This window comes from Streptomyces sp. NPDC050743 (genome assembly GCF_044456925.1).
Taxonomy (GTDB): domain Bacteria; phylum Actinomycetota; class Actinomycetes; order Streptomycetales; family Streptomycetaceae; genus Streptomyces.
The window spans coordinates 101,524-159,194 of sequence record NZ_JBITGJ010000004.1 but is presented as its reverse complement, the minus strand read 5'-3'; the positions used below and the strand labels follow the sequence as shown (position 1 = coordinate 159,194).

Sequence of the window (57,671 nt, the reverse complement as noted above, 5' to 3'; positions counted from 1 at the left end):
CGCCACCAGGATGTGGAGACGCTGCGCAACTTCACGGTGTCCCTGGCACAGCCCTCCCACGTGGTTCTCGAATGGGCCGACGCGAGGACCGGACGCCTGCTGGTCACCGCCCAGATCCTGGCGCCGGACCGCGAGGGGAAACTGCACCGCCGCTTTTACAGCTTCCACCCGGCCGCCGCCCTGGACGCCGACCGTCTGCCCTTCCACCACGACAGACACTGGCTGCCCTTCGAGGACTATTGCACCGAGTTGCGGGACGTACAGCGCCGCGTCGACGCCCTGGAAATGCGCATCGAGGACGGCCAGGAACGATGGGAGAAACACCAGCGCACCCTGGGCCTGCAGCCCGATCTGTTTGACGTGCAGCGCCGGATGAACGCCAAGGAGAGCGACGCGGCGGCGGCATTCACCACCACCACATCCGACGCCTTTGTGGACTGGCTGCTGCGCAAGGCCACCGATGACGACCAGTACGCCGAGCTGGGCACCGCCTTCCACTCCTACGCCCATGCCCACGACCAGCGCGCCGCATGGGACAAGGAACGACAGTTCGCCCTGACCATGCAACGAGCCTGTGGCGAGGTCGCCATCCTTCACCAGACCCGGCAGAAGACCGCCCACGCCGCCGAGAGCGCGCAGCAACGGCTCGTGCACCTGACCGCCACTGTCCAGCTCCGCGAGCAGCAACTGTCCGACGCACTCACGGTCCACGCCGACGCCATCACGGACACCTACCGCGCGCACGAGGAGGCAAAGCGGGCAGCCGAGCGGGCCGAGCAGCGCGTGCACCACGTACGCCATCACGCCAGCGCCCTCGAACTGGCCACCGTCCGGGCAAAGCAGCGCGGCGCCGAGCAGGACAAGAAGGAGACCGAAGCCGAAAAGACGGGCTGGGAGACGGTCCCGGTGGCGCTACGCCATGCGCATGCTGTGGACGATCACACCCGCGCCCAGGAAGCCCTCAGCCAGGCAGAGCGCACCGCCGCGCCCTACCTCCGGGCCGTCCACCAGGCAGCAGCCGACCTCCGTGCTGGGTACGCCAGCGCCGAGGCCGCCGCCCAGGACAAGGTCCGCCGACTGGCCGAGGCCAACCAGCAGACCGAGACCGACATCGAGCAGTGGCAGCACCGCCGCGAACAGCTCCTTGAAGACACCGGCGCGGCTCAGGCCGATCTCCGCACGCTCCGCGAGCAGATCGACTCCTTCACCACCACGCTGGGTCGGGCGCGCCATGACCGGCTCGTCGAGCCGGACGAACTAGCCGGGGACGCCGCGGCCCGCGCCGAGGCGCGCACCCGCCACCTCGACCAGCTCATGGACGAGGCCAAACAAGCACGTCAGACTGCCCGCACCGGGCGGGACCATGCGCACCGGCACCTGGCCGACACGCAGCGGCAGGCGCTGTCCGACCGTGCCGCAGCTGATGCGGCGCTCGCCCAGACCGACCGGCTGCGCAAGCAGGCCACAGCGGTCCAGTCCCTGCCGCTGTGCGCCGACCTCCTCGAAGCCGCGCCCGACGAGCTGCGCGCCTCCGACGCGTTGGAATGGCTCCATGAACATGCCACCGTGCTGGGGGAGACCGCCGGACGCCGCATCGCGAACCTGGAGACCACGCTCACGCGGACCCGCCTCGGCCTGCGCGAGGACCAGGACCTGCTCGACGTGCTCGATACGAGCGGGGGCCTGCACCCGGCCAGCGCTGCCGTGCGGCGCCTGTGTGAGGACCTTGTCGCGCACGGCATCTCGGCCTGGCCCGGCTGGCGGTGGATGCATGACAACGTGCCCGCCGACGCCCACCCCCAAGTCATCCGCGCGCACCCCGACCTGGTCGGCGGGATCATCGTGGGTGGCGCCGACGGCCTGGACGCCGCTCGCCGCCACCTGGAACACACCCGCCCCCTCCCGGCCACCGCCGTCACCGTGGGCACCGGCGAGCGCCTGCTGCGCCCGGGCTCCTGCGACGACGACCGCTTCGTGGTCGAGCCCTCTCCCGCCCTGCACGACGAAGACGCCGCCGAACGCGAACGAGGCGAGGTCACCGCGCGCATCACGGCCGCCACCCGCCAGCTGCAGGACCTCGATGCGCGCCTGGCGGAGGCCCGAGAGCTGGAGCGGCACCTCGCCAACTGGCGGGACGCCTGCGCGCAGATGCCCGTCCCCGACCGCCTCGCCCAGCTGAACGACCTGCAAACCACCGCCGCCGCGTCCGAGACCGCCGCCCAGGAGGCCCGCAACGCGGCCGAGGGTCACGACTCCGCCCTGCACGAGGCGGAGCAGGCGTACGAGGACCTCGTCGACCGGGCCGGTCAAGCCCAGCGCGCCCTGCACGTCCTCCGGCAGCTGGCCGACGCCGAGACCGAGGCTGGCCAGGCCCGCGACCGCATCGCCGCACTGACCGCGCAGTGCCAGGAGTGGCGGACCGAAGCCGACGATCTGCGTGCCGCGTGCAAGCGGGCCGAAGCGGAGCTGCTGCGCCGCGCCCAGGCCGTCGAAGCCGCCCGGCAGGAGGCCGACAGCCACGCCGAGAGCCGTCGGGCCGTCCCCGCCCCGCCCGGCGGCGACGCGGCCATCGAACCAAGCGCACCGCACGAGCCCCTCCCCGTGCTCAAGCACCGCTACGAGCAGGCCCTGGACGAGCTGCGCGCCGTCCAGGTCGGGGAAGACCAGCAGCAGCGCGCCGCCCGCGCCGAAGAACACCTGCTGGTGTGCCAGAAGGAATGGAACCAGGTGCCCGGGCCTATTCAGGCGCTCGCCCAGAAGTTCAGCGCCGATTCCCGAGCCACCGACGAGGTCCAGCGCCACGCCATCCTGCGCGACCTGGAGGGACAGCTCACCAACCACGACGACCGGCTCAACGCACTGCGCGACAAGGAGAGCGAGCTGAAGGTGCGCACCGGCCACCTTAAGTCCGCCGCCGCGGCAGCACCGCTGACCGGCGAGGAGGCCGCCGCCTGGACGCCGGCCACCCTGGAGGATGCCACCGCCCTGAGTGCCCGCGCGGCACAGGAGCTGGAGAATGCCCGTACCACGGAGCGTGCAGCGTCCGAACGCTACAACGGCGCCCGCCGCAGCCAGGCCAACAGCAGCCGCGACCTTGCAGCGTTCCGAGCCGTCCTGCCGCTCCTGCAAAGCGCCGCCCACGGTCTCGACCTGCCCGCCGCCGCAGAGCCCTATCCGGGTACCGCCGAGGCTGCCGAGACAGAGGCCCGGCAGGCCGCCGAGGAATATCGCACCTGCCACCAGGCTGCCCGCGACGCCGACCGTGCCGTGGAAACCGGCGTCAGCCGCCTCAAAGAGGAGGCCGCCGACGTCCGCTTCGAAGGACTCGACATCCCGCTGCGCACGCAGATCTCCGCCCTGGGCGGCGCGAAGATCCCTGCCCTGGCTGAGAACTGGACCCAGGCGCTCGGCTCCCGCATCGCCGCACTGACCAGCGACCTGGATGCCATGGCCAAGACCCGCGATGCCCTCGCCTCCCAGCTCGGCGCCCACGTCACCGATCTCCTGCACCGCCTCGACCAGGCCAGCCGCTTCTCCGCCTTCCCCGACGGCGACGCCCCCTGGGCCGGACAGAAATTCCTCACCATCCGCTACAAGAAACCCGACCAGCAGTCCCTCGCCGCCTCGATGCGCGAAACCGTCGATGCCCTCGCCCAAAACCCCCGTACCCGCAAACTCAAGGGCATCGACGTCGTCCTGCGCTGCCTCAAGGAGGCCGTACCGCGCGGATTCACCGCCGAGGTCATGAAGCCCAACGCCGCCAAGCGGATCACCCGCGTGCCCGTGGAGAAGATGGGCACCACCTTCTCGGGCGGTCAGGAACTCACCGGCGCCATCCTCCTCTACTGCGCCCTGGCCGCGCTGCGCACCTCGCCCGGCCCCCGCAGCCGCACCCGCAACGGCGGGCTGCTGCTCCTGGACAACCCCATCGGCCGCGCCAACGCCGCCTACCTCGTCGACCTCCAGTTCGAGATGGCCGCCGCCCTGGGCATCCAGCTCATCTACACCACCGGCCTGAGCGACGAGGAGGTCACCGTCCGCTTCCCGATGTGTATCCCGTTGCGCAACGACGCGGAAGCCCGCGCGGGCCTGTCCCTGATCCGCCTCGACGAGCGCATCCGCCACGCCCTCGTCCCCTCCCCGCGCATCGTCCCCGACGACAGCGCCGCCGTCCCGTCCGGCTACCTCCACTCCGCGCGCCTGTACACGAAGGAGACCCCCGCTCAATGACCGCCGGTTCTCCCCCTCCGCTGTCACCTGCGGCGGCCAGCCTCAGCGCCGCGCTGCAGGCCCGCGCCGAGAAGGCCACCGTGTCCCGCGCCACCCTCGTCGAAGCATTCACCGCCGCCCTGCCCGGCCTGGCCAGTGGCGAACACGCGCGCACCGCGCTCGCCACACTCCTGCACGAACTCGCCGACCACCGCCTCCTCAACCTGCCCACCAGCAGCGCCCACTGGGACGCCGGCCGACCACGCCTGCCCGAACAAGTACGCCTGCCCGCCACCACCCCGGCGACGCCGCGTGCACCGCGTGAACCCGTCTCGTGGCGCCCGGAACTCGACTGGGCATACACCACCCGTCTCACGTCCGCACAGACCGAGGACCTCCTGGCGTGCAACCGCTGGTTCCGGGACAGCAGCAACGCCCCCGACCGGCGTACGCCGATCCCGCTGCGGGAGCGGTCCTACGAGGTCTTCCGCGACGAGAAACGCCTCGACGCCCTCATCTCCGGCGCGCTGTTCGCCCCCGGTCGCCTCACCCTCGATCAGCTGGCCACCTTCCGCCAGCCGCCCCCGCTCGCCCACCACCAAGTCGGCGACGGCGACACCCTTCTAGTGGTGGAGAACAGCGACACCTACGCCACACTCCACGACCTGCTCTCCAAGCAGCCCGGCCGCACCCGGTTCATCGCCTTCGGAGCCGGACGTTCCTTCGAAGCCTCCGTCAGCCGCCTCACAGAACTCTCCGGCATCCACCGCATTCTCTACTACGGCGACCTCGACGCCGACGGCCTGGCCATCCCGGCTCGCGCGTCCCTCACCGCCCTCCAGCACGGCCTGCCCCCGATTGAACCGGCAACTGACCTCTACCGACTCCTCCTCGGCCACACCCCCACGCCCTCCGCTCTCGTTGACGACGACCGTGGCCAGACGCTCACTGCCTGGCTGCCCGCGCCCCTGTCCACACAGGCCCACGATGTACTCACCGCCGGCCAGCGCCTCGCGCAGGAAGCGACCAACCGCAACCAGCTCTCCGTCGACTCCAGTTGGCGCACTTGACGTCCTGTTGACGACCGCCGCCGACCCCGGCGGCGTACACCACCGGAGGTCCCGCCCCATGGGTGAGGGATAGGAAGTGACGATCGAGGGCAGGGAGGCATCTATTCCAGCAGGGGGAGCCATGCCCGAGTGTGTTTTGGTCGAGATCGCGCGGGGGTGCGGGCAGAAGCCCGCGCTGACGGGCCCTTGCCAAGACGACCCTTCCGTAATCCGCTGACCACGGTGTCCGCGAGTCCTGAGGACTTGCAGCGGGCCGTAGCCCGGTCGGAGATACTGGTGTTTCTGTGACCCCCTGCGGCCTGATGCTATCCCTATGCGCCTGGGTGGTTACGCTCCGGCAGTGACGGCATTGGTGAAGGAGTCTGCCCAGGTGGGGACGGCGACGGAGTATCCGCAGGGATCGGCGAGCAGCACCCCGACGACGGCGGCCATTCCGCCGGTCCCAGAGCCGGGACAGGTCGTCAAGGTGCGGGGCTCCACCTGGGCCGTATCCGATATCCAGAAGCAGGGCCTTCCCCGAAGCCCCGCCGACGAGGGGGCGCCGGGGCTGACGCATGTGGTCAGCCTGCAGTCGCTGGACGAGGACCGGCTCGGGCAGGAGCTGACGGTGGTCTGGGAGCTGGAGGTCGGGCACACCGTCGCCCCGAACCAGGGGCTGCCGGAAACCGTGCGAGCCGAGACGTTCGACGACCCGAACACCCTCGCCGCGTTCGTGGACGCCGTCCGCTGGGGTGCGGTCACCTCGGCGGACGCCAACTCCTACCAGGCCCCCTTCCGCAGCGGCGCAAACGTGGAGGCGTACCAGCTGGTGCCGCTGAGCCGTGCTCTGCAGTCGTCGCGTACGAACCTGCTGCTCGCGGACGACGTCGGCCTGGGCAAGACCATCGAGGCCGGCCTCGTCGTGCAGGAGCTGCTGCTGCGGCACCGTGCACGATCCGTGGTGATCGTGTGCCCGCCGAGCCTGTCGCTGAAGTGGCAGGACGAGATGCGAGAGAAGTTCGGCCTCGACTTCGTCATCGTCAACAGCGAGCTGATGGCGAAGGTGCGGCGGAGCCACGGGCTGAACGCCAACCCTTTCCGCCTCTTCCCGCGCGTGATCGTGAGCATGGCGTGGCTGCCGTCACTGCGGGCGCAGCGCCTGCTGCGCGACGTGCTGGCCGATGTGCGCAGCGCGGGCACGGCCAGGCGGTACGCGTTCGACGTGCTGGTGGTCGACGAGGCGCACCATGTGGCGCCGGCCAGTCCGACGACGGCGCCGGGGCAGCGCGGCTACGCGGTGGACAGCAAACGGACGACGGCGACCATGCGGCTCGCCGAGGCATGCGAGCACCGGCTGTTTTTGAGCGCGACGCCGCACAACGGCTATTCGGAGTCGTTCACCGCCCTGCTGGAGATGATCGACGGCCGCCGGTTCACCCGCGGCGCGAGCATCGACGAGCAGGCACTGAGGGAGGTGATGGTGCGGTGGCTGAAGACCGATCTGCCGGACAAGGGGTTCAAGACACGGAAGCTGGGGACCCTCCCGTTCACGCCGTCGGAGGAGGAGCAGCAGCAGTTCGCGCGGCTGGAGCGGCTGCTGGCGGACAGTGCCCGGGCGAACGGCAAGGGCTCGGGCGGCGACATCGTCGCGATGCTGCTGAAGAAGCGTTTCCTGTCCAGCCCGTGGTCGTTCGCCCGCACCCTTGAGCTGTACGAGGGCGCGGACGGCGGCGACCGGCAGCTTCGGATGGACGACGAAGACCAGTACTACACGGAGGTGCTGGGCAGCGGCCAGTCCGACGAGGAGGAGGGCGCGGCCGAACACCCCGAGTTCACCGCGCTGCGCCACTCCAAGGGCTCGGACCCCCTAGTCGCGGCCACCAGCAGCGAAATCGCCTCGCTCATCGAGTGGGGGCGCCGCTATGAGCACAAGCCGGACTCCCGGCTGGAAGAACTGCTGACCTTCCTCGCCGCGGTCTGCCGGCCGGACGGCACCCATTGGACCAACGAACGCGTCGTGGTGTTCACGGAGTACGCGGCCACCCTCGAATGGATCGAACGCGTCCTGCGGCAGCGCGGCTACAACGACGTACTGGAGGTCATCCAGGGCTCGACCCCGACCGAGGAGCGGGAGAAGATCCGCGCCCGGTTCACCGAGAGCCCGGACAAGCACCCCGTCCGCGTCCTGCTCGCCACCGACTCCGCCGGCGAGGGCATCGACCTGCAGACCCATTGCCACCGCCTGGTCAACTTCGACATCCCCTTCAACCCGTCCCGCCTGGAGCAGCGCATCGGCCGGATCGACCGGTACGGGCAGACGAAGCACCCTGAGATCTTCCACTTCGTGCCGGTCTCCAGCTCCACGACGTATGACGCGGACATGAAGTTCATGGGGATCATCGCGACCAAGGTCGGGCAGGCCACCGAGGACCTCGGCAAGGTCAACCAGGTCATCGATGCCGAGGTGCAGGAACACTTCGCCCCCACCCGTACGGTGCGCAAGGCCCGGCTGACCGCGCCGGACGATGGCAACGAGGTGATCACCCGCGTGCTGGCCGGCGGAATGGAGCTGAACCGCCGGCTCACCAAGCTCTCCGAGACGTACCACGAGAGCAAGGCCGCCATGCATCTCACGCCCGCAAACGCCCGCCGGGTGGTGGACACGGCGCTCACGCTGACCTCGCAGCCCCCGCTCGTCGAGATCGGCGACGACCGCACCGAGGCGCAGGTCTTCGGGATCCCGAACCTCAGCCGCTCCTGGCAGCCGGCCCTGCGTGGCCTGGACACCCGCCTGGAGCCTGGCGTCCCGCGCCCCATCACCTTCGACGACCAGGCCGCGCAACACCGCACCGACCTGGTCCACATCCACCTCGGGCACGCCCTCATGCAGCGCGCCACCCGCACCCTGCGCTCCGCGCTCTTCAGCACGGACTCCCCGGTGCACCGGGTCACCGCCGTCATCGCCCCGGGCCTTCCCGAGTCCTGTGTCGCCGCCGTCTCCCGGCTCGTCCTGGTCGGACGCGGCGGGCTGCGCCTGCACGAGGAGGTGTTCCTCACGGGCGTCCGGCTGCGTGGTCAGGCACTTGCCGAGTCCAAGGTCGAGCAGGTCCTCGACGAGACCCTCGACTCCGCCGATCTGCTCCTCGCCGATGAGAAGGTACGTGCTCACCTCGCCGAGCAGTGGAACGACGATGGCTCCCGGCTGCGCACACGCCTGCTGACTGCGATGGAACGCAAGAGCGCCAGCCGTCAAGAGAAGGTCACCGAGGCGCTCACCCAGCGCCGGGACGCCGACATCAAGCGCGCCCACGAGATCTTCGGCGCCTTCCGGCTCAACCTGCGCGAGTCCCGTGACCGCCTGGAGCAGGCCATCCGCGCTGAGGAAGAGCTTCTGTTCACCGACGACCAGCAGAAGCAGCGACGACGGGACCTGCACCACATGAACGAGCGCCTGGACAGCCTGGACGACGAGGAGGCGCGCGAGATCGTCTCGATCCAGGAGCGCTACAGCGACATCAGGCCCTACGTATCCGCCGCCGCGGTCGTGTTCGCCCTCGCCCCCGAAGACGCGAAGAACGGAATGGTCAAGGCATGAGCCGCCGCTACCCCCCGACCGCCGCCGGCCTGCACCGCGCCTGGCTCGAACTCGTCGACGCCGACGGCCCCTTCCTCGCCGTCCCCGCCCTGGAACGTGTCTATCCCCAGGGCATCCCCCAGCCCGACTCCCGGGCGCTCGACGCCATCAAGGACGCCAAGCCAGCCTTCGAGAAGGCATGGGAGAACTGGGACGAGCACCCGGGCGACGAAGCTGCCCTCGACCTGTACCGCGAGGCCCGCGACACCTGGGTCGACCTCGTCCTGCGCCAGGGCTTGCGCTGGGGCGCCTCCTACACCGTGCCCGCCCCAGCCGCCGCCGAAGTCCGCTCACCCGATTACACCGTCACCGTGCGCGCCGACGGCGCGCTCGTCCACGGCGACACCACCGGGGCTCTCGTCCTGGTCACGGACCCCACGGACTCCCTGCGTGATCCGCTCACCGACGGCTGGTCGGCCAGCCCCATCGACCGCATGGAAGAGCTGCTGCGCGCCTCGGACGTCCCCATTGGAGTCGTCACCGACGGCCGCTGGTGGGCGATCGTCAGCGCCCGCCCGCAGACCATGGTCGCCTCCGGCATCGTTGATGCCCAGACCTGGATCGAAGAGCCCCATACCCGCAACGCCTTCATCGAACTCCTCCAGCGCCGCCGCCTGGTCGGCGGCAAACAGCAGGACCGGCTGACGGAACTCTTCGGCGAGTCCGTCACGGCCGCCGAGAAGATCACCGAAGCGCTCGGCACCCAGGTCCGCCGCGCAGTCGAACTCATCGTCCAGGCCCTGTCCGAAGGCGCCCTGGACGCACAGCGACGCGGCGAGCCCGACCCGCTGCCAGCGGCACGGGGCGAGGTCTACGAGGCCGCCGTCACCGTCATGATGCGCGTCGTCTTCCTCCTCTTCGCCGAAGAACGCGGGCTGCTGCCTCAGAGCCGCCTCTTCGCGATGGGATACGGCATCAGCGACGAACTCGACCTCCTCGACGCCCGCGAGAAGGAGGAAGGCGAACAGGCCCTCGACGCCACGTCCCTGACCTGGCACCGGCTCCTGGCCACCTCGCAGGCCCTGTACCGGGGCGCGAGCTTCGAGGACCTGCGCCTTCCCGAGTACGGCGGCTCCCTCTTCGACCCGGCCCGCTTCCCGTTCCTCACCGCTTGCGACTCGCAGGACACCTTGACCATCACGGTCAGCGACCGCGTCATGCTCGAAGTCCTGCGCGCCGTCCAGATCGCCCAACTGCCCGGCGGAGCACGACGGATCTCCTTCCGTGACATCGACGTCGAACAGATCGGCTACATCTACGAAGGTCTGCTCGGCTACTCCTGCGAACCCGCCGAAGAGATCATCGTCGGGCTGACCGGCAGTGCGGGATCCGAGCCCGAGATCCCCCTCGCCGCCCTCGAAGAACTCAGCCAGGCCAAGCGCACCGAGACCGCGCTGGCCGACGCGATCCTCGCCTGGATCAAGCAGCACCAGCCGGCCGCGAAGCCGTCCAGCAAAGCTGCCCTCACCAAGGCCCTGAAGGCGGGCGAGACGCTGGACGACACCGAGATCGCCCTGCGCGACGTCACCGACGACCCCGAACTGCGCGACCGGTTGCGCCCGTTCATCGGCATTATCCGCCGCGACCTGCGTAACCGACCGCTGGTGGTGGAGCCCGGCGGCGTTCTGCTGGTGGAGACTCCCTCACGCGCCTCGGCGGGCGCGCATTACACGCCCCGCTCGCTGGCCGAGGAGGTCGTCCGGTACGCGTTGGAGCCCCTCGTCTACTCGCCCGGACCGCACCAGACCGCGGACCAAGATGCTTGGCGGCCGATCGACTCCGACCAGATCCTCGACCTGCGCATCGCCGACATCGCCTGCGGCTCGGGCGCCTTCCTCGTGGCCGCGGCACGGTACCTCGCCGACCGGCTCGTCGAGGCGTGGCAGCGCGAGGGCGTGGCGTACGGAAGGACACCGCACGACCTGCACGTCCACGCGATAAGGACCGTCGTCGCGACCTGCCTGTACGGCGCCGACATCAACGGCATGGCCGTGGAGATGTGCAAGCTGTCGCTGTGGCTGGTGTCGCTGGACCCGAAGCTCCCGTTCTCGTTTGTCGACGACAAGGTGCTGCACGGCAACGCGCTGCTCGGTCTGACCGACGCCGACCAGCTGCGCCGCCTTCACATCGACCCCGCCGCGGCCGGCAACCAGTTCAGCATCTTCGCCCTGGACGTGGACGACATCCTGGACCAGGCCAGTCGTTTGCGTCGCCAACTGGCCACCGAGGTCGATGACAACGACCCGCAGCGTTCGGCCGCTACGAAGCGACGTCAGTTCCGCCGGTACCAGGAACTGACGGCGCAGCTTGCTGACGTCGCGGACGGGGTGATCGCGTCCGGGCTGCGGTGGGGCGGAAAGCCAGGGAAGCAGTTGAAAGCCGCATACGAGAACCTGCGCATCGCGGTGGAGACCGCGTACCCGGCAGACGGCGGGGACGCGGACCGGATGATGCTCAACAGCATCCAGGAGGCCGGGCTCACTCCGACAGCAGCGACGGATTACGAGCGGTGGAAGCCGCTGCACTGGATCCTGGCCGTGCCAGATGTGATGGAGCGGGGTGGGTTCGACGCGGTCATCGGAAACCCGCCGTTCCTGGGCGGGACTAAGATTTCCGGAGCGCTGGGCGGAAACGTTCGGGATTGGTTCAGCAACGTACTGGCAGGTGGACACGGTGGCGGCCGCGCAGATATTGTGGCGTATTTCTTCCTTCGCGCTAAGGAAATCTTGGCTTCGAAGGGCAACCTCGGCCTAATTGCGACCAATACAATTGCTCAGGGTGACACCCGAGAGACGGGTCTCGACCTCATCGTTAGCAACGGGTTCACTATTACCCGGGCAACACAGAGTCGCCCATGGCCTGCCGTAAGTGCCAACTTGGAGTATGCGGCAGTATGGGGAAGTATGAACGAGGTCCCGGCAGAGGTGCCGCGAATGGCTGATGGCGTCCCGGTCAGGCGTATCTCGACCCTCCTGGAGGCAAGCGGTCGAGTCGAGGGGCATCCAGTTAAATTGCTCGAGAATCGAGGCGTAACATTTGAAGGATGCAAACCTTATGGCGGCGGTTTCGTAATCACGCAGGAGGAGGCTGCGGACTGGCTAAAGGCAGACACCAAGAATGCCGAGGTCCTGTTCCCGTACCTTAACGGCGAAGACTTGAATTCTCGCCCGGATTCGTCGCCCTCTCGCTGGATTATCGACTTCAACGATCGCACGGAGTCTTCCGCCCAGGAATACGCTCTACCGTTCAATCGGATCCTAGAAGAAGTCAAGGGCGAGCGAGCACGAAAATCCAAGGCGGTGAGAGATGCGCCATGGTGGTTGTTTTTCAGGGCGCGTCCGGCCATGAGGGCGGCGATCTCGGAGTTGAGTGAAATGCTCGTTCTGACGAGGCACTCCGTGACTGTTATGCCTTGCAGGGTCCCAAAGGGGCCCATCCCTAGTGAGGCCACCGTCGTCTTTGCCACAGAGTCCTTCTCTGATCAGGCGGTGCTGTCTTCGAGTCTGCATCAGTTGTGGGCAATTATGTACGGGTCGACCATGCGGGCAGACATTCGCTACACCCCGTCGGACGTATTTGAAACTTTTCCGCGCCCGGTATGTAGCGATAGGCTATCCGAAATGGGGAGGGTGCTTGATTCGGAGCGGCGAAGTATCATGCTCCGTCGCGGCCTGGGGTTGACCAAGCTTTACCATTTGGTGAACGACTCAAACATTGATGGCTCTCTGGACGCCGATGTCGCTCGTCTCCGTGAGATTCACATCGAGCTCGACCATGCGGTCATGGCCGCCTACGGCTGGGACGACGTCCCACTGGGCCACGGCTTCCACACTTACCGCCAGGTGGAGCGCTGGACTGTGAGCCCCACTGCCCGGGTGGAGATCCTCGACCGCCTCCTCGAGGAAAACCATCGCCGCGCTGCTTTGCAGGGTGTTGTCAGTCCCACCGACAACAATGAGGCAACCGAGGAAGAGGAGGGCGACGAGTGACCACCCCCCGGCGCGACGGCGCCCAACCCGCAGCGGCAGCCGGCACTCCCCAGGCCCTGGCCTATAGGCTCGCTCTCGACCCCGACGACCGTTCCTGGACGGCCCGCGAGAACCTGGTCGACATCCTGGAGCGTGAGCTCCTCGGCCCGGCCAACGGCCCGGACGAGATCCTCGACGGTGTCCCTGACTCGGCGTACTTGATCGGCCGGATAGCGCCCGTACGGCTCACCGCCGGCCAGGATGACCCCAGCGAGGCAGGGTCGGACGACGCCGCGACCGACGTGGGCGACGCTGTGGACGCCGCTGAGAGCCGGGGCGTGCCGCTCACCGCCGTCGACGACAGCAGCGCGAGCTCGGACGAGGACGAGGTCGAGGACCAGCCACAGAAGCGTGGACTGATGATCCCGGCGTCGATGGGGCTGCGCTTCCAGATCCCCGACGATCTGGACGAGTTCACGGTGACCGCATCGTGGGGCACGTACGAGCCGGTGAAAGAGAAGCGTGGCGAGGGCGTCGAAGCTGGCGGGGGCGAGGGCGCGGCACCCGCTCCGGCTCTCCGTCGCTTCCAGCGCACCCCGCACGCCATCGCGAAGACGATCAAGGTTGCCGACCTGAAGCCGTCCCGCACGACCGAGATCGTGCTCAAGGACAAGGTTCTACTTCGGGTGGATCGTTACGACGACTCCGAGCGTGGCTGTCGGCTGGTCGAGGTGGCGTTGTGCAATGACCGGGAGACGCCTCGCAAGATCCCGGTCGAGGCGTGGCTGTACCAGACCAAGCTGTCGGTGTCGGCCGGTGGAGCTGAGGTGTTCCTGCCGGTCAATGACGTACTCCTGGACACGCGCGAGGAGCCGGACGACGAGCTGCGGCGGCTGCGGCTTCAGTACCGCAATCGTCTGGAGTTCGCCCATGGCCGGACCTGCTCGGTGGACTGGGAGGTAGCCGAGGGGGCGCGCCGGGCAAGTGAGGTCTGGACGACGTGGCTGCCGGTGAGTGAGACGCCGCAGACGGCCGCCGAGGAGATCGGCGCGGCCCTGCTGGACATGCGCAAGCTCCAGGAGGCGTCGACCGACGAGCTGCGTACTGGTCTTGAGCCGATCGTCGCGGGTTACACGGCCTGGCTGGATGGCGAGGAGCAGCGGGCCGAGGCGCTTCCGCAGCATCTGCGGTCCGAGGGTTTGGACGCGGTCACCGAGGCGCGCCGGGTGCAACGCCAGCTTGAGGAGGGTCTGAAGCATCTCCTCGGGGACAAGGAGGCGTTGCGCTGCTTCCGGTTCATGAACCGGGTGATGGCTGATCAGCGTGTGCAGTCCCAGGTCGCAGAGCGGCGGGCGAGTCGGCCGGAGGAGAGCATCGAGGAGGCTCGCGAGGCGATCCTCACGGAGAAAGGGGCCCTGGCGCATTCGTGGCGTACCTTCCAGCTCGCCTTCGTGCTCATGCAGTTGCCGTTGCTGTCCGACCCGGCGGCCGAGAAGCGGTCGGGGGATCTGGCCAAGGCGCAGCTGCTGTTCTTCCCGACCGGTGGTGGCAAGACGGAGGCGTATCTGGGTCTGGCGGCGTACACGTTCGCGATCCGTCGCCGCCAGGGCGTCGTGGATGCTTTCGACGGTCCGCTGGACGGCCGGTCCGGGGTTGCCGTCCTCATGCGGTACACGCTGCGCCTGCTCACCGCCCAGCAGTTCCAGCGCGCCACCGCCCTGGTGTGCGCGGCGGAGTTGGCGCGGCGCGATGATGTGGCGACGTGGGGGGACGAGCCGTTCCGGATCGGCCTGTGGGTCGGTACCGATGTGAGCCCGAAGCGGTACGACGAGGCCGCCGAGCAGTTGCAGAAGGCCCATGGGGGTCGTGGCTATCGACTGACGGTTCTGCAGATCCAGCGCTGCCCGTGGTGCGGGACCCGGGTCGAGGCGCGCGATGTACGCACGGAGCCCGCGCTGCGCCGGGTGTACGTGTACTGCGGGGACGAGCTGGCCGACTGTCCGTTCGCCGACGGCGGTGATGTGCCGGACGGGCTGCCGGTGCTCACGGTGGACGAGGAGATCTACCGGCTCGCGCCGGCGTTCGTCATCGCGACCGTGGACAAGTTCGCCCGCCTGGCGCGGGAGGGCGAGGCCGCCTCGCTGTTCGGGCACGTCTCGCGGCGCTGTGAACGGCACGGCTTCGTGCATCCCGACTATCAGCAGTGCGACATCAAAGACGGCAGCAAGCACCCCAAGAAGAACGGCTTGCCGGCGGCCCCCATTCACCCGGCCACGCGGCTGCGCCCCCCGGATCTGGTCATCCAGGACGAGTTGCACCTGATCACCGGAGCGCTCGGCACGACGGTGGGCCTGTTCGAGGTGGCCATCGACGTGATGACCGACTGGTGGACGAAGGACGGGCGCCCGGTGCGTCCGCTGCTCGTCGCCTCCACGGCTACCGCCCGAAACGCGTCGGAGCAGGTGCGTGCGCTATACGGACGCGACGTCACCATCTTCCCGCCGCAGGTCCTGGACGCAGGCAACACCTACTTCTCCAAGGAGATCCCGGTCTCCGAGAAGCACCCGGGCCGCAGGTACGTCGGGATCAGCACGACCGGCGTGCGCCTGACCACAGCGGAGATCCGTGTCGCCGAGGTGCTCCTCGCCGGCGGGCAACTGCTTCTCGACCGCTCCGGCCGCGCGGCCGATCCGTACATGAGCCTGGTCGGCTACTTCAGCGCCACTCGTGAACTCGCTGGCATGGCTCGATACATGAGCGACGACATCCAGACGGCGCTCGCCAAGGGCCGCCCCTGGTCGAGGCTCCCGCGCCGCACCGGCACCGACTATGGTTCGCTGCACGTCGCCGAGCTGACCTCGCGCGTGGCCAGCGCGGACATCACCGCGACCCTGGACCAGATGGCGACGGCGTTCGACCCGGACTTCGACTCCACCGCAGGCAAGCGCAACCGGCGCGCGCTCAGGGAGGCGAAGAAGCCGGAACCCACGCGTGAGGTCAATCCGTACGACGTGGTCCTGGCCACCTCCATGCTCCAGGTGGGCGTGGACGTGACTCGCCTTGGGCTGATGCTTGTGGTCGGGCAGCCGAAGAACACCGCGGAGTACATCCAGGCGTCTTCCCGTGTCGGCCGTACCGCGGACCGGCCGGGCCTGGTGGTCGCGCTCGGGAACTGGGCGCGGCCGAGGGACCTCGCCCATTTCGAGCAGTTCCGCCACTACCACGAGACGTTCTACGCCCAGGTGGAGGCACTGTCGGTGACCCCGTTCTCGGTGACCTCGCTGGAGCGCGGCCTGGACGGCGTGCTGGTCAGCGCCGCCCGTGTCCTGCAGGCCGCCAAGGCCAGCCAAGGGCTGTCCCCGGAGGACGGGGCGGCCCGTATCGAGGCCGAGCAGCACTTCGCGGGCGAGCTCGTCAACGCCCTCGTGCGTCGCGTCGCGCGGGCCGGCGACGAGGATGCCGCCACCCGCGCCCGCCTACGCCTGGAGAACCGGCTCGACCAATGGGGCAAGCGACGCAAGAGCCTCATGGAGGACCGTAAGTCGCTGGTGTACGAGAGGGTTCTGGACGACGGCCGGCACGACGCGCTGATGATGAGCGCGGAGAACGCCAAGGCTGGCATCGACACCCGCGACGCCGCGCCGTTCATCGTGGCGAACTCAATGCGCGAGGTGCAGCCGGAGATCAACCTCCTGGTGAGCCCGATCAAGGAACGACTGGTGTACCGCGCACCCGATCATGCCCCTCAGTGGAAGATGCCGGAGGACAACTCGTGAGTGACGAGACGCGCTTCGTCTACGACGTCGCCCACGCCGTCGACCCGCTGGGCGACCTGGAACAGGAGGCGGAAAAGGCCACCAAGCACAACCGTGCCAAGGTCGGCTCCGCCCGCCCCTCTTCCCTGCTCTACACCTACGGCCCCGGCGCGATCATGGACTTGCCACAGTTCACGATCATGCCCACCGGCCTGGACGACTGGGACCGCATCTGGCGGCGCCGCGACTCCGCACCCCCGCAGATCCACGCCCCGCGCCTGCGTGACGTGGTCCGGATGATGCTGCGTTCGCCCGACGTGCAGCTGCGGCCGTATCCCTGGCAGCCGAAGAAGCACAGCCGGTCCGCCGAAGGCAACGACCTCGGAGTGCCCTCCCGGGTCTTCCCGCAATGGCTGCGGTGCACGGGCTGCGACATGCTCGGACTGCTCACTCAGTTCGACTACCGCAACACGCATCCCTTCCGCACCGACCTGGCCGTCTTCGAGCACGCCAAGTGCACGGGCCGCGCGGGCGCCGGCACCCGAAAACCGATGCGCCGCACCGCCATCCCGGCCCGTTATCTGCTGGCCTGCGTCGACGGACACCTGGACGAGTTCCCCTACGACCTGTGGGTGCACCACGGACAACCGTGCAGCAAGGCGGAGCTACCCGTCCTGAAGATGGTCGACCGGACCGCCGGCAAGGGAGCCTCGGCCGTCATCCACTGCGCGTCCTGCGACATGCGGCGGCCCATGAACGAGGCCCAGGGCGAGGCCGGCAGGGCGAAACTCCCGCAGTGCCGCGGACGCCACCCCCACTTGGACGCCTTCGAGCCCAAGGGCTGCCGCAACGAGACCCGGCTGATGCTCGTCGGCGCATCCAACCTGTGGTTCCCGGCCACCCAGTCGATCATCGTGATGCCGGAGTCCCAGGAGGAGCAGGCCAACGACCTGGCCGACCGGGTCCGCACCGCGCTGGGCGACAAGCTCGCCAAGTACCGCGACAACCTGGACCTGATCCGGGACCTTCTCGGCATGGACGGCGGCGTCAACGCCACCAGCCTGTCCGACCACGACCTGGAACAGGTCCTTCAAGCGGCCTCCGCCCCCACCGACACCCCGGAGCAACAGGAGGAGAAGCTCCGCGACTGGGACCCGGTCGACCTCCTCGTCCCCGAATGGCGTTACCTGCTGCGTGACATCGTCGGCACCCGCGTCGAGGACCCCAAGAGCGGGCTCACCCTAGCCACCCGCAACCGGGGCGACGCCCTGCAGCCTGAGATCACCCGTGTGCTCGCGGTCGAGCGCCTCCGCAAGGTGAATGCCCTGGTCGGCTTCACCCGCATCGACGACATGGACCGCGTCGGCGACCTCCCGCGCCGCCTGGCCCCACTGACGCGTACGCCCCGGCCGACCTGGACCGTGGCCACCGAGGACCGCGGCGAAGGCATCTTCCTCCAGCTCGACGAAAACGCCGTCGCGGCCTGGGAGAAGCGCGTCCTGGACACCGACCTGTGGAAGCTCCATCGAGAGGCACACCGCAGAAACTTCGAGCGCCGCTTCTCCGACACCGCTGGCCAGATCGACCCCGACAGCCGCCTGAAGCCCCCGCGCTACTGGCTCGTGCACACCCTCGCCCACATCCTCATCCGCGAGCTTGCCCTGACCTGCGGCTACTCGGCCGCCAGCCTCAGCGAACGCCTCTACGCCTGGCCCGCCGCCGAAGGCCGCGACCCCGCGGCCGGCCTTCTCATCTGCACCACCGCCTCCGACAGCGACGGCACCCTCGGCGGCCTCGTACAGCTCAGCGAGCCAACACGCCTCCAACGGGTCGTCAGCAGCGCGCTACGCAAGGCCACACGTTGCTCCTCCGACCCCATCTGCTCCAAGCGCACCCCACAGGATCCCGAGGACTTCCTCCACGGCGCCGCGTGCCACTGCTGCGTCATGGCCTCGGAGACCTCCTGCGAGCGCGCCAACCGCTTCCTCGACCGCCGCTTCTTGCTCGACCTGCCCGGCAGCGACCTCGGCTTCTTCCAGGCCCATGAGTGACGCGGACGCGCCACGCCAGCTCGGCCGGCTCCTGACCGGAACCGAGGCCAAGGACATAGCGGACCGCCTGGCCGACGGCGACACCTTGACCACCGCACTCAAGGTCGTCGCGGTCGGCCAGCGAGCAGAGGTCCGGCGGCTACTGGAGGCGGTGGCCCGAGACGCTGGAGCGACGTATCAGCAGGTTCTGGTCCTGCGGGCGATCGAGGGGGCACGGGCACTTCCGACCACACTGTCACCGCTGTGGACCATGCCCGGACACCTCGCCCAGAGCGGGCCGCTCACCGCCTCAGTCACCCGCCTCGTGGACAGCGCCCGCCACGCGATCACCTGCTCCACCTTCAACTTCCAGCGCAGCTCGGCACTCTGGGTGTCACTACGGACGGCCGCACAGCGCGACGGCGTCGCGGTCCGCGTCTACATGGACACCCGGGCCGCCGACGGCAGCGGACAACACTGGTCCCCGTCGACCACAGAGGTAGCCGCCCACCTTGCTCCGGCCGAGGTATGGCGGACCAAGGAATTCGACGGCGGATACGTCCGCAATCACGCCAAGTTCCTCGCCATCGACCACCGCCTCCTCCTGGTCACCAGCGCGAACTTCTCCTGGAGCGCAGAGAACAACAACGTCGAGTTCGGCGTCCTCATCGACAACCCGAACCTCACCGAAGCCGTCGAGCGCGAGCTACGGGAGGCAGAGGGGGCCCTATACGAACAGATCCCCTGACGGGCCGGCGCTGGGCACCCGCCAGCCCAAGGTCGGGCACTTCGGCGCTACAGCATCGATAACGCGCAGGACGACACCGCTCCGTTCCGCCCAGTGGCTGGGCCGGCTACCGCGCCAACGCCACCCTCACCGCCTCCCCCGGCAAGCTCGCCGATCCCGTACATCGACCCACTGACACCCACGTCCGGCTCCGCCAGGACCTTTCCCCCACCGACTGGAAGACCGCCCGCGCCGAACTCCCCGACTCCCTCACCCTGCCCACCGTCGACCGACGAGCCGTTCGCGGCCTGAAATTCTCGGCGGCACTCCCCATCCGCATCGCCACCACCATCCTCGCCGAACGCCTCGCCGACTTCGACGGAGGACTCGCCACGGCCCGTGAGCCCGTACAGGTCGAATGGGGTGTCTGAACAGTCACGTACATGTCCCGCCGCGCCAAAACGGCAATAACAGCCCCGCACGAGGGCGGACGGCCTCCCGCTTCATCACGAAGCACCTTGGCCATCACGGGTGTTGGGCGTGAGTGGTCGGCACAGGGCCAAGAAGCACGGACCGCCCTTCGAGCTGCGGCGACAGGGCAGCTGGAGCCCGTTGCCCGACTTGCGGAGCGGTCTCACGAGTACGGCTACTCGTCCTGTGCCCCCCTGAGGCCGGCGGCGGCGTCGCCAGTGAGCCGCCGCCGGCCCACCGGCCCGGAGACGTAGGCGTCCATGCCCGCTGTGGCCAGGGGGGAGAGAGGAGCCGTCTCTAGATCACCGTGCAGGCGCAGCAATACATGGTCGTCACCGACCAGGCAGTCGGTGTACGGAACGGTGTGGGTCAGCAGGCGGGCGAAATCATCGCAGGCCGCCCGGACGTCCACCCTGTGGAGGCCAAGCCAGACGTGCAGTGTGCCGTCCTGAACCGTCAGTTCGACATCGATGCGGGTATCGGCCGCCTCGGCGGCTTCGCCGCACCACGTCAAGGTCTCGTCCAGCGCGCCGAGGTGGACCGGGAGCGGACGGAAGACCTCCTGACACATGTCGTCGCGGACCGTGACGCCGGTGGCCGGGGCCTGGTCGCGCCACCAGTCCTGCACGACGTCGCGGACCGAGGCGGCTTGAGGCCCGCTGCTCAGTGCTCGCCGTACGGCATCCGCCGCGTTTCGCCGGACCACGCTCGCGGCGTCGGGTCCGGGGGCGGCGGCCATGCGGCGCAGGAGCGAACCGGGCCCGATGCGCGTGTCATCGAGGACCTTCTGGTATAGCTCGCGCAGCGCGTCCGGTACGGCTGTGCCGTCTGGCCTGAGCAGAGTGCGGACGCATTCTGCCCAGGCAAGAAACGCCTCGGTGTCGCCGGTGGTGAGGAGGTCGGTGCCTAGGTCGCCGCGGGCGAGCATGCGGGCGCGCTGCCGTTCCGTCGGCCGGCCAAGGCCGTCGAGCTGGGCGCGCAGGAGGAAGGCAAGCAGGTCCCGTTCCGGGGCGGGGAGATCCTCGACGGCACCGTTGACGGGGGTGGCGAGGATGTCGAGGACAGCCTCGGCGGTCGCCTTTTTCGCCTCCGGCTTCCCCGGGGTTCCGGGCAGACGCTCGGTCCACCGATGAACCCGGCCACGAGCGTCCCGCAGCCTGATTGTGGCAGTGAAGCTCTTCAGGTGGTCCAGCCCGGAGACGTCGTAGGTGTACTCGTGGTCGATACCGTACGTGGTGGCCATGGCGGCGAGGACGGTCACCGGGTCGTGCTGGTGTTCCAGGCCGGAGAGCCAGTCGTCGAGGACGGCGGGCCGGCGCCCAAGCAGCCGCGGTCCGTGGAGGCGCCAGGCCGCGGCGACGACCGCCTGGGTGGCGTCCGACACCGCTGTGCGGCCCTGTCCGCTCTCACCGCGGCTCGTCAGCAGCCCTTCCGCGAGCTGGAGGGTCGCACCGAGCCGAGCGGTGTCGTCGTCCGAGGCGGTGAGGATGCGCGCCTCGTCCTCGTCGGGGGCGAGGCCGAGCGCGAGAGCCCGGCGGACGCGGACGTGGGCGGCGAGATGGTCCACCACGTGCGAGCCGTGGTGGGCGAGGAGGTGGTTGTCGCGCTGGCGGGCGGCGGTCGCCGCCGCCTGGTTCTCGTGCACCCAGGAGGCATGGGTGAGAGCCTGGGCGAGGAGCCCGTCCGCGCGATGGCCGAGCTCGAACATGGCCGCCAGGTCGCTTACCGTATCCCGGTGCCGGTTGCCCGGCTGCGCGTACGGCAGCGGCGACGCGGTAGGCAGGTTCGCGGGTGTCGCCTTCCGCTCGACGCCCGCCGCCGCGGCCACCTTCGGGTATGCGTCGAGCAGCGCTCGTGCCGCAGCCGCCCGCGCCGCCTTCTTGGACTGGCCGGTGCCTTCCGCCGTGCGTCCGGTTCCGGTGCGGACAGCGGCGCGGAAGACCTTGCGGTGGTCCGGGCCCTCCTCGTCGTAGTCGTATGTCAGTCCTTCCTTGTGGAAGGCCGTATGCGCCAGAGTGACGGGATCGGCTCCCGTCTCCGCGGACGGCCGGTCGAGGTCGGGCCACACGGAGGTGACCAGCCGCCGGGCGACCTCATGCTCGCCACAGAGACTGAGCACGCCGAGGATCTGCCGGGCCACTCCCTCGAAGACGGACCTGGCGGGCTGCTGCGCCTCCCCCGCGCCCATGCGCACCAGCCCCTGCTTGGCAGCCCACGCGCCGAGCGCAAGGCCGGCGGCGGCACGACGCCGGGCGTGTTCGCTCGACTGTTCGCCCACCTTCCGAGGGGTCGCCCATCGCGCATAGGCGTCGAGCAGAATCACGTCGAGCGCGGTGGCGCCGAGCCGGTCGAGCAGGCCGAGCACGTGCGGTGTGACCTGGTCGGCGTGGTGGCTCTCGTAGAGGTGACTGCGGTGTTCGGCGGCCAGGCCGAGCCAGGCGGTGACCTCGGGGCCAGGGTCCCATCCGCGCACGGCATCCCCCACGATCTCGCGGACCTCTTGCCCGTACGTGCCCACCAGCGATACGGGCGGCTCGCACAGTGCCGGGTACGTGACGTCGTGGACGTCGAGCCGCCGTTCGGCTCGGGAGTAGGGCCGGACCGGCTCGGGCGACGGACGCTGTCCGGTCGCGGGCGGGGCTGACCGCGCGGGCCGGGACGGGCGGGCAGCTTCGGGGGGTGTGGTCCAGCCCCGGCGGGTGGACGCCGGGCGCTGGCGGGCACGACGCGAGTCGGTGCGCCGAGGGGCTCCCTGCGCCTTCCGCCCGCCGGTCGGCGGTGTGCCGGACCTGCCGTCCAGGAGGTTCTGGAGTTCGTTGGTGAGCCAGGAGGGCAGTCCGGTCGGGGGGTGGCCGCCGTCGAAGAAGTCGCCGGCCAGGTCGACGCAGTACGCGTACCGCTCCCACTCGTGGTGGCGCGCGTGTTCCTGACCGAGCGTGCGCAGCGCCGACCGCATCCGCGCGTACGGCACTGTCTGGCCGGCCAACTGGTACGACGTCCGGTTCCGCGCGGCGTCGATGGCGAGCGCGATGCGGTGCACGGGTGTCGGCGGCGCGGTCTCGCGCAGCGACACGATGCCGACCCAGCGGTTCATGGCCCTCCCCCTGCCGGGTGGACGCGGCCCTGCCCGGCCCCAGCACGCGCTCCCGGGTGGCGTCGGTGCGCAGTCCCGGTGCTTGCGTACGGGCGGCGGCCTGCCCCCGGTCCTGCTGTCCCCTCCTCCCGCCGCGCCTCACAACTCCCGGTGATCACGGCGGCCCTGGCCGATCAGCGTAGGCCGCCGGACGCGGGTTCGGGAAGGGTTGCATCGCGGGCAAGAGGTGAAGCCAGTGGCCCCACCACGTGCCGCTACTGGTGCCGTCCGCCGCTCCACCACCGGCGCCGCTGAGCGGACGGCGGTTGCGGCGGGTTCACTGGCGTCGCCGACTGTGCGGTCGCGGCCGCGTCGCCCAGTACTGCGGTGCGGATCGCCGTCCAGTCTGCGGCCCGCCACCAGTTGAACAGCTCCACTGTGCTGATGACCGTCACCGGTAGTGAGTCGAGCGAGGCGACGAACTCGGGCCGCGCGTACACCGCCGCCGTCCGCTCCGACGGGTGCAGCTTGTGCTGGTGGTTGACGATCAGTACGCCGTCGGAGACCGGTTCGTCGGGCCGCAGTTGCGGCCAGGTCTCCAGATGCCGCTGGAGATGCCCGACGAGATGCTCCTGTGCGGGACCGGAGGCGCCCTTGACCTCGACCAGGCGCGATGCCATACCGTCGGCGCCGACGAGCAGGTCGGCTGACTTCGTCCCGCCGAGTTCCTCGTCCAGGTCCACGGTGTGCATTCCCGCCGCGGTCAGCACCCGCGCGACCGCATGGACCAGGTCGGTGCCGCTGCCGTACAGCAGCCCGTACCGCACCGGCTCCGCTGTCTCCTTGGCCTGTCGCAGTTCATCCTCCAGGCGCTGCTTCTCGGCCGCGTACCGCGCCTCCAGGTCCTCCAGCGCGTCGCGGGCGCTCTGCTCACCGACGGTCTGCAGATCGGGGTCGATGAAGAACGGGGACCGGGCCCGGCGCAGCGCTGCGGGCACGTATTCCGGCAGTGCCCGGTGCACCAGCCAGCCCAGGACGCTCTCCCAGCGGGTGGCATCGGGGATGAGATACCACCGCTGGTCTCCCTCCGGCGGCGTCCAGGCCGCGACCACCGGCTCCCCGAGCGAGTCGACGAGGATGGGATGCAGTTCGCCCGCAGCGGGGTGGTCCACCCTGCCGGAACCGTCGCCGTTGTACGACTGAGAGCCATACAACTTCAGGCTCCACCACGGCGCACCTTCGGAGCGGGTCAGCAGCCGGATCGCCAGATCACGGTCGGCACCCTCCAGGCCCGGCGCGATCTCGGGCCGCATCCCCTTAGGCAGTCGCCGACCACCGGCGCTGGTGGACTGGTCACCGAGGCGTACGGAGGCGTCCACCGACGACAGCGGGTTACGCGGGCGGTCGCCGTCCGCGTGGCCGACGACGGCGAAGACCAGAGCGACCTCGCCGCGCTGCCGTGCACCGCCGAGGAAGCGCTGGAACTCCTCATGACCCTGTCCGGAGAAGAAGCCTGGCTCCACGGCCGCCGGACAGTCGCTGCTCTCCATGCCCCACCATCGCGGCACGAGGCCGTGCCGCTCCCAGGGCACGTCGCCGGGGACACGCAGCGGCTCTGGCGGGCCCATCCGGTTCAGAGCTCGCTCCCTGCGGAGCAGCAGCCCCTGCTCTTCTTCGGAGCCGGGCTCAGGCTGGCCAATGTGCACCGGCACGAGGCCGGTGGTTGAGCTGCTCATCGCGGCAGGCTAGCACCCCTGTTGACACCCGGTCGGCGTACGGTCGACTCATCAGGCAGCCCGCCTGAGATCAGCTGATGAGTAGCCGAACAGTCACCAATAAGAGCTCACCGCTCGGCCCTCAATCGGCTACACGGGCGCTCGGCGGATCACGAACACACTCTCCAGACGTTCGGGGTCGACGACACGGTCGGCGGGGCTGACCGTCTGTAGCTGGTGGCTTCCTACGTCAGGCCGGGGCTGCGAGTAGCCGATCACCGCTGTTCCTTGCTGCATGGGTATGGCTGTGCTCGTACTGCCCGGTGTCCCTCGTGAACTCCTTGCTGTGCAGGCTCTGCTGGTGATGCGCACGGTCCGCGCCTGTCCAACCGTTACGGGGGCGTACGGTCGGCCGGGGCGATGAACAGACACGGAACTGCTCGCCGGGCGGGGTGGGGTCAGCCACTGGTTGCGGAGTTGATGGCGCCGCGGATGGCCATGTCCACTGTGCGCTCCCGCGTCAGATCGGCGAAGTGCCCCGCGCTGTCGGGGTATTCACGCAGGACGGCGGCGAGGATCTGAGCGGCCTGCCCGCGCAGTTGGCGCAGCCAGTCGCGGATGGCGTCGTGCTGGTCCCACTCGTTGGACGCCGCGTCCCAGGTGCACATACCGCGGGCCGCTTCCTCCAGCAGTTCCCACTGCTTTTCCCGGGCGGCGCGGACAGCGACGCCGCGAAGCCACGCGATGGCCCTCTTGGACTCGTTCCAGTGAGGCTGGCCGTTGCCGTCGCCCTGGACGTGCCCGGTCATCGCGTGCACGAGTGTGAGGGCCTGCTCGGGGTTGGCGAGGAGGAGCGGAGCGGCGGCCTTCATCTCCAGGTTCAGCAGGACGTCCAGGTAGAGCTCGTAGTCGTCGCTGTGGTCGGCGGCCAGCGCGAGCAGCCGGCCGGCGGCATTGATGTCCCCCTCTTGGGCGGCCGTCACGAGTTGCTGGGCACGTGCGATCGGCAAGTCGATGTGAGGCGACGTCTCCCGCTCGACCAGGTTGAGGAACTCGGCGATGGTCTGCGGACGCTGGAGCGGGTCCCGGTAAGTGCACTGCCTCACGACGCCGCGCCAGGGGCCCGGTGCCGGCAGAAGGGGCACGTTCGCCTCGGGCTCGATGCCCGTCAGCAGCCAGCCGATGACCTTTCCCAGGCTGAAGATGTCGCTGGAGGGTGTCGCGTTGTGGGGGTCGACGGACAGTTCGGGGGCCCCGAACTCAGCGGTGCCAATCTTGGTGCCAGTGCGCTTGGGGTTGGTCGTCTGGCCGCGGGGGCGGCGCACGATGCCCCAGTCGCCGAGTACCCAACGGCCGTCGAGGCGCAGGATGTTAGCGGGCTTGATGTCCCGGTGCAGGTAGTCCAGGCGGTGGGCATCGGCCAGGGCCGCCGCGACCGCGTCCACCAGGGCCCGCAGTTCCTGGCTGTCGTGCTGCAGCTGGGGCTGGAGGCGTTCGGCGGTGTCCTGGGCTAGCGGCATGACGAACCACTCGGCCCGCGGGCTCGAGTCGAGGACCGGCATGACGTGGCGGTTACCGCCGAGGGCCTGGGCGACCTCGATTTCGCGCAGCATCCGTGCGGTCAGCTGCTCGCGCAGCGACCTCGGCTTCTTGAACGCGACGACGGTGCCCGTCGGCTTGTGCACGGCCTCGTGGACGATCCCCATACCGCCCTCGCCGCCCGGCATCGGGAACTTCTCCAGGGCGTAGTCGCCGCGATTGCCGCAAGCCTGCTGACGCACCGCGGCGTATGGATCAGCGGCGGGAACCGGCACCGGTTCCTCCTCGACCGCGGGGCAGACGGCAGGGGCGTGGCCGGTGATCTTCACCAGCACGGGGTGGACGACGCCGACATCGTTCGTCGGCAACGAACCCAGCAGGTAGGCGGGCCCGCCCTCCGGCGCCTGGGCGAGTCCGAGGACTTCGCCGAGCTGCACCGCGGCCACCGGGTCGCTCTTGCGGGCCGCCGCGTCGACGGTGTGCAGTTCCACGCCGATACCGGCTCCGGCCCGCCCGGCCACCAGGACCGTGTCACTCCCCATGCAGGCAATGTGGCCCGGATAGGACACCGGCGTCGGCGTCCAGTCCTCCCGCTCACCGACGCTCGTACCGACGGCGAGGTCGACGACGGCGCTGTGCCCGCCAGCGGCGAGGAAGAAGCGCCGCCCGTCAAGCCAGTCGGCCGACCGCACCGCCGCGTCGAAGGCGATGGAGAACCGCTGCTGATCGCCGACCTCATCGCTCAGACGCGTGAGTGCAAGGGTCGAGCCGGTGCCGGCGCCGAACGTCGCCCCAGACCCGGACAGAACCCACACGCTCGCGTCGGGGCCGAGAAGCAGACTCGCATGCGGCTCGAACCCCCCGCCTACCGCCCGCAGTTCACCGTCGCGCCACATCACTACCGCAGGCCCGCACGGGACGCACACGGCTCCGTCCGGCAGCACGACAGCGGCGCCATGCACTCCGGGCAGTGGCAGTCGCCACCGCACCCCGCCACGCTGCAGATCCACCTCGGCCAGCCCGGCCTCGGTGGTGATCAGCGCCCGCTCGGCCGACTCCCAGGCAAGCCCGCTCGGCGGCAGCGGCCAGTCCTCTCCGGCCAGGACTACGGAGGCCACGATGCCCGGCTCCGTCCGGGCCGGCACGGTGACCGGTCCGGATGGCCGCGTCGGCAGGGACAGGGCAGGGGCCGGCTCCTCTGGCTCCTGCAGCAGCAGTTCGTGCAGCGGGGTGTACGGCGGCCGCGGCGTGCGGAACGCCGACCGGATCAGCATCGCGAGCGGGACGAGGGTGCACACGGCAGCCTCCAGATGGTCCCGGTCGAGTAGCACACCCCGCGTTCCCAGGACCGCGCGCAGGCCATCGTCCACCGCACCGGCCGGAGTCCTCGCACACACTAGGACCCATCGCACACCAGGAGGCAGGTCCCGCTGGTCAAGGGCCCGCACCGCGGCCCTTGCCGACTCGGCCACATCGGTGCCTGACGCAGCCGTCACGGTGATCACGTAGTCGCGTCCGGCGAGTTCGAAGAACACGGCCGGATCATCGGGCGAGTGGTAGTCCACCGTCGCCTCGGCGTCGGTTCGCCGGATCAGGGCCGCCACCACGTTGACCAGGAGCCGGTGCCTGTCCGGCTCCGACACCTCGTCACTGTGACACTGACCGTACTCGGCCAGCAACTCCCGTACGTCGTCCATCGACCCGCCCCGTGCATCGTGCCTGCCGGGCACCACGCCCGGAGGGGCGATTGTCGCCCACACCCGGACACGACGCGCGGTGATCACGAAGATCCGCCTACGCCCAGAGTTCAGCCGTCGTCGACAGCCCACCTCAGATTCGTCAAGGATCGAACTCATGACGCCGAGCGTCTCGACCAGGCCGCCGCCGAAGCGGGATCGAGGTCAGCACGAGAATGGCTCATTCGCAAATCACCGAGCGGGCCACGGCGCTAAGGAAGAACTTGCGGGCCGCGGACGCAGAAGGCCCCCGGGCGCGAGGAGTTACCGCGCCCTGACGTTTTCTCTGCCTGAGACCTTTCGAATCCTCATCACGAACCTTGACCAGGCACCCGACTCAGCCTTACGTGTCCATCAGCTGCTGTCTCTCCGCCAGGGGACAAGGTCAGACTGTCGTCCCAGTAGGTATCCCAGGGTGAGGGCGATCTCGGTCGGGCCGTCAGTGAAGATCCAACCCCGCAGCGCCGTGCCCTGCGTCGCGAGCATCCCCGTCATCTTGAGATTCCAATGGTGGTGGACATATCGAACCAGTGCCTCGTAGACGTCCCGTCGATCGGGGACGTTGCCCGACCGGGTGGCGAAGATCAGAGCGCCGACGCAGTGTTCTCGGTCTGCCGGGGATCCGGTGAAAAGGTATTCGTCATGCTGGCCCGCACGTGCGGCAGCAAGTGCCTTCTCCCGGGTGCCGGCCAGGTGTCCGGCCATCGGCAGGATGAGCGCAATCCGTCGCGCTGTGTCTCCGTCAGGGCGGTCGAAGGACAGCCACTCTGGGCCGTCGGTCTCTGGGTCTCGTGCCAGCACGTCGCGCAGTGTCTGCAAGTCTTTGGTATCGGGCTGGCGGGTCAGTTCGCTGTGTAGGCGGAGAGCCTCGAAGATGCCGACGCCGTCCTCGTGGGACTGCCTCATCAGCCGGAGGGAGGTGTGGCGCTGGTCCCGGAGGAGCTCGCCCAGTCGGTACGCATCGTGATGGCGCGCGGTGACGTAGAGGGAGACGTTCTCGTACGGCTGCTCCGCCTCCAGAATCCGGGCCTGGAGAACGCGGTGTGCAAAGCGAACACGGTCGTGAGCGTCGCCGGGATCCTGTTGTTGGCTTCCGAGCAGTTCGGAGACGTTGACGGTAAAGCAGCTGGGGTGCCGCTGCAGGGCGTCGGCGCGCAGTGCGGGCAGCCGTGTGACATCCCACCCTCGTTCACTCACGATGACGACGATGCCGACGCCTTCTTTGCCGTGCAGCAGTGTGGCGGACACGGCGAAAACCAGTACGGCGGCAACGGCGACGACCGCAAGCCACCACAGGTGTCCTCCCACTTCTGGCACTGCTTGCGCAAGGTTGGGCAGCAGTCCCACGGCGAGGCCGGCCGCTGCGGATGCGGTGATGGTCAACAGCCCCTGTGCGGAGGTCAGGAACCGCAGCAACCAAGTCACTCTCTGCGACGCCACACGTTCCCCAATTCCCTGTATGCGTTAGACGAACGAGGGCCCGTGCACCCCTTCGCCCGGCCGGAAAGCTCGGTGACACGTTCGCGCTGCCGCGTCCTTGACAGTCGCATCCACGCACGCTGACGCCGCATCACCTGTCGTCAGACCGGTGGTGGATTGTAAGTGGGCAGAGGTGCCCCTGGTCGGCAGAGCGTGCTTCGAACGTGTCGTCATTGCGGTGGACCAGCAACAGCAGCGGCTGGCTGTATCCGCGGGAGGCATTGCAGATGGATTGCTCGTCCTGGCTGCTTGGGCCGCAGCGTGCGGGGTGGGTGTGCCAGTCTCCGACGTAGCCGAGCCAGGGGTGGTCCAAGTCCGTGAGCGCCCGGTCGAGCGCGTCCTGCGCTCGGTGATCCGCTCGCGTCCAGGACGACGTCGTCGCATCCGGGTCTGGCACCTCGATGGCGTAGCGGGCCACGATGGCGTCGTCCTCCCACCAGCCGAGCAATAGACCTCCCGTCTCGGTGCGTCCAGCGGCAGACGCGGCTGCTCGAATGACGTCCAGAGCGCTGGCAAAGAGAATGGCTTCCAAGTGCCGCTGTTTCACGTCACCACCTGATCTTGCGGCATGGGCCCCGGGTGCACCAGCCCGATGTGGGTGTACTGCTGCTCTGGTTGAGGACGGCTCACAAACGCGACGGACGTTGGGAGCTCGCAATGTCCTGCCAACTCGTCGAGCACCACGCGGCAAGCCAGTTCGGCAGCGGCGACGACCGCTGTCGGTGGGGTACGCGAAACAGGGCTCCCGCAGCCGTTCTCTCGCAGCTCGTTCTGATCATCGAGAGCAGGCAACGGGGGGAGAAAGGTCTCTACACCCCGGGCCGGAAGTCGATCGACGCGTACGACATCTCCGTCACGTTGCGCACAGACTGTCACAACCGCCTTGTCCGCTTCGGCGTCGGTGGTATTCGCAGCGAAGGCGAGCATACTCGTGGCGCGTGCACTTCCTGTCGCGTCCACAACGATTCGGTGGTGCTGGACCAGCAGTTTGGCCTCATCGGCCGAGGTCATTGCCGTTGTCAGGGACCGCACTGCGTCGATCGCCGGGTCGATGGCCGTGAGGCAGTTTCGGACCGCCTCTGATTTCCAGGCGCCGACCTGTTCGAGGCCGGCGAGGTGTCGTACGACGTTTCCGGGGCGTAGTCGTTCGTGATCAATAAGGGTGAGACGCCGGGCCCCCGCGCGGAAGAGCAGAGCGGCCGTGAACGATCCGATGGCACCGCATCCGACGATGGCGATGGGTACGTCCGCGAGTTGTGGCGCCATCGTGCCGGCCCGCATCTGCCGTGTGAAACTGCTGGTGTCCGCGCTCTCGCAGGCTCGCACCTTGATCTCATCGGCCGCGTACTTCACCGTCAGGGCCAAGACCGACTGCTGGTCACCGCGTTGATAGCGGAGCAGCACCAGGTTCACCACGCCAGCTGCAACGAGTTGCTCTACCGAAGCCGCGCGCTCCCCGAGTACGTCGTGAATATCGGCCCAGGACCGGACAGGTCTGTGAATCTGTCCCAGATCCTCCACCCACACAAGCTGCCTGTCTGCCCGGCTGAATCCAGGGCGCCCTGCCCGTTTCTTCAAACGGTGCGGGGTATTCCGGATCTCCACCGTGCCGCTCGTGGAGCCGCGGCGGGTGCGCACAGCGTGGCCCTCAAGGCGAGCCAGGCTCTCGGCGTCGTAGAGCACGAACGTCGTCGGGTCAGCTTCGAGGTACCGCTCAAGATCACAAACGTTGTCTCCCGGCCATCCAACCGCTGTCTGCTCGAGCCAGCCAGCGATTCGGGACAGCAACTCGTCGGGATCAGTCCACGGTGCCGTGTCGGCCGGCCATGCGTCGTCCCACAAGCACAAGTTGCCGGAGACTCCAGGACGAGCTGCACGGTCGACATGAAAGGTGACCTCCAGCTGTGAACCCGGGTCAAGAAGTCGGACCTGCGGTGGATAAAAGGGGAAGCGTTCGTCGACTTCGATCTCCACGCGCGCTCGGGCTTCGGCACCACCAGCACCGCGCCAGGGAACAGGCCCTCGCAGGCGTACACCGTCGTCGGTGAAGCCACGTGCTACCAAGCCCTCGCGGAGCAGGTCAGCATCCCAGCCATCGGCCCCGCTCACGCGTAGCGGTCCTGCCCCGCCGGGACTGCCGGCGCACCCTTGAGGACACTCCTGTTCTTGGTCGTTCCGTCCGCGTTGCAATAGTCGGGCAGGGGAAAGACATCCTCCGGCACCTCGGTGTTCTCAGTCGTACCCAGCAGCTGACGCCACTTCACAGCTGCAACGCACCGATCTTCTTCATCCAGTGCCGCCTCGGCGAGATCTGCAGCCTTCGCCATCTGGTCTGCCGCTGCCTCAATCTGCTCTGACGTGGCCTTCGTCTTGATCGTCTTATCGGGCAATGTGGGATCGACCGGTCCTTCATCCACGTGCTCCGGCAGCATCTCGGCGATCCGTCGCAGGATGCGAGTGAGGTATGCGGCGACCGTCTGCTCGTCCGGCTGCAACTCCTGAAAGGCGTGGTAGGTCAGGACCTCGAAGTAGTAGCCACCCGGTTGGTCATTGACCCACGTACGGCGCACCTGTCGGACGAGTTTGACGATCCGGACATAGACGCCGCTGTCATCGTCGTCGTCATACAGGAGGAATGACTTGTTCGCCGCGGTTGTCAGCTCCGTCATTTTGGTCGGATTGGTCTCCACCCACCGCGCCCGGCCGTCTTCCTCGATCCGCTGAGGAATTTCCCAGTGATCTCCACACGGTCGTGCGATCACCACGTCCACCGACAGGTCGTAGTCGGGGAAGTCGACCTTGACCGAGCGATGCTGACGCTCCACGTCTCCCGGGAACGCCACGCCAAGAATATCGGCAACATGATCAAGAATTGCCCCTGGCCTGAGAGACCCGTCGGCTTTGGTCAGCCGTGCGAAGACATCGACATCCTTCACCCGCTTGATGGAAACGTGCCGCTTGTACGACCCGATGAGCAACGGATCGACACCAAGCCCACGAAGGCGTTCGTCACCCTCCAGCACCTTCGATACCTGCGCGTGTGCGACTTGCGCGTGAGCGGCGTCCTCATCTGGCTCGACAACGCTCAGGGCCTCTCCGAATTGGGTCGGAAGCGCGGCCATCCTTGGTCCTCTCTCCCAGTGGTGCGCCGCTTCCGGAGGAGGGCTCAGCCGCGAAGCCACATACGCCCGCTGCGCTCCAGCTCGGCCCCATGCCGAACACGCACCACATCGCTCCCAAGAGGCTACGACTCACCACTGACAATCCCGGCCCATGTCGACCCACCGCCCCTTCGGCGCCCAGGGCCGAAGGCAAGCCGTGCGGAGAACCACCGCACCCAGCAGCCCACCGGGCACATCACTTCGAGCGAGCGTGACATGAGGACGTCTGATCAAGATCAGGACCGCCCGCAGGCCATCATGACTGGTCAGAAGCCCACAGGGCAATTGTGGAAGGGGTCACCCGTACGCGCCGGGGGGGAGGAGATCCTCGGCATCAACATCGAGGAGCTGGAGCTGGCCGGCCGCCGAGCCCCGGTGAAGGCGAAGGGTGCCCGGCCGCGTACGCGCCGCCGCGGCGGCCCGCGCGAGGACTTCGTGCTGGGAGCCCGTCTTCTCGGAGGCCGGCACCGCCCGTTTGGGGCCATTCCCTCGCCGTCCCGGCCTTGGCGGAGCGCGTGTGGAGCGCGCGGCGGCCCGACCTGGAGAGCAGGTCCGGCCTGCTGATGGCGCTGTTCTACTGTGCGAAGGTCGCAGGGCCGCACGCGCACCCCGAGGATCCCCGGCTGGAGCCAGCCAGGGAGGAAGGAAGCTGCGCGGCTCGTTGCTGAGCTTCACGACGCCGCGCAACGCTCCCGCGGAAGCCGCCCGAACTGACCGTCATCCGGCCTCTGACCAACCGTCGAACGAAAGGATCGGGCCCCCGTCCAGGTACCGCTGCACGGCAACCAGGGTGGTGTGCGTGAAGGGCTGCGGAAGGTCGTTCGGAGGCACCCAAGCGATGGTGTCGTGCTTGTGCGGTTCCGCATTGTGGGGAGTTCCGCTCCACCGGTCGGTATGAAAGATCAGGGCCATGAACATCCCCGGGACCTCCACTCCCCAGCAGCCATGGACCACGTGGACGAGGCGCAGGTCCGCCTCGGCGACCACGACGCCCGTCTCCTCCTTCAGTTCTCGTACCGCAGTCGCAGTGATCGGTTCCCGGGGCTCGCCCTTGCCGCTTGGGACATCCCACTCGCCGGGTGCGAAATCCAGGTGACTGCTCCGGCGCAAGATGAGGAGTCTGCCGTTGTCGGGATTCGTGACGAGTACGGCGGCGATGAGCCGCGTCGTCATCGGTTCGCTCTTCCACCGGGCCGCCGGCTGATCGGACTCAGTCAATCGCCTTCCTCCAAACGATCTCGATGGCATGGGAGCGACGCACCCAGCGCGGGGCGGGCCAGTCTGCCGCAGAAGCCAGCCGGTCCGCCTCGTCTTTTCGCGGCACGAACCCCGCTGGCCGCGCGACACGACCAGCCCTCGCCCTGTGGTCGAGCCTCTCAACGAACTGGCCTGCCGTCTTCAACACTTGGGAGACCTCAGACGTTGAGACACTGGTCAGGCACGCGTACACCTCACCCTGGCCACGGCCTGCTTCATGCTGGGTCCGCCGGGCTGGAGATCCGGTCGCCGCTAGGCGGCCCTCCGACCCTGTGCATGCCACACCGCGGCCAGAAGGAACTCACGCCATGGCCGACGTCGTGAGGCGCAGCGCCCGCGCCATCCTCCTCGACGACGAAGAACTTGTCCTGATCAAGTGCATCAAGCCGGGCCGGGATCCCTACTGGGTGACGGTCGGCGGCGGCGTAGAAGCCGGCGACCACACCATCGAAGCGGCCCTCCACCGCGAGGTGTTCGAAGAACTCGGCGGCACAGTGGACCTCGCTGAACTCGTCTACCTGATCACCGACAACCTCAACGGCGGCATCGGCATCCAGCACATCTTGGCCGCCCGCCTGGTAGCGATGGAAGTGACCGCGCAGATCGGCACGGAATTTACAAAACCCGAACGAGGCGACTACGAGGTCGTCCGAGTCCCGTTCACCCGCGGCGCCCTCTGCGAACTGAATCTGGTCAGGCGCACCCCACGCAGATCCGGCTCATCCTGGCCAGCCTCATTGGAGCCCAGAGTCCGCCCCCCATCGCACCTGACTACCAGGCCGGGCGAGCAAGTAAGCGGCGGAGTCCCGGTTACCCAAACCGGGACTCCTCCGCACTATTAGTAGTCCACCGCCACGTCCGTAACCGCCACTGTGAAAGGCCAGCAGACAACGACCATTCACAACCGAATAGCTGGCGTTGCCGTCTTACCCGCCATGAAGCCGCTACGCCGCGGCGTAGCTGAGCCGGAACAGTTCGAGGGCGCGCTCCAGGTCACGCTCGGTGCGCAGCTGTACCTCCAGGTCGCCCGTGCCGTGGTGGCCGAGCCCCTTCACGTCCCGCGTAAACCCGGGCACGAGGTCCACCCCCTTGGGGTCCGCCTTCAGGTAGACCAGCACCTTGGTCTGCTGGGGCGGTATGACGCAGGCGAAGTTCCGCAGCCGCTGATAGGCCACGTACTGCTTGCGCTGGACACGGGTGACGTCCTCCCCAAGGCCGAGGAAAACCTCGGCGACAGCCTCGGCCAGCTCCGTCATGGCACCTGTGCTCTTCGGGGTTGCCGGGAGCACGCCCGTGCGCCGGCGAGCCCGTCGGCTCGCACCTGGCTGCCCAGTGACCGAAGCCACGGTCTCAAGCCCAATGAGGTCGTTGCCGAAGTACCGGTAGCGGACCAGGTCGATGCTGCGCCGGTGCTCACGTACGGCGTGGGCGTCGTAGCGGGTGAAGTCCCCGGCGATGCAGATCAGCCTAGGCGCACTCCACAGGACGTGGGCCGCGGCTGGTACCCCAAGCCGGTCGCGGACCAGGCTGTCGAAGGCGCCTCTGTGCGCAGTGAGCCAGGCCATGTAGTACAGGCCCTGATTGATCACGCCGGCGTCCGTGCCGCGCTTGTACTCGACGATCACCGGTGCCCCGTTCTCGTCTATCCCCAGCGAGTCGATCCGTCCACCGTCGACGCAATCGATGACGTACTCGCTCGCGAGGAACGTGACGCCCAGCATCGTCTCCATGTGCGCCTCGACGAGGCTCTGCACGTCCGCCTCAACCTCAGCAAGACGCGACATGACCTCGGCCACGCCGCATTCCGTCGTATGGAACAGCTTCAGGCTCGCCACCTTCCCCTCCTCGGCTAGGGGATCGACAACGTCGAGCAGGTGCAGATTTGTTTCCACGGGGGGCTTCGGCTGCGTGAAGAAGGTGGGAGCCTTCCCTTGCCAGCGCACAGCCTCGCCTCCTGCGTCGCTGTCATACGCGGTCTACCTGACCGCATCTGCTGGCTCATGTCGATCTGCTCCTCCGGTTGATCGAGTGGCCGCGAACAGGAGCGACGCGACGCCTTCCCTGACTGGCTGCACACCTACAATCACCACCGCTGACACACCGCGCTCAAGGGCCAACCACCCGCTAGCCGCGTCCCCAACCTCACAGGGCAATACAACTAGTACTCCAGCTGTAGATCGCGATCTTCAAGTCTGGATGGCTTGTCGCTGATAGTGGCTGGCCTGGGATCGTGCCTGGTGGCGGCGTCGCCAGTGGGACCAGTCAAGCCAGTGGGCCGTGCCGTGGACGGGGCGAACGACGAGCGCGATGAACAGGCGCTGAATCTCGTTGCAGGTGAGCGGTATCAGTCCGTCCGGCTTCGGGTGGCGGGCGTGTTCGTCGGCGCGGACGACGGAGAGGAAGGCGTGGGCGAGCATCGCGAGAGTGACCCAGCGGTGCCAGGACGTCCAACGTCTGACCTGGTGTTCGTCCAGTCCGGTCAGGCCCTTGCCGGACTGGAAGGTCTCCTCGACGGTCCATCTACGTCCGGCGACGCGCACCAGGGTGGGCAGCGGCGCCGGTGCTGCTGAGTAGCAGCGGTAGAAGGCGAGTTCGCCGGTGCGTCGGTTTCGGCGGACGAGCAACTGGTGGTGGCCAGGCCGGTCGTCGGCGAGGTCGACCAGGGCCCAATCGTAGATGCGGTACCCCTTGGCTCCGGCGCCGGCGGAGAGTTTCTGCCAGGCGCTCCGCGGCAGCTTCCTGACCAGGGCGTCGGCGCGGAAGCTGCCCGCGCGGGTGGTGATCTGGTGGTCACGGGCGACGGCGAGTACGTAGCCGACCTGCCGTTTCTCCAGGGCGGTGCGCAGGTGCGGGTTGGCCCCGTAGACCTCGTCACCGGCCACCCACGATGCGGAGACGCCGACGTCCAGCGCGCGGGTGATCATACGGAGCGCGAGGGCGGGCTTCGTAGCGAAGGCCACGCTGTCGGGTATCCCGGCGGCCCGGCAGCGGGCCCTGTCCTCGGTCCACGAACGCGGCACGTACAACTCCCGGTCTATCGCCGCATGCCCGAGCGGAGTCGAGTAGGCAAGGTAGACCGCAACCTGGGAGTTCTCGATGCGTCCGGCGGTGCCGGTGTACTGGCGCTGCACCCCCACCGTGCCTGTGCCCTTCTTCAGGTCGCCGGTCTCATCCACGACCAGCACCGCATCCTCGTGGTGCAGGTGCTCGACGACGAAGCCGCGGATGTCATCGCGTACCGCGTCGGCATCCCACTTGGCCCTCGACAGCAGGTGTTGCAGACCGTACGGGTTCGCGTCCCCGGCCTGCTCCGCGATTGTCCAGCAGTTCTTGCGCGGCAGGTCCGACAACAACCCGAGCACGAACGCCCGTGCCCGGCGCCGGGGTTCCACCCGGACGAACCGTCCCGCGATACGGCCCATCAGGACCTCGAACGCCTTCTGCCAGCGGGCAGGATCTATGCTGTGACCTGCGGCCACCGCCTGATCTTCTGTCTTCACATACCGATGATCACCGGTGGCCGCACCCGTTCCCGGACCAGCCCCGACCAGCAAGATCAGGATCTGGGCCCGAGCACCAGCTCTGGAGTTGAATCGGCTGATGGACATGTCCTCCCGAGAGATCCGCTTGCCCCTCAGCGAGGTCGTCGCAGTGCTGCAGGACCTGAACGAGTTCGTCGTTTCCCTCGACCGACTCGGGTCCCGCCAAGCATCCGGAACCGCCGACGAGTACACCGTCGGCAAATTCATTGCTGACTGGGACGTCGCCCGGCGATTGGCCCGCGCCCGACACATCATTAGCGTCGCGCTGGATGCGCAACTGAGCGAGGAAGACATCGCCGAGATCGACGCCCTGTGCGACCAGGGCCGCTTCTACGGCTCGGACAGCGCCACCGGCCCCTCCACTGACCAGTCCGACTGAGACGGCAAGCGCATCGGATCGGACCAATCGGGACGCGGATCAGTACGGCCCGAGACCTGGAACCCGACCAGCAAGATCAGGATCTACAACTGGAGTACTAGGCCCGGGAGGAAAGCCCGTAAGCGCCTGGCCGGCGACCCAGGACTACAGCTGGTCCCATTCCGGCTACGACTGCTCCATCGATGCACCGGTCACGTCACCCTGTTGAGCCACTGGCTCACGGACGGCGCCAGCCTGCGTCAGCATCCGAGCAGACCGTTCTGGTACGACACCAACGGCACCCATCAGGTCCAGCACCGGACCCACACCCGGCCCACGGGCAAGGTCAGTAACCTGCTCGTGGCTGAGGATTGGCTCCTTGAGCGCCTCTCCGCTCTCGGAACGGGCCTCGTGCAGGGGATCGTCGGAGAAGGCCAGCCCGTGACCACCGAACCGCGCACCTGGCAGGAGTTAAGCCAGGCGGCTGGGGTGCGGACCAACACCCGCACCGTGATCACGCCGAGAATCAGCACGGTCAGAAACAACTACCACTGACGTGGCACTGGCGGCACTGCGTCCCCACACTCTGCATAGAACCGAAAGAGTGGCTCCGGGCAGTGGGAGTGCTCAGGGACTTTTCTGGGACTTCCGGCTGCATCAACGGGCATGAGCGTGAAACAGCCGAAAGTTCATTCACCAGGTCAGGAGCGCGTAACCACCCATCAGAGCAGCTCACGGGGCTGCCTGGTCTCTTCCGGGACATCTGCCCGGTAGGGCTCAATGTGTCTGCGCTTAGCCTCGCCCGCCCTCGGTGCCCCATCGGCCTCCGCATGTGCCTTCCCACCACTCCACCTCAGGGCTCAGCTCGTCGCGACCTGGCCCTGCCGACCTTGGAGCATCCAGGCGATGACGTCGAACACACGCAGGACGCCGATGTCCTCACCGATACCCGCCTTGCCGCGGAGATGGATCAACTGATCATGGAAGGCACCGTTGTCCACCCGCAGGGCCGCAGACAGCGCGGCCCAGAAGGAGTGGTCCACCTTCGGTCGCTCGAATAGCTGCTTGATGCGGATGTCGTAGATGGGGATGAGGTGCGGCCGCTTGCGGGCCAGCAATTTACCTGCCACAACCGGGCCGCTGCCGTCGGGTTTCCCTGGGTAGTGCTTGGTGCCAGCTAGGCGTTCCCACAACTCCCACGCGGGTCCACCCTCCTCCATGAGCGCATCGCTTCCAGGATTCTCCAGGCGCGCGTCACGAGGGATTAGCGACAGCAGGCGCGCCCAGTGCCCGTCGGGGTCGGTCAGCAAGTTGATCGCCCCATGCGGCTCCAGGGAGACGTTGAGCATGGTGATGGCTAACAGGTCGTTGCTGTCGAAGCGGTCTGCGACATGCTCGGCGTCGCCGCCCCCGCCCAGGCGCTCGAAGTGCGCGCCGGAATAGAACAGGTCACCGCTTGACCGTCGTCGGGTGAAGTACTCGACCAGCAGACTCACGGCGTTCTCGTCGTCCCAGTAGATCTCCGGGATCTGCAATCCGATCACTAGAGGCCCCCAACTCCCTCGCGCACAGTGACACGTCGGCGGACTGTACAGCAGTGAGATCAGACGGTGGCTCGGGCGGAATGCGCCCCCGACGCGCGTGCCTGCGCTACACCGTTTTGAGGTGTGGGATGGCTTCTTGCACCGATCCCACCCACGCGGCGGCCGCGATAGCCAGCCGCGAATAGGCTCGCATGCGGCTGGCCCTTGCCGACCGAGTGCAGTGCGAGCAGCGGGGTTTGGATACCTATGACCGCATCCTCGGCGTCATCGACGGCGGGCTTTCCTCCGATGAGAGAGTCGCCTGATGGCCAGCAAGCAGACCACGAAGGGCCGGGACCCTGCGGCTCACTCACTTCGGCACCTCCGGCAGCGCCGGCACCGTCGAGATGGACTGGATGGTGGACTCCCACTCCCCGGTCCGCGTGTTCTTGAACCGAAGATGCAGCACCTCGAACTCGTCCGGCACCCAGTCGAACTCGCCGACCTCGTCCTGGTCGAAGATCTGGTGCTCCGCGAACAGCTTGGCGAGCTCGATGTCCGTGGACGCCTGCATGATGAACTTGCCAACCTTAACGACGTGCATCACCGGACGACCCTGCGCCTCCGCCACCCGGACGCTCTCCCAAAACGGCTCGTACCTCCTGGCGGACTTGGTCATCCCAACCCACTCGTCGCGCCTGATCTCGCTCACTTCGGCCCCTCCAGCTTGCTCGTCATCACCGGCGTCCAGCTCTGCACATACTCCACCTTCGGCGGCTTTACGACCGCCAGGCGGTTGGCCCCCTGCACGGGCTCCGCTTCCGCCTCCACGCGCAGCGCCGCGTGACCGTGCAGAGCCACCGGCTCGGCTCGGCCGTGCCCACTCAGTGTCCAACCCATGCTTGCCAAGCTCGTCAACAAGGCCGACGTCTCACAGCCAGCCGGGCCCGAACTTATTGATTCAGCCAATGTTGAAGCGGAGCCTCAGCTGGGTGCTAACCAGTTCGTAGCCTGCGAGGTCCGGAGCGCCGAATGGGTTGGGCAGGACGGTGATGGCGCGGCGGTCGCGGTCGAAGACATGGGAGACGTACACGATGAAGTACGTCTCGCCCGGGGCCAGCCGGGAAGCGCGTCGTACCTCCGACTCGCCCAGGATGATCTCTCCGCTGTCGCCCGTGGACGCCTTGACCTCGTAGAGGTAGGCCGCGTCGCCGTCGTGGATGAGGAAGTCGTAGCCGAGCCTGTCGTCCCCCGGCTGTGCTCCGGCGAGTCCGTGCACGCGCAGGCTGGACTTCCATGAGTCCTGTGGTTCGACGCCGAACTGCTTGTACAGCCAGGCGGCCACCACCGCCTCCCCCGCTACGCCCACCGGCACGGTGCGGTCTTGGTCGTTGCCCGCGGCCTGGTAGGAACCGCCCTGCGATCCCGTTCCGGGCTGTGACGGGGTGCGCGGCCGGGGAATGCGGGGAGCGAGCGTGGTCACGGCCGTGGCCGAAGTGGCGCGTTGTTCCGGTGTCAGGTCCGCGGCCACCTCACGGGCCAGTGCGGCCAGGTCGTCGGGGCCCGCCGGGACGAGCCTGCCGTTCAGGGCCACTTGGGGGCCGGGCACGGGTGCTCCGGACTGGCCTGTGCCCGCGGCCATGCCGCTGTTCCCGGCAGGCGCCGACGAGCGCGTCGGGAACAGCCCGAGTTGGGCGCGCCGGTCCGACAGGGGCATGTCCGTCGGCCAGTGGCCGTGGTGGCTGAGCCAGGTGATCAACGCCTTCGTGGATAGGACCTCGAAGTCCAGCAGCCCTTCGTCGTCCAGCGCTCGTAGCACCTCCTGCGGGGGCGGCGGCACCACGGTGTTGCTCGTCGGGTGCAGACGCTGCCATTCCTGGATCAGCTGCCGTAGACGCGGCAGGTGCTGGTGGACGGCGGTGGTGGATGCTTCGCGGACCTCGGTGAGCGGCGGCAGCGCGCGGGACGTCGGCGGTTGCGCGGGGAGCGATCGGGTCAGCCAGGCGTCCGCGTGAGCTTGGAGGAGCTGGTCGGTGAGGTCCCAGAGTGTCGTGTGCCAGGTCGGGTCCGGCGCGAGTGTGGGCAGGCCCCGCAGGCGCACGTAGGCGGCCAGGGACCGGCCGGAGCAGTGGACGTCGGCGTGGGCGTCCCTGATCCGCTCGGCGAGTGCGGGACGGTTTCGCTGGAGCCAGGTCGCGAACTGCCGTTCGTGCCGGTCGGTGTTGTCGATCTGCGGCAGACTCAGTGCGCGCCAGGCGCGGTTGGCCGCGGCCAGGGTTACGGACAGGGCCCTCAGCTGCCGTTCCGGATCGTCGTCGAGGAGCCGCATGAGGCGTTCCGCGTCGGGTGCGGCGGTACGGGCGGTGAGCCATGCCAGGAGGGCTGCACGGTCGGGGAATTCCTCGACGCGCTGTTGGAGTTCCTCCGCGAGGTCGAGGTCGAGGCAGGCGAGGAGCGGCACGAGCCGCGCGCTGCCGGAGCGCTGCGAGGCCCGCTCGGCGAGGACGGCGCGCAGCTGGTGCTGCCGTAGCTCCAGGACGTCCGCGAGATCCTCCTCGGACACGTCGTCCGTCTTCAGGCCCCGCTCCTCCAGCCGGGTCAGTGCCTTCCACAGGATGTCCGCGAGGTAGGGCGCACGGATGAGAGCGGCCAGGGCAGGGGCGGCGGTACGGAGCACCCGCCAGCCGGTGCGCGGCCCGCTGTGCACCACGACGACACAGGGCCGGTCGGGGTGCGGGTGAAGCAGGGCGCGGTCCGTGCCGTTCTCGGTGAGACGGTGTCCGGCGATCCAGACGACGGCCTCGTCGGCCACGGTCACCTCGCAGCGGCGCAGCAGCCCGGTCGACTCGGCCACGGTCACAGGCTCCGTCCGGGACGCGCGCTCCTCGTCGAACTCCACCAGGGCCGCGACCAGAGTGAGCAGCCAGGGGCCCGCGTACTGGGTCAACGGCAGGCGCATCGCCTCACGGACGGGCAGCCCGTCGACCTGGATGTCGTGTGCGGCGTCGCTGCACCGTTGGACGTCGAACGTCGCCCCATGGTCGAGGAAGGCGTGGACCCGGGCGCCCAGCGCCCTGTCCCTGATCGGGATCACAGGTACCGGGACGCGGTCCAGGAGGGCCCGGTTCTGGGCGCCGTCCGGGTCCGGGACGAAGACCGTCTCGTCCGTCTCCGTCAGGTCCAGCGGTTCGAGGGCACCGGCCCGGTGGACCAGCAGCCGGTGCTGTGGCGTGGCGGGCCCGCCGTCGGCGGTACGTGTGCCGCCGTCCGCGGGCAGCAGCTGGGCCCATGCCTTCTCATACTCCTGCCCGATCTCGTGCGCGTGCCTGCCTTCACGCAGGTGCGGGCCGGCCTGCACCAGGTTGGGCAGATGGCCGAGCCGGTCGAGCGCGGTGCCGGGGTCGTCCCAGGCGCGGATGCCGATCAGGCCGAGGCGTGCCACGAGCTTGGCGGACCGCCTGCTGCGCAAGGTCGCGGGCACCACGCCGAGGAACGGCGGCGGGGACTGAGCGCCCTGCCACCACCAGGTCCGGCCCGCCGTGGCGAACACGATCCCCTCAGCGGGGGCGCCCGGGACGGTGGTCTGCGGGATCCACGGCGCGTGAGCGAGGAAGGCGGCCAACGGAGTGGGCCAGGGGGTACCCGCGGAGTCGGTGTGGCGTACGAAATGCATCTCCAGCGCGGAGTCCGGCCACGAGAAAGCGAGGCCGTGCACAATGAGTTCCGCGTAGAGCCTGCGGTCCTCCTCACCGAAGGCGGCGTAGTCGTCCTGTCCGGGCAGCACGTCCGCGGAACGGGCGCGTGAGTGGTAGGCCACCTTGAGGTAACCGACCCGCCGCCGGTTCGGCCAGCGCTCGGCGGTCGTCCGCCACTGCGGCAGCAGATCCCGCCGGTTCGGAACCCAGAAACGAGCGGGCCAGTTGAGATCCTGGCCTCGCACTTCGGTGCGGAAGACCTCGTGCCGGGGACGCAGGCCATGAGCGACGCCGTGCCGTTCGAGGAAGCGCCCCATGGCCTCGACGGGGAGCGTGTCCCCGCACAGCTCCTCGGGGCGCGGGAGGAGACGCTGCTCCGTCTGGGTGAGTACGGACGACAGTCCCCGGACGCGCTCCAGGAACCGGGTCAGAGTGTCATCGATGGAAGAGTGCTCACCGGGCCATCCCGGCCCGAACATGGCACGGCTCGCCTCCTGCCAGCCGCCCCGGGTCGGTACGCGGAGATCCTTCAGCTGCGGAGCCCTGCGCCCCTCGGTCTCCAGCGCGTGGGAGACCGCGCAGGCGTAGCGAAGGCAGGCCAGGCGCACGCCGTCCTCGACTCCGCCCTCTCCGTCCGCCCTCAGTGCCGCGGCCACGACCTCGAGCACCCGGTCGGCTCCGTACTCATGGACGAGGCCGGCGGTCCTGAGCCAGGTGCGGCCGTGCGCTCTGCGCTTGCGGCCCTTGCCGGTCCAGGCGATGCCCTCGTGCACGAAGTGCAGACGGCCGGACAGCCCGTCGGGCAGGGCCGGAAGGGAGCCGCCCCGCGGGGACTCGCGGTCGAAGAAGACGCCTTCCCCGCCAGCCGGTGCCGGCGACGCCGACCCGGATGTGAGAACGATCCGTTTGCCGGTCAGGTCCGAGCCGTCGGGGAACTCCTGCGAGAGGTCGTAGTAGAAGTCCGCCCACCATCCAGGGTCGAAGGGGGCACTGGCGGCGGCCTCGGCGAGCCGCTCCGCCCAGGAGGCGAGGCGCTCCGGCGGCGGTTCGAGGCGCGTGCCCACACTCCTCGCGAGAGACACCAGCCGTCGCAGCCGTACGGAATGCAGCTGCGGGTCGAGGAGATCGGTGACCCCACTGGCGGCGACCGCGTGCGGGGTGAAGGCCGTGGCGTGCTCCTTGCCTTCCCACAGCACTGCCCGGTGCAGGGAGGTGCGCGTGCCGGACGCCGTGGCGATCACAGGGATGAACGGGACCTGGGCGATGCCGTGGCCCAGCCGCTGGAAGGCGGAAGTGAGCCGGGGCAGTGCCGTGGGCGACCGCCAGCACATCAGGTCGACCAGCGCTCCGGCGGGAACGGGGGCCCGTCCCTCGGCCGTGGCGAGCACCGCGCGGGCACACGTCTCGGCCACGGTGTCGAGCAGCAGGCCATTCCACGGCACGGCCTCGTTGAATGAGCGCCGGTTCATTTCGGCGAAGAACGGGGCGTGAACGAAGCCGCGCAGGGGCGCCGGGATCTGCTCGCCCATCGGCAGGAAGGTGTACAGCCGCCCCTCCCGCAGGGGATCGGCGACCGGTACGGCGACGCGAACCTCGGCCTTCTTCTCCCAGGCCATCCAGTCGCGTCGCATCCCGCTCTTCTCGATCGACGCGGTGAGCGCCTCCCGGGCGCGGTCCGGGTCGACCTTCCCGCAGACGACGATCAGTCGCATCCGCCGGCGCAAGGTGACCAGCTGCACCTTCAGGCCGCGGGTCTGGTGCAGCACCTCCACCTGGCGGTCATACGTCTTGCCCCGGGTTTTCCCTGCGACCCGCCGCTCCAGCCGGACACGTTCCAGGCGGTCAAGAAACAGCTCGAACGGGGTGCTGTCGTCCATGAGTTCCCGCACCTGCGCCCCGGCGGCCGAGCGCGCGTCGGCCGACTTCAGCGGCAGACGGACGACGGTGACGAAGCCCCGGCGCACGAAGTTGTGGACGCTCTTCGGTACCTCCTCTAGGAAGACCGGCACCTTCAACGTGAGCAGGTTCTCCTTCAAGTAGTCGTCAAAACCGGCGCGTTCGGGTGCCACCTCCCGGGCGAGCGCGTCGTAGTCATCGAGCCGGGCGAACCGGAAGGTGAACCCGTCGGGGACCCGGGATCCCTCCCTGGCCACGCTGTAGATCTCGGGCGCGTCGCACAGGTGCAGCACGCTCTTGAAGCCCACGCCCTTGTGGCCGATCCCGGCGTCGGCACGCTTGCTGGACAGGGCGATGCTGCACAGGTCCTTGAAGTTCTTGCCGCCGAACGGCTTGCCGCCATTGGCCACATAGAGGGTGCCGTGCTCACCCTCGTCCTCGTCCAGCCGGATCTCGATACGTCCGTCGGCGGCGCCGGCCAGGTGCGCGTCGTGCGCGTTCTGCAACAACTCGATGAGCACCCGGCCCTCGTACTCGGGCGCGATGATCGTCTCGGCCACCGCCTTGGCCTCGCGTGCCGCGTCCCGGCCGTCGTCCCAGTCCCGCAGACAGCCCCGCACCTCGACCAGTGCCTTGTCGTGAACGCGCTTGCGCACCGCGGCCCTACGGCGCTCCCGCACCCGCTCCGCCGCCCCCCGCCGACCCCCCGCTGCCATACCGCTGCTCCCCACCCCCGTGCGCCTCCGCCCCGCTCTGCCGGTGATCCTACTGACCGGGAAGGAGCCCTGAAGGGCGTTTGACACGAGCGGCCCTGTGACTCCGCAGCACCTGCAAAGCGGCGCAACATAGCGCGGGATTGCCGGTTAGCCAAACCGGCAATCCCGCGGATCATTAATGGCCCACCGCCAACACCTGCTCGCATGTCGGAAGGAATCGCGAAGATGACACCAGATCGACTCCGAGAGCCAAGATCCCTGGTCCCCCTTCAGCTCTCTGCAGCACGCAACGACCCCGTCACCGATCGGTGCGCTCTCTCAGCTGGTATCGGTGTAACCGCTACCGGCCCTTGCCGCTGTGCCGTTTTTGCCAGCTGACTCCGCAGTACGGGGCCCCAGCCACCGACTCTAAAAATAGCGATACCGCCTGAGCAAGGAGAAACACTTCGAAATGCATCAAGAAAGCAAAGCGCCGTCAGGCCCCCGCTACAGCCCTATCCGCATTCGGGCTACCTGGGACGGAACAGGAAGCGTGGAAGATGCATCAAGGGCACTGGGATTCTCACGAGCGAAGGGCTACGACCTTATTCGTCGCGGAGAGTTCCCCTGCCGCGTACTGCGCATCGGCCGTACGACACGTGTCGTCACCGCGTCCCTGCTCCGCGTGCTCGAGAGCGGGGTGCCTGAATACAACGGTACCCACGCCGACCGCGACACGTCGTAGCACGATTCGCGCAGAAGCCCCGATGGGGTGCTTCCCGAACGGCTTCGTCGTATCAAGGGCTCCGAACGCTCGAGAGAGGTAAAGTCGACAGTTGTGCCCATCGGGGACGCCCCACTCCCTTGTGCGCTCCCTGCAGAAGCCCCGTCGGGTATGGATCCCCGACGGGGCTTCGCCGTATCACCGACATCTCACAACGCGCTCGCCCATACAGGCTGCGGCCCCCTGGGCGCCGGGGCTCCTTAATCAGTGTCGGCAAATCGCTGCCGGACGAGGAGAAGAAGTACAGGGCGTTCCCGTAGCCTGGGCCCACGTTGCCGTCGAGATCCCTACTCCCTACCAGCGCTCCTCGGGAAGCGGGCGGCCGCTCAGACCTCACCGAGGAGTTACCTCCCGCACAAACGCTGCCTCTGCTGACCGAGTTCGGGAGGAGAGTCAGCGGTGACCGGGCATGATCGGATCGGTGGGTTCGACGGCCATGTATGTCTCGGCCGTCCTCGCCTCCAGCACCCCGCCTCTGGCTTCGGGCCCTTCCACCACGAGGGGAGCACCGCGCAGGAGTCCGGCCGGCACCTCTTGGGTCCTGTACGCGTTGGCCATCTCCCGCCTGACCGTCACCAGTCGCTCGTCCTCGCGCTCGTAGAAGGTGCGCCGCGCTTTGCGGCTCATCTCCTCACGTTCCTCGTCCGCCCCGCGCCACACGAGGAACGGAGCCGCGGGGAACAGGGGCTCCTCCGCTGGGATCTCCGTCTGCATCTGGTGCAGATGGGCGCAGGCCGCGTACAAGCCACGCGACAGGCCAAGGTGGAGGCCAATACCGGGGATACGCCCGACCACGAACTCCTTCACGGTCGAGTGCTGTTCCTGCCGAAGCCGCTCGTAAGGCACCCCTTCGGCCAGCACACGCCTGCGTAGATCGCGGGTCCCGGCATCTAGTTCAAGCGGCCTCATGGCGCTCTTCCGCCTGGATGGTCCGCCAGGTCCCGGCCCCGTTTCCGCAAGCGGGACGACCCGCAGGTCCTGGACTGCCCCGAACGCCAAGGCTCTGAAGACGAGAAGTTGGTCCCGCGCGACACTGAGCAGATCGTCCGGGGTCTCGTCCAGTGAGGGTTCGCCTCCGTCACTCGGGGGGTCTGGTAGGGAGTGGACGCCGCCGACCGGGGACGGGCCCACGAGAGTGGTGTGCACCATCATGACGAGGTGGTCGTCCTCCCAGCGGCCGGGCTCCGGCAGTACCGTTCCGCAGAGCACCTGCCGGTGCGCGACGGCGATCTCCGCCGTCGCCTGGTCCAGCTGCCACTGTCCGTCGCGCATGTCGCCGACTCCCAGTGACTTGCGCGCCTTGGCTTCGATCAGCCACGGCAGCGCCTCGACCGCGTGATTGCCGTAGAGATCTGGGAGCTTCTTCGTCGGATCCACCAGCTCGGGTATGCCGCAAGCCTCCAGGTGCACGGTGGCCGGCAGCCCCGCCATACCGACCGTCAGCCACTGGGCCATCGTCATGCCCAGGTGGTATCCAAAGGCGGCATGGGCGCTGCGTTCTGTGCCGTGGCGGTAGACGGCGTTCACGAACAGCCGCCGCTCCGCCGCTCCAGCGGGCGCCTTGAAATCCTTGAGTGTGAGATACGCCTGCAGTGGGGCAACGCGGGCGATGAGTTCGTTGACGGCGAATGCCGGCGTCTTCCGCAGCCAGGGTGCCAGGTCGCGGCCCGCGCTGGTCGCCGCCGTCACGAGTTGCCGCCAAGTGGTGGTGGCCAGGTATTCACCGTCTACCGGGAGCGTGTCGGTCACCGGCCATGGCTGCGCGGCCTTCGGCGCCTGGCGGCGGTCCCACTTCGCCAGGTCTCCGTCGGAACGCACGCGGACAGGTATGTCGAGAGCGTCGGCCAGCGTGAAGGTGAAGTCCGAAGCCTCGGGAGGAGGGGTGAACGCCATGAGGGGAGCCTGCCAGAGCGCGCGACTCCACCTCCGCCAGTGACCGGAATGGACGGTCCGCGTTCAGCACCACAACGGCCAGTTCGAAGAGCGCGTCCGCGTGTCTGGTCAGGAGAACTCGTCCCGAAGGAGTGACCTGGTCGGCGTGGTGGCTCTCGTAGAGGTGACTGCGGTGTTCGGCGGCCAGGCCGAGCCAGGCGGGGACCTCGGGGCTGGCGTCCCATCCGCGCACGGCCTTCCCCACGCTGTCGTGCACCACGGCTCCTTCACTGGCCGGCCCTGCGACCGAGAGGCACAGACCGCGCGCCTCCTGAGGGGCGACCAGCGTTGGCCCCAATCTCTGGACGGTAGATACCCGCAGCCGCCTTGGCCGGATCAGGATCGCCCCGTCGTGAACAGTTGCAGTGAACTGTTCACTACGTTTTGCTTCCGGTATGGCACAGTCCCTCCGCCCCCAGGCCCTGCAACGCCAACGACTTTTCAGAGACATGAGCGTGGAACAGCTCGCCGACGCTGTAGGGGTTACGCCACGTGCTGTACGCCACTGGGAAGCGGGAACACGGACTGTTGGTGACCGAGCTTTCGGCCGATTGCTAGAGGTTCTGCGATGTGGTGCGCAGGATCTGACAGGGCGCGAACCGGGTACCGAGAATCTGGCCGACTTGCGTCGTGATGCTGGCTTGAGCACGGAAGAAGCCGCCTCAGCTCTACGACGCAAGCGTGGTGCGCACGGCCTACATATCAGCGCCGAGAAGATCCGCGATCTTGAACGCGGCAGACGTGTGCGCGGCTGGATGTGGGGATCTCCCGAGACCCTGGGGAGGGTGGCGCACATGATCGCCCAGGTCTATAAAGTCCCCGACCGGGTGGTAATGGATGCCTGGCGCCGCAGCCGCCCGGAGGACCCCCTTCCAGTGCTTCCCGTCCGACGTCCCCGTCAGCTTTCCGAGGAGTCGATGGCTGTATGGAGGGCCCTCAACAAGCGGCAACGTACCTATCTGACGTGCATCTTCCGTCACGACCAGGAGGTAGAGGAAGAACAGCGGCAGGCCCGCTTGGTGGGAGCGGAACAACGACCGGCAGCCGAATGGCGGCGCATGACGTTGGCGGTCTCCGCCTCGTCTGATGTAGTCGGGTACACCCGCATTCAGGAGGGGCTGCGCGCAGCGGGAGTACATGACCCAGGAGCTGGATCGTCGGTGGCCGCTTTGGAGCGGCGTGGCTTGATCGTCGTGTACCGGGACCGGCTGTATGTCGACGGTCTGGGGGATATCCCCCGTACCCGGGTGGAGATGACCCGGCACGGGCGAGCGGTGGCCCGTGCGGCCCTCGGGGCTCCCCGGGAAGCAGGACCACCTGCGCCGCTGCTGTCGTTGTGGCTCTGGAAGATCATGGTCCGGGTCGCGCGCGCCGGAGCGCAGGGGGTGGACGGCAGCCTCGCCGGGCGTGGGCCGCATTACCTGGCGGTGGGGCAAAGCCCTGATGGACGGACCCCGAGCCGGGGCTTCATCGTGTTGCGGCACCCCGACGGAGTGACTCACGGACCGTACCGGTGGTTCCTCACCGACTCCGGGCGAAGCCACATCGCCGACCACCTCGACGCCTACCGCGGCCTGTATCCCAGCATCGACACCGAGGGCCTCGACGAGAGCTCTGGCTGAACTCCCCTCGGGATTCCCAGGGCCCATTGTCAGTGGCCTGCCGTATGGTCCGGCACGTGATGCAAGCTGACGACACAACGGACATTCAGCAGACTCACGCACTGCTGGAAATCGTCAAGGCGTTCGCCGTGTGCGAGCACGCGATGGTCGGCGAGGGACTGGACGGGCCGAGACGCCTGGACCGCCTCATGGAGGCCCACGGCATCCTGATGGCGGCATGCGGCCCGGGGCACCTGATCCTGTTCGACGAACTGATGGGCAGGCTCACTGGCGACCGGGCTGGCTCCCTGGAAGGGCTGCTGCCCGACTGGATCGACAGCGAGGCTCTCGCTGGCGTGCGGCTCATGGACAGCGAGGGCGTTGCCACGGAGGACGGGTTCGACTTCCGGCACGAAGCCCAGCGCGTCCTGCGGGCCGCGCAGAAGGTCGGGAAGTTCACCGGGCAGGTAACGAAACCGAAGCTGGATGACGAGTACAGCCAGGAAGCCGTCTTCAGCGCGATCAAGGGCTCCTTCTACCAGAGGCACCGCACCACTCTGGTTGAGAACCCGACGGTGCCGACGGGCAGTCTCACGGAGCTCAAGCTGCCCTCCCGGGCGAACGACTTCTACAAGCCGATCGCCCAGTACGCGCAGTTCAACGGCTGGTGGTGGCCCTGCCCCGCCTGCAAGTGGCCGATGAAGGTGACCGCTGCCCGCACCGGCGCGCGCACAAGGGGCAGGGTGCGGTGTCTGTACCCCTGGCACGAGGAGACGGGCGCGTCGTACGAGTTCGTCGTGACCGCCCGGAAGAAGTCGGCCCCCGAACTGAGTCCGACGTTCGAATGCCGGGTCCCGTCCGGCCGGTTCGCACGCCTATGGACCGGGGCCGTACCGCACGTGCCGCAGGCTAAGCCGGCCGCAGAGTACATGGCGCTGGTACGGCCGGTGTGGCGCTACACCGTCATCCCTGGCCTACCCGAACTGGCCCTGCACCGAGCCGCCGCGGCGGCCCTGGAGGGAACCGCCTGGACATCACATCTGTGGCCCAACGGGGACCAGTGTGACCTGTGGATCACCCGCGAAGGAAGCGAACAGCCGTACTTTCCTGCTGACTTCAAAGACTACACCTGGCCGAATCACCTGGTCAGCAAGCTTCATATGGACGGCGGCGATAAGGGCGGCGCCGAGTACCTGGTAGTGCCCGACCATCGCCAGGACCAGGTGGCCCAGCTCCACGCGGTGTGCCGCACATACAGGATGAAGGCGGCGATGACCGCGACGGACTACCTCGAGATGGTCATCACGCAGATCAAGGAGGGCAAGGCGTGAGCGGGGAGATGACGGGTAAGGAAGCCGGCCTGGCTGGAGCACTCGCTCTGGCCGCGCACTACTTTCCCCGCAAGGACGACGAGGGGCGCATCCTGGCCGGCTTTGAAGAAGCCACGTTCTTCGCCCACCGCAAGCCGCAGGCATGGTCGGATTGGGCAAGCTTGCCAGTGGCCGAGCGGAACCTGATCCGTCAGGTGATGGCCTTGATGGCTCCCGAATGGACGGATGCGAAGAAACTCAGGGCCGCCGTCCTCGCGCTCCTAGGCACCCTGGCCCCCGATCCCGACCTCGCGGACCGGTCGGGAGGTTCGCTGCGGCTGCCGGCCGGAGACCCACAGCTGGCCGAGGCGGTGATCCCCAGGGTGGGAGGGGATTTCCTCGGATACGCACAACGCGTCACCGGGCCGTTCTTCACCTTCGGCAAGCGCCCCAAGGCACAGGCGTTCGCGGGCCCAGGAACCCTCAAGACGAGGACGGCCTACCTGGGCCAAGAGCACGGCACGACCAGCAGGGAGATCCATATCCAGGCGACTCCCGGCTTCCTTGAAGCGCCCGGCCACGAGGTGCTCCCGCAGGTGCACACCCGCCCGCAGCGCGACCGGGTCGCGCCGACAGTGAACCAACTCCTGGATGTCGCCAAGATCCTTAGCGGCCAGGACAAGAGCGTCGACTACCTGCACAAGGTGCTCAAGCGCTTCTTCAAGGCAATGAAGACGACCGACGGCGAGCTGACCGAACTGGACCTGACGTCCGGAGACCTGCAGGTCCTCAACGCCCCCACGGGAAGCGGCAAAACGGTACTCGTACGGGTCATGGCGTCCTGGGCAGCGCTCAACGACCGGCGAATCGCCCTCGCCGTCACCGATGTCCGCGCCACCCTGGACATGGCCTGGGACATCAACAACGACCTGGCCTATCTGCACAAGAACAAGCACCTAGCCGAGCCCGCTCACTGCACTCCGCTGATGTCCCCGTCGAGCATGCACCGGCGGGCCATGGACTACGCCGCCCTGGGTACCTCCACCCAGATCGACGAATGGGACCGGCGCGCCAGGACCGACATCGCGCTGCTGTCGGCCGGCTGCGCGCAGCGGGCGTTGATGGACCCGCCCACCCTGTATCCGTACGGGGAGGAGAACTGCACCTCGCTGACCTCTCCGGCCACCGGCTCCACCCGGCTCACCTGCTCCTTCGCCCCGGTGTGCGGCAAGTTCCAGCAGTTCTACCGGGCCACCGACGCGGCCGTGATCGTCACCAACCACGCCAACCTCCTGGAAGGCCGGACACGCATCGGTGTCGTCTTGGACGGGCAGGAGTTCCGCGGCAAGGCGCGTGGCACCAGGGGCATGAGCGTCCTGGAGATGACGCTGCGTGCCTGCGATGCGCTGGTGATCGATGAGATCGATGCCTTCCAGACGGCCGCCATCAGCCGCTGTACCTCGGAGCTCACTCTGGCTTCCCGGAAACGGACGACCGCGTTGCGGGAGATCGACTCGGACGCCAGGAACCTGCCCGTCGTCCATGAGATGGCCCTTGCAGCGCCGGTCAGCCACGCGCGGCTCATGGCCGAGATGCTGCTGCTGTGGCTCTGTTCAGGCAGCGGGCTCAGGTTGAACCCGGGCAACGAGGCGGACAGCCCTGACGGGGCCAGCCGCGACAACACCGGCTGGCGCCTGGCCCGCTCGAGGGACCGTGAAATCCTTCAGCTCCTGTTCCCCGACCAGACCCCCGAGGACGTTCCGCCGGAGCTGTTTGCCTTCCTCGACGAGATCATGCCCGCCCGCTGGTATGCGGCCGGACCGGATGAGGAGGCCGAGCTTCCCGACGGAGCCGACTGGGAGGCCGTCCAATCAGCCCTGACGATCCTCACCGCGCAGCGCGGCCAGGACCACCTCACCGACACTCGCGACGCGATGCGCACGCTCTTGCGTGAGCTCGTGCCCGATGCGCATCAGCAGGCCGCCGTGGTGAACCTGTTGATTACCCGTACCGTGCTACGGGAACTCGACAGCGCGCTGGACGAGTTGCGCATGCAGGCCCAGACCTTGCGCTATCTCGACCTGGGATCGGTCCGCAAGATCCTTGAAAGCATGCGCAGCAGCACGGTCGCCACCCTCTACCCCCTGGCCATGCTGGGCCGCTCCATCCACGGCTACCAGGTCAAGGGCATGGACAAAAAGGAGCAGGAAGCGGAACTCCTGTCACGTTCTTTCGGCGGCGATCCGCACACCTTCGTCAGCGAACTCGGCGGCCTCACCGCCCTGCTGGCGGCCGGCGTGCAGCGGCCGGTCATGGGCCTGTCCGCCACCGCCTACCTACCACAGGCCGTACAGGAACACATCCATGCCCCGGTCCGCTGGTGGCTCCCCGACACCCGTCCGGAGTCCATCGTCACCCTCGCCACGCCTGTACGGGGCAGCAGCGGGGATGCCATGAGGATCGGGGGTCTCCCGCCAGAGCTGAAGCCCAACGCACTGCGCGATCTCGGCCGGGGCCTGTACGAGCAGCAGCTCGCCAAGCGCCTGGCCCGCCTGGAGAAGCACGAACCGGAACGGGCCCGCGTCATCCTCGCCGTCAACTCCTATGAGCAGGCCGCCTACCTCGCCTCCGGGGTGGCACAGGCCGACGGGCTGAACCACCGGATCTGCCTGCTGGTGAAGAAGCCGGAGAAACAGAACTACGAGGAGCACCTACCTGCCCACGTGGACCGGATGGTCCGCGAAGAGCTCAAGGAGTTCCCCGACCGCGGAGAGATCCTTATCGCCCCCCTCGCCGTCATCGGCCGGGGCCTGAACATCGTCGTCGGAACGCGCTCGGCAGTCCGCGACATCTATCTGTGCGTCCGGCCTGTCCTGAGCATCGAGGACACCGACTGGCTGCACGCAAGCGTCAACGCCGCCGGTTACAACACCCTTCCCGCCGGCGGCAGCGACGAGCCCTTGGCCGTCCTGCGCGCAGCAGGCGAAGCCTCCTGGAAGCAACTCACCAAGATCCTTCGCTCCCCGGCCCGGTTCTCCAACATGGACCACGACCTGCGCAAGGAACTCGTCGCAGGAATGCTCGTCCTGCTCATCCAGCTCGCCGGCCGTGCCCGGCGGGGCGAGACCGACATGACCCTCCACATCGTGGACCACTCCATCCACGACAAGAAGTTCAGCTCCGACCTGGCCACGATCATCGAACAGATCTACCGCGACTGGACTCCGAAACAGCGCGACATCATGAATGAGCTCTACGGTCAAGCGCTTCAGGCATTCCTGACCTATGCAGGGCTCGACCGCGAGACGCTCTGAACTGACCATCGCCCGTCTCCGCCTTGCCGCGGCGGAGACGGACCCGCATCCTCTCCCAAACGGAGAGACCGAGAGACGAGGTACCCCCGCTCATGGGGCGAAGCAACACGCAGCGGGATCTCACCGCGCACACCACATCGATCCGGTGCACCCCCGAGCTCCTGGACGGCATGACCGCCCTGGTCTGGGACTTCGGCGACTACCACTCGCCCATCCGCACGGCCTGGCGGGATTTGGGGAGCACGGCCTCAAAGAACGCGAAATGGATCAAGGATGTCCAGGAATCCGACCCCTTCCTGGTCCCCTATTCCATCGCTGTCACCGTGCTCCAGCAGATCACCGATGGCTACGTCTACCTGGACAAGTACCTGGCCTTCATGGTGACGCTCAACCCCGTGGAGCCCGACGCCCTCAGGACGGTCTTCACTTACCTGGAAGGCATCGTCCGCCGGATTCCTCTGGATGAGATCCCCTTCATGGATCCACCCACCTTGGCCCGACTGGTCGCGGACGTCGCTCCTGAGCGCCGAAGCCTGGCTAAGAACATCCTCCAAGAGGAAGACGGCAAGCCCGCCAGTCCGGACAGCTGGGCCTATGAGGCGGTGAAGTGGCACATCGCCAAGAAGCTGGCGGCAAAGCCCTTCCTCGACCGGGAAGTCGAGCCGGTCCGTGAGGCGTACGAGGCGACGAACGGCCAGGTGAAACACAGGACCGTCGGCTGGCAGCCCTCCGACAACGTCGCGGCCGTGCAGTACCGGCCCATCAGCAACGGTGACCTGATCGCCTGGGAACAGCCCATCGGCCCGGTCTTCGCCACCCTCGCCCACCCGGTCGACCTCGCCGAAGCGCTCAAGGCCCGTCCCGAGAACCCCACCCGCAGTCAAGTCCAGTACGCACTGTCCCGCCTGTCGGTGAAGATGGCCACCTACACGGCCGAGCCGAACCCCGTCCTGAATCTTGACGCCCACATCCGGCGCATCAACAACACGGTGATCCACGCCAGCACCGTTCTCGTGGACCAGGGAACAGACCGGCCGATCATGTCTGTGTCCCTGGATGGGCGCGGTCTGCGGCAGACGAACAAGCACGCGCTGGAAATCCTGGCGAAGATGGACGCCGACCGGTCATCGCTCAACGCCATCGAGGAACGCGTCGCCGATGAGCGCAGCCGCTTGAACACCAGGGACGAAAATGGCAAGAGGATCGACATCCTGACTCCTCCTCCTGGAGCGATCAGGCCGACCATGCCGAAGACGGACTCATTCGCTGTCGGTACCGGCGCCGGCATCTACCATCTCTCCCTGCTGCGGGAACACATCCAGCGAGTCTTCGGTGACGCCGTCTCCCTGCTCGACCTGAAGTCGAAGGGGAATGTCTTCGGTAAGCGTTCCCACGAGCCCGCCACCGCTGCCCAGGAGAAAGAGAAGAAACAGAAGAAGCAGGATGGCGAATACGTCGATCTCATCGGCAAGCCCTCCCCGGAGGGTATTCGCCGTTCCATCGAAGCGGCCGGATACAAGAAACTCCGCATCCTGTGCCTGTGGTACCGCGACGCGACCCTCACGCGGATGATCCACGGTCTCGCCCACCCCTACGGGCTGGACCCGGAGGGCATCGATCCGGACCCTGGCGGAAAGAAGTCCTTCCCGCTCGCGGACGGCATCGAAGCTGTCTTCTGCAACGCCGAAGCCCTGCTGGAGCACGGCCCCGGCACTCAGCGCGCCACTGACGCCCAAAGGATCGCCGGCACCTTCGCAGACCCCGGCGTCCTCCTCGCCGCCTGGTGTGAAACAGAGATCCCGGTGCGCGGCGAGGAACACGAGGGCATGAAGCCCGCCGAAGTGAAGACCGCCCTGGCGGAGAACGACGCCAAGCACCAAGTCGTCCGGGAGCTCGCCAAGGCCGCAGTGCCGTCCCAATTCCTCGTCGGCCGCGAGTACGACCCGTTCACCAAGACCTTCACCATCATCAAGAGGCCCGCGAAAGCCTTCGAGGATCACCGCGTCTACATGGGTCTGCTGGACCTCTACCGTTCGTGCGGGGTCGTGGACGACCGCTTCGAGCGTGCCCTCTACCCCGGCGACGACCCCTACCCGCTGCCCCGCATGGCCTTCTGCGGCATCCACATCCGCAAGCAGGCCACGGACCGCAAGTACAAGGGCCAGCCCAAAAGGATCATCACCGCCAGCGTGATCATCCCCTCCCCTGAACCCGGCGGCCCGTGGCGCATGATCGGCTGGAGCAACATCCACCCGCAGTGGGAGCACTACGCCCTCGCACAGAGCAACTTCCACGCCGCCAACTACCCTCTTCACACTGAAAACGGCGACGGCGAAATCCAGCGCTGGGCACAGGCCGGTGAAGACGTCCGCACCGCCCTCCAAGAGCTCCACGACGAACTCGACGGCCTGCCCTACGCCTTGATGATCGACGGTCACGCCAGCCGCCGTGTATGGCCCGGCCTCCACAACAACAAGCAGGGCCTCGGAAAAGATCCCGGGGACCCGCGCCTCTGGCTCCCCGCAAGCGGACTGCCCCCGTCCTGGAATCCGGTCAGCATCATCCGCATGAACTGCGCGCAGGCGGAAATGCCCCGTCTGGTCGCCGTCACCGAGAAGCAGAAGAACGGCAAGACCGTCCCGCTCAAGACCTCCAGCGACCTCTACTACCCGGAAGCCCGGCCCGAAGGCCACCCCTGGTTCCTGTTCACCGAACCCCGCAACTACGGCAAGAAGCGCCATGGGCAGTGGAAGACCCGCTGGCGCGCCGACCCGGGGAAAGCATCGAAGAATGCCGACGAGCGCAAGGAGAACGAACTGAACGCCCCCTGGTACAGCATGACCACCAGGGAGATCACCCCGATGCACACGCGGGACGGCTACGACCGAGAGATTCTCGCGGTTGCCGCGGCGCGGCTTTGTCACCAGGCGCTCTCCTGGTCAGACCGGACGCGATACCCGGCCCCGCTCCACGCTGCGCTTCAGATGGACCTTGGCCACCCCCAGTACCGACGCTCCGAGCCGAAGGACCCTGAGAGCATCGAAATCCTGAAGGAAGCCAGCGGCACCGACCTGTAGATACCGGGACGGCTCCGAGCCGTGGGGGGGGGGGGGGGGCGCGGGGGGGGGGGGGGGGGCGGGGCGCGGGCCCCCCCCCCCCCCCCCGCCGGCCCGGCCCACCCACCCGCCGGCGCTCCGCGCCGTGGCTCACCGCGCGGC

General features: G+C 68.1%; 30 protein-coding genes and 2 pseudogenes (1 of these 32 running past the window's edge). 17 read left to right on the top strand and 15 right to left on the bottom strand.

The annotated features are described in order from the left end of the window. From ACIBJF_RS06525 to drmC, 7 genes are all read left to right on the top strand, one after another. Positions 1 to 4,230 carry the 3' portion of a hypothetical protein gene (locus ACIBJF_RS06525; protein ID WP_399172584.1) on the top strand. The gene continues 231 nt to the left of window position 1, outside the view, so 4,230 of the gene's 4,461 nt are visible here — the last part of the coding sequence; its start codon lies beyond the left edge, outside the window; it ends in the stop codon at positions 4,228 to 4,230. Beyond that, positions 4,227 to 5,279, top strand: coding sequence for a Wadjet anti-phage system protein JetD domain-containing protein (locus ACIBJF_RS06520; protein WP_399172583.1), 1,053 nt, complete (start codon positions 4,227 to 4,229; stop codon positions 5,277 to 5,279). The genes ACIBJF_RS06525 and ACIBJF_RS06520 overlap by 4 nt, the downstream gene beginning before the upstream one ends. A 370-nt stretch (positions 5,280 to 5,649) precedes the next feature. Then, positions 5,650 to 8,853, top strand: a complete 3,204-nt coding sequence (gene drmD, locus ACIBJF_RS06515; RefSeq protein ID WP_399172582.1) for a DISARM system SNF2-like helicase DrmD — start codon at positions 5,650 to 5,652, stop codon at positions 8,851 to 8,853. Further along, positions 8,850 to 12,881 (top strand): Eco57I restriction-modification methylase domain-containing protein, encoded by a 4,032-nt coding sequence (locus ACIBJF_RS06510; protein WP_399172580.1) that lies wholly within the window; start codon positions 8,850 to 8,852, stop codon positions 12,879 to 12,881. The genes drmD and ACIBJF_RS06510 overlap by 4 nt, the downstream gene beginning before the upstream one ends. Further along, positions 12,878 to 16,636: a DISARM system helicase DrmA gene (gene drmA / locus ACIBJF_RS06505; RefSeq protein ID WP_399172579.1), complete on the top strand. Its 3,759-nt coding sequence runs from the start codon at positions 12,878 to 12,880 to the stop codon at positions 16,634 to 16,636. The genes ACIBJF_RS06510 and drmA overlap by 4 nt, the downstream gene beginning before the upstream one ends. Then, positions 16,633 to 18,666, top strand: a complete 2,034-nt coding sequence (gene drmB / locus ACIBJF_RS06500; RefSeq protein ID WP_399172578.1) for a DrmB family protein — start codon at positions 16,633 to 16,635, stop codon at positions 18,664 to 18,666. The genes drmA and drmB overlap by 4 nt, the downstream gene beginning before the upstream one ends. Further along, a complete protein-coding gene (gene drmC / locus ACIBJF_RS06495; protein WP_399172577.1) occupies positions 18,659 to 19,393 on the top strand; it encodes a DISARM system phospholipase D-like protein DrmC in 735 nt (244 codons plus the stop codon). The genes drmB and drmC overlap by 8 nt, the downstream gene beginning before the upstream one ends. 625 nt (positions 19,394 to 20,018) lie before the next feature. Here the strand turns inward: drmC and ACIBJF_RS06490 are convergent. The 7 genes from ACIBJF_RS06490 to ACIBJF_RS06460 form a co-directional block, all read right to left on the bottom strand. Then, positions 20,019 to 22,937, bottom strand: a complete 2,919-nt coding sequence (locus tag ACIBJF_RS06490; RefSeq protein ID WP_399172576.1) for a putative dsRNA-binding protein — start codon at positions 22,935 to 22,937, stop codon at positions 20,019 to 20,021. Between the two features lie 254 nt (positions 22,938 to 23,191). Continuing rightward, entirely contained in the window at positions 23,192 to 24,652 is a 1,461-nt protein-coding gene (locus ACIBJF_RS06485; protein ID WP_399172575.1) for a hypothetical protein, read from the bottom strand. Between the two features lie 437 nt (positions 24,653 to 25,089). Then, positions 25,090 to 27,867 (bottom strand): protein kinase, encoded by a 2,778-nt coding sequence (locus ACIBJF_RS06480; protein ID WP_399172574.1) that lies wholly within the window; start codon positions 27,865 to 27,867, stop codon positions 25,090 to 25,092. A gap of 393 nt (positions 27,868 to 28,260) precedes the next feature. Next, positions 28,261 to 29,322: a hypothetical protein gene (locus ACIBJF_RS06475; RefSeq protein ID WP_399172573.1), complete on the bottom strand. Its 1,062-nt coding sequence runs from the start codon at positions 29,320 to 29,322 to the stop codon at positions 28,261 to 28,263. Between the two features lie 154 nt (positions 29,323 to 29,476). Beyond that, positions 29,477 to 29,932: a Mov34/MPN/PAD-1 family protein gene (locus ACIBJF_RS06470; protein ID WP_399172572.1), complete on the bottom strand. Its 456-nt coding sequence runs from the start codon at positions 29,930 to 29,932 to the stop codon at positions 29,477 to 29,479. Then, the gene (locus ACIBJF_RS06465; protein ID WP_399172571.1) at positions 29,929 to 31,359 is read right to left on the bottom strand and encodes a ThiF family adenylyltransferase; all 1,431 of its coding nucleotides are present in this window, start codon (positions 31,357 to 31,359) and stop codon (positions 29,929 to 29,931) included. The genes ACIBJF_RS06470 and ACIBJF_RS06465 overlap by 4 nt, the downstream gene beginning before the upstream one ends. 131 nt (positions 31,360 to 31,490) lie before the next feature. Continuing rightward, positions 31,491 to 32,507 carry a nucleotidyltransferase gene (locus tag ACIBJF_RS06460; protein ID WP_399172570.1) on the bottom strand — a complete coding sequence of 339 codons (1,017 nt, stop codon included), beginning with the start codon at positions 32,505 to 32,507 and terminating at the stop codon, positions 31,491 to 31,493. Between the two features lie 512 nt (positions 32,508 to 33,019). On the opposite strand from ACIBJF_RS06460, the pseudogene ACIBJF_RS06455 reads away from it, so the two are divergent. Continuing rightward, positions 33,020 to 33,214: pseudogene (locus tag ACIBJF_RS06455) on the top strand (hypothetical protein); the annotation flags it as partial. Positions 33,215 to 33,263: 49 nt separating this feature from the next. Here ACIBJF_RS06455 and ACIBJF_RS06450 read toward each other — a convergent pair. Continuing rightward, a complete protein-coding gene (locus ACIBJF_RS06450; protein WP_399172569.1) occupies positions 33,264 to 33,719 on the bottom strand; it encodes an NUDIX domain-containing protein in 456 nt (151 codons plus the stop codon). Between the two features lie 392 nt (positions 33,720 to 34,111). On the opposite strand from ACIBJF_RS06450, the gene ACIBJF_RS06445 reads away from it, so the two are divergent. Then, positions 34,112 to 34,645, top strand: a complete 534-nt coding sequence (locus tag ACIBJF_RS06445; protein ID WP_399172568.1) for an NUDIX domain-containing protein — start codon at positions 34,112 to 34,114, stop codon at positions 34,643 to 34,645. Positions 34,646 to 34,747: 102 nt separating this feature from the next. On the opposite strand, the gene ACIBJF_RS06440 is transcribed toward ACIBJF_RS06445, so the two are convergent. Beyond that, a complete protein-coding gene (locus ACIBJF_RS06440) occupies positions 34,748 to 35,638 on the bottom strand; it encodes a DUF5655 domain-containing protein (RefSeq protein ID WP_399172752.1) in 891 nt (296 codons plus the stop codon). A 207-nt stretch (positions 35,639 to 35,845) separates the two neighbouring features. Here ACIBJF_RS06440 and ACIBJF_RS06435 point away from each other — a divergent pair. Next, positions 35,846 to 35,965 (top strand): annotated as a pseudogene (locus ACIBJF_RS06435) (IS481 family transposase); the annotation flags it as partial. A 24-nt stretch (positions 35,966 to 35,989) separates the two neighbouring features. Here the strand turns inward: ACIBJF_RS06435 and ACIBJF_RS06430 are convergent. Next, positions 35,990 to 37,225, bottom strand: coding sequence for an IS701 family transposase (locus tag ACIBJF_RS06430; protein WP_399172751.1), 1,236 nt, complete (start codon positions 37,223 to 37,225; stop codon positions 35,990 to 35,992). 178 nt (positions 37,226 to 37,403) lie between these two features. Between ACIBJF_RS06430 and ACIBJF_RS06425 the strand changes: the two genes are divergently transcribed. After that, on the top strand, positions 37,404 to 37,724 hold the full coding sequence (locus ACIBJF_RS06425) for a hypothetical protein (protein ID WP_399172567.1): 321 nt from the start codon (positions 37,404 to 37,406) through the stop codon (positions 37,722 to 37,724). Positions 37,725 to 37,928: 204 nt separating this feature from the next. Further along, positions 37,929 to 38,258, top strand: coding sequence for a hypothetical protein (locus tag ACIBJF_RS06420; RefSeq protein ID WP_399172566.1), 330 nt, complete (start codon positions 37,929 to 37,931; stop codon positions 38,256 to 38,258). 305 nt (positions 38,259 to 38,563) lie between these two features. Here ACIBJF_RS06420 and ACIBJF_RS06415 read toward each other — a convergent pair whose 3' ends face one another. From ACIBJF_RS06415 to ACIBJF_RS06400, 4 genes are all read right to left on the bottom strand, one after another. Then, the gene (locus ACIBJF_RS06415; protein ID WP_189866635.1) at positions 38,564 to 39,247 is read right to left on the bottom strand and encodes a DUF6308 family protein; all 684 of its coding nucleotides are present in this window, start codon (positions 39,245 to 39,247) and stop codon (positions 38,564 to 38,566) included. A gap of 349 nt (positions 39,248 to 39,596) precedes the next feature. After that, positions 39,597 to 39,833 (bottom strand): hypothetical protein, encoded by a 237-nt coding sequence (locus tag ACIBJF_RS06410; protein WP_189908711.1) that lies wholly within the window; start codon positions 39,831 to 39,833, stop codon positions 39,597 to 39,599. Between the two features lie 101 nt (positions 39,834 to 39,934). Continuing rightward, positions 39,935 to 40,126, bottom strand: a complete 192-nt coding sequence (locus ACIBJF_RS06405) for a hypothetical protein (RefSeq protein ID WP_137309434.1) — start codon at positions 40,124 to 40,126, stop codon at positions 39,935 to 39,937. Positions 40,127 to 40,187: 61 nt separating this feature from the next. Then, positions 40,188 to 45,533 (bottom strand): sacsin N-terminal ATP-binding-like domain-containing protein, encoded by a 5,346-nt coding sequence (locus tag ACIBJF_RS06400; protein WP_399172565.1) that lies wholly within the window; start codon positions 45,531 to 45,533, stop codon positions 40,188 to 40,190. A gap of 451 nt (positions 45,534 to 45,984) precedes the next feature. Between ACIBJF_RS06400 and ACIBJF_RS06395 the strand changes: the two genes are divergently transcribed. After that, the gene (locus ACIBJF_RS06395; RefSeq protein WP_189866631.1) at positions 45,985 to 46,257 is read left to right on the top strand and encodes a helix-turn-helix domain-containing protein; all 273 of its coding nucleotides are present in this window, start codon (positions 45,985 to 45,987) and stop codon (positions 46,255 to 46,257) included. Positions 46,258 to 46,689: 432 nt separating this feature from the next. Here the strand turns inward: ACIBJF_RS06395 and ACIBJF_RS06390 are convergent, their stop codons facing one another. Then, complete coding sequence (locus ACIBJF_RS06390; protein ID WP_399172564.1) at positions 46,690 to 48,189, bottom strand: hypothetical protein; 1,500 nt, start codon at positions 48,187 to 48,189, stop codon at positions 46,690 to 46,692. 434 nt (positions 48,190 to 48,623) lie between these two features. On the opposite strand from ACIBJF_RS06390, the gene ACIBJF_RS06385 reads away from it, so the two are divergent. From ACIBJF_RS06385 to ACIBJF_RS06370, 4 genes are all read left to right on the top strand, one after another. Further along, positions 48,624 to 49,850 carry a helix-turn-helix domain-containing protein gene (locus tag ACIBJF_RS06385; protein WP_399172563.1) on the top strand — a complete coding sequence of 409 codons (1,227 nt, stop codon included), beginning with the start codon at positions 48,624 to 48,626 and terminating at the stop codon, positions 49,848 to 49,850. A 59-nt stretch (positions 49,851 to 49,909) separates the two neighbouring features. Next, positions 49,910 to 51,160, top strand: a complete 1,251-nt coding sequence (locus ACIBJF_RS06380; RefSeq protein WP_399172750.1) for a hypothetical protein — start codon at positions 49,910 to 49,912, stop codon at positions 51,158 to 51,160. Continuing rightward, positions 51,157 to 54,453: a hypothetical protein gene (locus tag ACIBJF_RS06375; RefSeq protein WP_399172561.1), complete on the top strand. Its 3,297-nt coding sequence runs from the start codon at positions 51,157 to 51,159 to the stop codon at positions 54,451 to 54,453. Before ACIBJF_RS06380 ends, ACIBJF_RS06375 begins: the two co-directional genes overlap by 4 nt. Before the next feature lie 170 nt (positions 54,454 to 54,623). Beyond that, positions 54,624 to 57,530 carry an RNaseH domain-containing protein gene (locus ACIBJF_RS06370; protein ID WP_399172560.1) on the top strand — a complete coding sequence of 969 codons (2,907 nt, stop codon included), beginning with the start codon at positions 54,624 to 54,626 and terminating at the stop codon, positions 57,528 to 57,530. The last annotated feature ends 141 nt before the right edge of the window (positions 57,531 to 57,671 follow it).

What these genes read in the sequence shown, in the direction of transcription:
- ACIBJF_RS06380 (WP_399172750.1), top strand. Translation starts at nt 49,910, where the DNA reads ATGCAAGCTGACGACACAACGGACATTCAGCAGACTCACGCACTGCTG.
- ACIBJF_RS06405 (WP_137309434.1), bottom strand. Translation starts at nt 40,126, where the DNA reads ATGGGTTGGACACTGAGTGGGCACGGCCGAGCCGAGCCGGTGGCTCTG.
- ACIBJF_RS06430 (WP_399172751.1), bottom strand. Translation starts at nt 37,225, where the DNA reads ATGGGCCGTATCGCGGGACGGTTCGTCCGGGTGGAACCCCGGCGCCGG.
- ACIBJF_RS06395 (WP_189866631.1), top strand. Translation starts at nt 45,985, where the DNA reads ATGCATCAAGAAAGCAAAGCGCCGTCAGGCCCCCGCTACAGCCCTATC.
- ACIBJF_RS06425 (WP_399172567.1), top strand. Translation starts at nt 37,404, where the DNA reads ATGGACATGTCCTCCCGAGAGATCCGCTTGCCCCTCAGCGAGGTCGTC.
- ACIBJF_RS06520 (WP_399172583.1), top strand. Translation starts at nt 4,227, where the DNA reads ATGACCGCCGGTTCTCCCCCTCCGCTGTCACCTGCGGCGGCCAGCCTC.
- ACIBJF_RS06400 (WP_399172565.1), bottom strand. Translation starts at nt 45,533, where the DNA reads ATGGCAGCGGGGGGTCGGCGGGGGGCGGCGGAGCGGGTGCGGGAGCGC.
- ACIBJF_RS06510 (WP_399172580.1), top strand. Translation starts at nt 8,850, where the DNA reads ATGAGCCGCCGCTACCCCCCGACCGCCGCCGGCCTGCACCGCGCCTGG.
- ACIBJF_RS06385 (WP_399172563.1), top strand. Translation starts at nt 48,624, where the DNA reads ATGGCACAGTCCCTCCGCCCCCAGGCCCTGCAACGCCAACGACTTTTC.
- ACIBJF_RS06480 (WP_399172574.1), bottom strand. Translation starts at nt 27,867, where the DNA reads ATGGACGACGTACGGGAGTTGCTGGCCGAGTACGGTCAGTGTCACAGT.
- ACIBJF_RS06460 (WP_399172570.1), bottom strand. Translation starts at nt 32,507, where the DNA reads ATGGCCGCGCTTCCGACCCAATTCGGAGAGGCCCTGAGCGTTGTCGAG.
- ACIBJF_RS06390 (WP_399172564.1), bottom strand. Translation starts at nt 48,189, where the DNA reads ATGGCGTTCACCCCTCCTCCCGAGGCTTCGGACTTCACCTTCACGCTG.
- ACIBJF_RS06450 (WP_399172569.1), bottom strand. Translation starts at nt 33,719, where the DNA reads ATGACGACGCGGCTCATCGCCGCCGTACTCGTCACGAATCCCGACAAC.
- ACIBJF_RS06445 (WP_399172568.1), top strand. Translation starts at nt 34,112, where the DNA reads ATGGCCGACGTCGTGAGGCGCAGCGCCCGCGCCATCCTCCTCGACGAC.
- ACIBJF_RS06485 (WP_399172575.1), bottom strand. Translation starts at nt 24,652, where the DNA reads ATGAGCAGCTCAACCACCGGCCTCGTGCCGGTGCACATTGGCCAGCCT.
- ACIBJF_RS06490 (WP_399172576.1), bottom strand. Translation starts at nt 22,937, where the DNA reads ATGAACCGCTGGGTCGGCATCGTGTCGCTGCGCGAGACCGCGCCGCCG.
- ACIBJF_RS06370 (WP_399172560.1), top strand. Translation starts at nt 54,624, where the DNA reads ATGACCGCCCTGGTCTGGGACTTCGGCGACTACCACTCGCCCATCCGC.
- drmC (WP_399172577.1), top strand. Translation starts at nt 18,659, where the DNA reads ATGAGTGACGCGGACGCGCCACGCCAGCTCGGCCGGCTCCTGACCGGA.